Origin of the sequence: Demequina sp. (genome assembly GCF_047975725.1) — a bacterium.
Classification (GTDB): Bacteria; Actinomycetota; Actinomycetes; order Actinomycetales; family Demequinaceae; genus Demequina.
Genome location: NZ_JBKEED010000012.1, coordinates 114,667 through 158,605, shown reverse-complemented (window position 1 = coordinate 158,605; position 43,939 = coordinate 114,667). Strand labels below are relative to the sequence as shown.

Sequence of the window (43,939 nt, the reverse complement as noted above, 5' to 3'; positions counted from 1 at the left end):
GTGTGGTGCTCCTCGCTTCGGGCCTGATCACGCTGGTGCGCGTCCGTTTTCACCGCGCGCTCGAACTGGTGGTCACCGGCATGTGGATTGTCACCGGCATTCAGGCCATCGCTGTGGTCGCGGTGCTGCTCAGCGGCAATGACGCTGGCCTGGTGCTGACCATCGGCTACCTGCTCGCGACCATAGTGGTGCTGCCGCTGCTGGGCATCGGCCGGCTGGGCACGCCCGATGCTGCGGCCACCGATCCCGACCCGAACCGCCCCGTGCTCGCGCCCGACCAGATCGCGCGCGTGGATGCCGGAGCCGCCGTGATCGTCGCGATCGCGGCGGGCGTGCTCGCGTGGCGCATCTTCGTGATCCTGGGGACCTGACGTGAATCCCATGGGCCGCATTCTGCTGATCGTCGCGTACGCCGTGCTGGGGCTTGCCGCGACGGGACGCTCCGTCGTGCAGATCACCTCCAAGTTCGATCAGGCGCCGATGCCCTACACGGTCTCCGCCGCATCGGCCGTCCTGTATGTCGTGATCGCCGTCGCGCTGTGGCGCGGCTGGCGCCAGGTCGCCATCGTGGGCACCGCACTAGAACTGGTGGGCGTGCTCGTGATCGGGACACTCGGCTGGGCCGCGCCTGACCTGTGGGCGGACGAGACCGTGTGGACTGGCTACGGCTCGGCGTACGGCTGGGTGCCGCTGGCACTGCCGGTCATCGCGCTCGTGGTGTTGCTGCGCCGCCGCGGCACGGGCGATGTCCCGGCCCAGGCCCAGGCAGACCAGGCCTAGTCGCCGTCTTTGCTGGTCACGTAGCGGTGATGCCAGTTGTATGCGGACGTGTCCGTGAGCGACGCGACCTGGTCGATCGCGACGCGTAGGCGCTCAGCGTCGGTGGACGCTTCGAGGTAGTCCGCAGCGAACTGGGGCTCCATTGCCGGCGCTCCCCTGTCCGCCAAGGCTCCGACTAGTTCGCGCAACACCTTGCGCTGCTTGGCATAGGTGGGACTGGTCTCGCGCGGGGCCATGAGGAAGTGCACCGCGACGCCCTTGAGGATCAGAATCTCGTCGCGGGTGTCCTGCGGTACCACCAGGCCCGCGTGGTGGCGGGTCAGCGGGCCGTCGCCGTGCTCGGCACGCGTGGCGACAATAATCGCCTGCGCGAACCGGCCGATGATCTGGCTGGTCATGTCCTTGAGCGCGGCGAGTGACTGACGAGTGCCGTCGTACGAATCCGACCACCACTGGAACGTCTGCAGGCGCTCAAGTGCCGCGAGCAGCGCGTCCTCCTCGGTGGCGCGGCCGTACCACTGGCGGGCGTGCTCGACGACGGCGCGGGCCTGGCCCGGGTCACGCAGCACGCCGGGGCTCACCGCGCGGTAGACGATCGAATCCTCGAGGTCGTGCACCGAGTACGAGATGTCGTCCGCGACGTCCATCACCTGTGCCTCGAAGCTCTGCTGGGTGCCGCTCGTGCCCTCACGCACCCACTCGAACACCGGCAGGTCGTCGTCGTACACGCCGAACTTGCGGGTGGGCGTGCCGTCCGGCCGCAACGGAGCGGCGGGCTCGCGCCACGGGTACTTGACCGCGGCATCGAGGCTGGCGCGCGTGAGGTTCAGACCCACCGAGACGCCCGTGGCGGGGTCAACGGACTTGGGCTCGAGCCTCGTGAGCAGGCGCAGCGTCTGGGCGTTGCCCTCAAAGCCGCCGATGTCCTGCGCGACCTTGTCGAGCGCGCGCTCGCCGTTGTGGCCGAACGGCGGATGGCCCAGATCGTGCGCGAGGCAGGCCGCATCGACGATGTCGGGCGAGCAACCCAGCGCCTTGCCCAGTTCGCGCCCCACCTGCGCGACCTCGAGCGAGTGCGTCAGACGGGTGCGCACGAAGTCTCCTGAGCCGAGGCCCAGCACCTGGGTCTTGGCCCCCAGCCGGCGCAGTGCGCTCGAGTGCACAATGCGCGCGCGGTCACGCTCGAACGGCGTGCGTTGCGCGGCCTTGGCGGGCTCGGCGACAAACCGCTCGGTGTCATGCGGCTCGTATCCAGGGGCAATGGCGGTCACGTGGCGATGCTATCTGCCCCGGGTGTGGGACCAGCAACTCCCGCGTGTCGGCGGACACCGGGGGCCCCTCGGCGCACGTTCGCAGGTGCCTTCCCGACAGGTGCATGCGAACGTGCCGATCCGACACGAGTGAAGGAGGATCTCGCGCCGGCTCCTGCGACCGTGCTCCCGCCCTCCCCACGGGGCCGATGCGGACTCAGGCTCGCCACGCGCCGCACCCGGGCGCGGCGTACCGTGGGGCGCATGGCCCGCGTCCGCGTCTACATCGCCTGTTCTCTGGACGGCTTCATCGCCGCGCCGCATGACGATATCTCGTGGCTTGAACAGCCACGCCCCGACTGGGCTCCCATGGCTGCGGGCGCGTGGGGCGCCGTCGAGTCCGATGCCGCGTCCTTCGAAGACTTCACCGCTCACGTGGGCGCCATGCTCATGGGAAGACGCACCTTCGATGTGGTCGACAGGATGGACATCGAGTGGCCGTACGGGGACATGCCTATCCTCGTCGCAACCACGCGGCCCCTGCACGACCCGCCTGCTACGGTCACCGCGACCTCTGGCCCGATCGCGAACCTCATCGACGAGGCGCTCACCCTTGCGGGCGGGAAGGACGTCTACTTGGACGGAGGGCAGATGATCCGGCAAGCACTCGATGAGGGACTCGTCGACGAGATGACCGTCACGCTCCATCCGACCGTGCTCGGCGCGGGCCATGCGCTGTTCGCGGGGGCAACTCGTCGCCACCCCATCACCGTCACCGACGTGCGCCGCTACGGCGATGGCATGGTGCAACTCGTGCTTGTCCCGGCACGAGAGCCGGTCGACGATTCCCCTGTTCCTCCCGATGGCGGCCCGGCCGATGCGCCCGCCGAGCCTCCCTACGGTCTCGCCTGAGAGCGCGGTGCTGTCTCGGCCCAAGGTGAGCCGTTCTGGCAGGACATTCACCAGCCTGGCTCTCACCGCGTGATTAGCCCCTGTCACCTATCGGTGCGGCAGAGCCACACCTGATCAGGTAACCAAACCCTGGGGCAGGTCACCCGGTCAACTGATCTTGGGGCAAACCCTCGTGACCTGGATCGAACGGACCTACCACCGCCGACGTCGCCAACGCGTCCTAGGCCGATTGACGCCCATCGAGTACGAAGCCATCATGGCCCCACAGGTCGCCCTCGCGGCCTAACCCCCCAAGTCACCAGAACCTTCAGCAGTCCCAACAGCACGACGAGCGTCGATGCGCTGACCGGTGACCATCAGACCAAGGTCGTCGAGGCTGCAAAAAGTAGTGAGGTCGGCAGGGCCGAAGGTACCGTTGAACACGTCGAGGTCTTTCAGATGGACGGTGTGAGAACTCCCATCATGGAGGACCTCGACGTCTCTCCGGACACCACCCCGGCCAACAGGCCTACACCCTCATCTGCGAAGAGCCCCATTGGTCGTGAGGGGTACCGTCCGAGGGTCGCACCGCGATGGCGTCCGTGCGAACGCACGTCGCCAAGTCTCGGTAGCGCGGATGTTGCGCGTTCTCGAGTAGCGCGACCACGAGTCTCCGCACCTGTGCCGGTGCGGCTACCCAACCGTGCAACGCGTCTGCGCCCACCATCTCTGCCTCCTCCATCGCATCACCGCGGCGGGAAGTAGGTGCCGACATGGATCCGGCTCGCAGAGACTCTGTGAGCTCGCCACGTGACCGGCACCCCTCGAGTCACCCGGACAACTTCCAACGCGATGCGAGCTTCCCGGCGCAGTCGGTGCGCGCGCTAAGACACAGAGTCATGTGTCTCGGGACGGAGTGATTCTTAGCGCGAACCTCCGCAGGTCTTCTGCGAGACTTCTGCGAAAGACCACACGTCGGCCGCTGCACTGGACCACCAATCTCGGCGAGAAGGATCTCGGGCGCTCGACCTCTCCGCCTTCGAAGACATAGCACGTGGCTAACTCGGCCATCGAGTCGAGCAACTGGCGCACCTCAGAGTCGTCGACATCCTCAGCGAAGACTGTATATGCGAATCCATCATCCACAGCGACCTCGAACCATCTCTCCCCAGGTGAGTTCACGACGGCTTTGCGTCTCCCGGGCACGTCGCCACCGAGTCGCGCGTAGGCCACATCGCCTCGGAGTCCCGACTCGAGGATCTCGAAACGCTCCCCAAGCGTGTCGAGGTACTGGACTGCGTCGGCGGCCTTCACGTTACCCAGCTCCCCCAGAGTCGCCGCGAGGTCCCCGTGGCGTTGTTTGTGATTCCTCCCTTGGCACGCTCCATGTGAATGTGGTGCCGCTGAATACGCTGGCGCCAGGGCGAGAGCGTGGCCCAATGCTTGCGCTCCGGCCCAAGCGACACCCGCCACTTCTGATCGGGAGTCTTTCCGACACGAACGAAGTTGTTCTTCTGGAGGCTACAGCTCGCATTGTGAACGAGTAGTGGTTCTTCACCGACATAGTAGGTGTGGAGGTCGGCGACGGTGAAGTTGTATGCCCATCGTGTCGCCTCATGAGGCCGGACTTCCAACACCGTGCCCGTCGATCCCGTGGCGGTCGCAAGCATGTCGCCCTCGGCCAGGTCGGCCGCGTTGACCCATCGTCCGCTGGGCGCAATCTGCACGCCGTCGGTCACCATGACGTCACGGGCGCTGGCTACCCAGAACGGGTGTTCGGCGGTGGCACGCACCGTGTCAACGCCCGCATCTGTTGCGACCGCGACATCGACCCACTTCTCGTCGTCGAGATGCCGAATCAGGTCCGTCACCGGCTTCGCGACTGTCTCGCCCGTGAGCGGGTCGGTGGCCACCACCAGGTCGCCCACCACCACCTGTTCGATGGGTGTCGATGACCCATCGGCCAACAACACGGCGGTGCCTTGCTCGAAGCTGTTACAGCCCGTCCGCCTGATCGCGGGCGCAACCTTACGCACGACCTTGGCGATCGTGCCTGACTTAGCCGCCTTGCCGGCAAGCCTGGCCGCCGTGCCTAACAGTTTGCCGCCTGGTACCAGACCGATCGCGGCCGCAGCGGCTGCCTTATAGTCGCCGGTCGCTAGATGCGCGGCTGTGGCCACACCCGCGGCGACCATGCCGATCGGGCCGGGAATGAACGATGCGACTTCCGCGACCTTCGCTACGACTTTCGCAGCCTGGGCGACCTTCTTTAGCCATCCCCAGGCACGCCCATCAAGGTCGTACTTGTTGATTGGATCTTGGGGATACGCATAGGCCGTGGTGTTGCCACCGGCTACCGGATCGACCGACGTGAACAGACCAGTGACGGGGTTGTACAGCCGTACCCCCATCAGCAGCAGGCCGGTGGCCGCATCGGTGGCGCGTTCCTTTGCACCCAACCAGCCATACGTGAGCGCCCCGGTGTCAGGCTGCACGGTCAACACTCGCCCGTACTCGTCGAAGTCCGCGAAGGCGCCCACCGCGGCTACCGCACCAGCCTCATCGAGCGTCACACTGGTGGCGACATCACCATGCAGGTCGGCGATCTGCAACGCCACCACACCGTCAGTGATCTCAAGGCCCAGATCACCCCCCAGTGACGAGCCGTACCACGTCAGACTCGTGCCCGCGCTATCGGTGCGTGTCACCCACGCAGGGCTATCTGTGGCATCACCGTAGTGACGAGACAGCGTTACCGTGCCCGACGCGGATGTTGATACTGCATCGGTACGTCTTCCCAGCACATCGATACCGAACACCGTTGACGTGCCATCCTGGCTCAGGGACCGCACCAGATCGTTATCGAAGTAGCCGATCGCGAGGTCGCCAGCGGCGGCTCCCATCGGAGAGTCGATTGCCGGTATCAGCCTCTGGCGTCCAAGGGCGTCATACACGTAGGACGCGACGCCGTTCGCGCCGGTGTGGACCCGGTCGGCATCGTCGTAGGTCCACGCATCGGTGAACGACGTTCCCGTGCCGCATACGCCATCGGTGCCCGACACCGATGTGGAGCGCGCCAGACGGTTGCCCCGCACATCGAAGTCATAGGCGCGCGTCACGCACGGCGTGGCCGCTGCATCGGTCGTGTCGTCGTCAAGAAGCTCGCCAAGCAAGGCAGTGCGGTCGTCGACCTTGGTGAGCCGATCGGCACGGTCGTAGGTGTAGCTGCGACCAAACTGCGCCACGAGGTCCGCCGCCTGTCCCGTGGCCGGCGTCGTTTCCGAGACCACACGGCCGTACAGGTCGTTGACCTGGGTCCATGCGATCAGTGGGACCTCACCGCCGTCTCGGTCGTCGCTGACATAGGCAAGCGACTCAGCCTCACCTGTGAGCGAGTAGGTGTTGACCTGTGTCAGGCCGCCGGGCATCTGTTGGCGCAGCATCTCGCCCGCGACACCATAGGCCGCCGTGAAAGCTCCGGCACCCGAGACGGTCATCGTCGTGGCAAGTCCGCGGTGTTCCTCACGTCCTAACGCGTCGGTGCCGTCGTAGGTGTAGGTGACGGTGCGGTGGGGGTCACTCACGGTGTGCAGTCGGCCGGCGTTATCGAACCCGTGGGAGGTCACGGCGCCGTCGCGGTCGGTGTAGGAGGTGTTGCGTCCCCACAGGTCGCTTGCGTTGGACACGCGAGAGATCTCGCCACCTGCACTGTCGAACTCGACCGTCGCCAGCGGCAGGCCGGTCGCAGCGTCGTACTCGATACGAGTGTGTGCCAGTGGTGTCGAGTCCGTCAGTCCCGTCACCGCAAGGGACGTGCGCGACGTGCGACCATCAGCCAAGTACGTGGTGGTCGACGTACGGGCGACCTGTCCCAGGGATTCCACCACGGTCGTGGGGGCCAGCAGCATGGAGTAGCCCGTGGTGCGGCTCTCGGGGAGAGTCGGTGTTGCCTCGCCCGAACGCGTCACGCAAGGAAGGCCTGCCCACTGCGGGGAGTTGCCGCACGCAGCGTCATGGGGGTTCGCACCCACCGTGTAATAGACGACGATGTCCGTGCCTGCGTCGTTGCCGTTGGCGCCAGGGGCACGTGATTCCACCACCCGGCCCAGCGCGTCGTACCGGGTCTTGGAGACGATGTTGTCGGCCGCGTCAGGCATCACCACCGTGGTGGTCGTCTCCGCGCCGAGCATCCACCCGGACGTGTCACCGGTGAGCGGCGCGCCGTCGATGGGGTCGTAACCTGTCTTCGACTCCGACAGCAACGGTTCACCCTTGGCCACCGGTACTGACAGGTCCCAGTGCCCTGACGCTTCGGCAGCCTTGAATTCGCGTGTCGTCGTCACCAGACTAAAGGGCTGCCCAGACTTCGGGTTGATCCCGCCGTTGGGGGCGCCCTCGTCGTAGGTGAACTGGGTGTGGATGCGGGCAAGCCCGTTGCCCGCATCGTCACTGGCGGGAGCCCACGTATCAGTCACCAATGTTCCGGCGGGCACCAGCACTGTTCCGGCGGCAATCGAGCCCCCGTCCCACGTGTAATTCGCACCGGCGACAATGTCGTCGTTGTAGCGGGTGATGGACGCCACCGCGTTGACAATCTCCTGCGCTACAGGTTGCCCGTCGTTGAGGACAGACTGTGCCAGAAGATGTGAGGTCGCCGCAGTGTCGAGGCTACGCACCACACGATCGCCATCATCGAACTCGATGGCCGTGTACAGCCACAGGCCGGCACCGAACTCTGCAGTGTTCAGCGTGTAGCCCTCAGCATCGGTGAAGGTCAGATTCGCGTTCTTCCACGCGGCGGCACTCACAGCCGATGCACTGTTGGTTCCCGGATCCTCACCCGGACCAAAGGTCGCAAAACCCAGGGCAGGGATACGAGTCTGCCCCCACGCGTGAACCGCACCGATGGCGTCCGGAACCCCGGACGGGGCGGCGGTCATATCGATGCCATAGATGTAGCGCGACATCGTCACCTGTGGTGCACCGTCAGTGGCGCCGTCACGACTGACGCGCAGCAGCGATCCCGATCCCTGAGGATCGTCGTCGTACTGCATGCGCCACGCGGCCAGGCCTCCTGGCTTCACGGCCGTAAGGAACGGCACCTGCGCTTTGGACGTGCCCGAATACTCGTATGTCGTCTGGATCCCTGATCGCGGGTCGACGACAGTCTTCAGGTGCCCCGTAGCGTCGTACTTGTAGCGCGCCACCTCCAGCGAGCCCATCGCCTTAATAGCGGGATCCCATGCACGGTAGGTGACCGACGCCACACGGCCCGCAAACGCATCCGTGCTCGCATTCGTCGAGGTGTAGTAGGCGATATCTAGGGCGCGGCAACCGGGCGACAGCGTCGGGGTACACGAGACACCGGCAGGGACGGGCGCAAGGATCCGTGTGATACGACCAGACCCGTCACGCGTAAACGTCGTCGCGCCAGCCTGACCGGGCTCCACGACCGACTCTTGAACCCATTCTCCAGAACCCAGGTGGGCCCACGTGGTGGTGACACCATCATCCTCGACAAGCGACAGGCGGGCGGCCCTATCCTCGCCGGTGACCTTCAGCCGATAGCCCAAAGCCGCCGTGTCTGCATCGAGCGCCACGTACTCGCCCGCCTTCTGCGGCTCGGTGGTCCCGCCAGGCTGCTGGTAGAGAAGATAGGTGCCGTCGACGTCTTCGAGGATGAGGAGCCCGTTGTCCTCGGTGGCATCGATGACTGTGAGGCCCGCCGCACCGACATCGGTACCCTCGAAGCTCGGCGCCCAGCCCGGACCAAAGACCGAGTCCTCCCGTCCTCCAGCGAAGGTGCTGTAGGTACGCGAAACCGACAGCGTACCCGTGTAACCGGGCACCGCAAGGTCCGTGGTTGAGGTGTTGAACTCGCCCGTCCACATCGCGACCTGGCCCGGGCCAGCCGACGCGACCGGGAAGTTGTCGCCGAAGGCATGAGGCACGCGCAGCACAGTGGCGTGCGTCGACTCGTCGTTGCGCCAGGTGCAAAGAGTGTCGCTCGTGTAGGTGTAGGTGAAGCACACCTGGACATCCATAAGGAACGGCACCCGCTCCTTGCCGAGCGACTCTGCGGCCTGCGACGAGTCCCACGGGTAGTCGACCGAGGGGTTCACGCCCGCCGCCACGTCACCAGGCGCATTAGCCGTGATCCGCGTCCAACCCGCGGATGAACCCGTGGCGTCAGAGTAGCCAGCACCGTTGGGCGTGCCACTGGCCCTCCAGTACAGGCTGCGCTCCACGGAACCACTACCGGCCGGTGGTGCGCTCGCGACGATCCTCACGCGGTCGGTGGTCTTGTAATCAGACGCAGGCGCAGTGATTCCTACCGACCCGATCCCATACTCCAACACCGTCCACGCACTCGTGTTGTTGGCACGGTCGACCGCGCGAGCCTCGACCCTGTGTCCACCGTTGGTGCGCGGCAAGCCCGTGAGCGTTGCACTACCCGAGGTCGCCACGACAGTCTTGACGGCGCCCGAGTCGACCTTGTACTCGAACTTCACCGCATCCGTAGCGCTCAACGTGGCACCGACCGAAGACGGTGCGGTGTCCTTCCACTGCCCGTTGGTGAACTGCGGCGACGTGATCGACGTGGCGCCCGGCGCGGCCGTGTCGACAAACACCGTCCAGGTAGGCGACGACGACGCCCTCGACGTCGACGAGCCATCACTGGCGGCCACCGAGACCGAGTACGCCTTGCCCTGCGCCAACGCGGCAGACGTGTAGCTCGAGGTCGATCCGGAGGCCACCGACGATCCTGAAGCGGCCGACACGGTCGTAGTGGAGCCCTGCTTGACGGTGAACAGGCCCCTCACGTTGCCCCCGTCGGGGTCCGACACCACGGCACTGAAGGTGGGAGTCGTGTCATTGGTGTAGACCGTAGCGCCCGCCGCCGGCGCGGTGCCTGCGACCTTCACGCTCGACGGCGTGTTCGGATAGCTGTTGTACGTCACCGAGATGACAGGCTTGTTCGACGACGCGTTTCCGGAGCTGAAACGCTTCCACCCGGCGTTGTCGGTCTCCGAGGCGGCCTTGATGCCGATACCCTTCGACGTCGCGGTCCCCGTCGACCAGGCCTGAGCCATCGTCGTGATATCGGCACTCACGTAACCGCCCGCACACGACGACGAATACCCCTTCGTCGCCGTCGAAGAAGCGTACTTGGTGCTCAAGGACGGCATGTTCGTCCACCGCGTCGACGTCGACGTCGTCGATGTCGACCACACCTCCCACCCCTTGGCACTACACGACCACGAATGGTGGTTGTACAACTTCAACGTCGCAGCCGTGACCTTCTTACCCACAATCGGTGAGACATTCACATTCAGAAACGAGCGGAACTTGTCCGCACCAGAATTCGCGGTGCCAATCAACAGTTCCGTCTGGCCCGAACGATCCGACAACCACGCATCCGACACATACGTATCAAACGACACGGTCAGGTTCGCCGACGGATCAATCACCACCGGGAAATCAGACGACTCGTCAAACGGCAAAGCACCGGTGTCGATCGAGATCTCCGCGACATCGCCGCTCACGGACACATCCACGGGCACGTCCACGATCGTCGGCAACTCGTTCAAATCTGCAGTGACCTCAGGTGCAGGCGTAGCCTCGAGTTCATCGTCGTTGACCGGTGCGGGCGCCATCTGCGCCACCGGCTGCACATGCAGCGCATCGGAAGCAGCGTCCCACGCCGATACATCCGACACCTGCGCGACCCGGTGGCCGTCGTCGTTCCGCACCACCACGCCGTCACCGACGCGCACCAGGTCCGACTCGGGAGCAGCAAACTCAATGGCAAGCTCCTCGGCTTCCTCCAGCGCTTCGGCATCCTTGACGACAAAGAACTGCTCGTAACCAGTCGCAGTGACCTGAAAAACCAGATCGATGCCGGGCTCGGCGTCCACATACCGGATCGCATCCTCGGCAACAACAGGCTCAGGAAGAGCCCCATCCCACCACAACGAAAACGGCTCACCCGAGGCATCCTGACCCGTGACGACCTCAGTCCGACCATCGGAGCCGCCGCTGAACTGCAACCCCGCGACGTGCGCCTTCGGTGCGAACCCGCCCGCACCATTCGGCACCAGGGAACTGTCAGCACGCGCCCAGCCCTCGTCCGTGGCGGGATCCTCGCCGGTCGCCACCCACTCCGGACCGGTCGAGATATCCGTCCGCCACTGCCCATCAGGCAAAGCAAACGTCTGCGACACCTCCGTGCGCTGCGACAGATCCTCGACCAGCACACCGCGAATCCTCGCCAACGCCGACGCCGAGATCGCGTCCGGCGACGTTGCGCCTTCCCACTCGAGCTCCGCAACGGCCGCGTCAACGACATCTTCTGGATCAGCTGCCTCGGCAGGACCAGCCTCAACCACGGCGTACAGCATCAACGTCGACACAGCCACCGCAGCCGCGAACCGGCCCGTCACACACTCAAAATCCATCGAGCGCCACAAGGCACCAGAAATCGCCACAGCAAGACCCCCAAGAGCAGAAGACCACGGATAGCGCGGAGCTGAGACAACCTCAACCGCCACCCCGTAGCCACCAACATCGGCAACATCCCGCTCGTGGGTTGGACAATTCATACCGCACGTCACATCCAGCGGACAACAGGCCCATCGTGTCGGGTTCATCACACTGCACGGCTGGAAGGCGGTGGGCCAACTCACCGATCGCCCAGCACTCGGGTGGCGATCGGGCCCGCACCGGTGACCAACCTCGGGGGAACTACCCGCCTGAGACGCTCAGTTCGGCCTCCGCCAGGCGCGCTTCGAGGTCAGGAGTGATGTCCTGGGTGTCGAGCCAACCCTCCGGGCATGCTGGACGCTTGGGGGTGCCCTGGCGTCCGCGCGGACCCTCGGCGCCCTCGCCGGGGTACGGCACGTCCTGCGGCAGAGCGTCGAGTAGGGCGCGCAGGTCCGCGAGCGTCTCGACGAGCCCCAGGTCGCGACGGACCTCTCCCCCGACGGGGTATCCCTTGAGGTACCACGCCACGTGCTTGCGAATCTCGCGCATGGCCTTGAGTTCGTCGTCGCCGAAGAACGGCACCATCAGTTCGCCGTGACGGTAGATGGTGTCGGCCACGACATCCAGACCGGGACGCACCCGCTCGGGACGGCCCTCGAAGGCCGCCTGCAAGTCAGCAAACAGCCACGGGCGGCCCTGGCAACCCCGGCCCACCACCACACCGTCAACGCCGGTGTGCTCGACCATCCGCAGCGCGTCCTCGGCGGACCAGATATCGCCATTGCCCAGCACGGGGATGGTCGTGACGGCCTCCTTGAGGCGCGCGATCGCGTCCCAGTCGGCGGTACCCGAGTAGTAGTCGGCCGCCGTGCGGCCGTGAAGCGCGACGGCCGCAGCGCCCTCGTGCTCGGCCATCAACCCAGCCTCGAGGTACGTCAGATGCTCGTCGTCGACGCCCTTGCGCATCTTGACCGTAACGGGGATGTCGTAGGGAGCGGCGGCCTGGACCGCGGCGCGCACGATGTCACGGAACAGGTCCTTCTTCCACGGCAGCACCGCGCCGCCGCCCTTCTTAGTGACCTTGGGCACCGGGCAGCCAAAGTTCATGTCGATGTGGTCCGCGCGGTCCTCCTCGACCAGCATCTTCACGGCCGCGCCAATGGTCGCGGGGTCCACACCGTAGACCTGAACGGAGCGCGGGGTCTCGTCGGAGTCGTGGTGGATGATCCGCATCGACTCCTTGGTGCGCTCGACCAGCGCCCGCGACGTCACCATCTCCGCGACATAGATGCCGCCGCCGTGCTCGCGGCACAGGCGCCTGAAGGCCGCATTCGTGATGCCCGCCATCGGCGCTAGCACCACGGGCGTGTCAACCGTGATGGGGCCGATGCTCAGCGGAGGCAGCACTCGAGAGGTCGTCGAAGGGGTGGAGGTCATCCCTCTATTGTCGCCGATGACTCGCCAGGGCCCTCGTCGTCAACCTCGGCTGGCACCACATCGTCCTCGACGATCGCGTGCTGGCCCACCACGAGCGCGCCGATGCCGGTGGTGAGCGGCACGGCGAGCACCAGCCCGATGGAACTCACGAGCGTACGCACCACCTCTTCGGCGATCTCCGCGCCGGTGAGCACCACACCCAAGGACGAGTCGTACAGGCTGATCAGCATGATGGCCGGCAGCGAGGCCCCGACGTACGCAAACACAATCGTGTACACCGTCGAGGCGATGTGGTCGCGTCCAATCCGCATGCCGCGGGCAAACAGGTTCCAGCGAGAGATCTCGGGCCGGGCGGCACGCAACTCCCACACGGCAGAGGACTGCGTCACCGTCACGTCGTTGAGCACACCCAGGCCCGCAATCACAATGCCGCACAGCACCAGGCCTTGAAGGTCCACGGACCGCCCCGACAGTTCGAGGTGCGAGCCCTCCTCGGACCACATCCCTGTCAGGTTGGAGGCCTCGACCGCCCACCAGGCCAGCGCCGCAGTGATCGCCAGTCCCGCGAGCGTGCCCAAGTATGCCGTCGTGGTGCGCGCATTGAACCCATGTGCGAGGTACAGCAACAGCGCGAGCGCGCCCGAGCCCGTGACCAGGCCGATGATGAGCGGATGCCCGCCCCCATACAGCGCGGGCACGGTGAAAAAGATGACGATGCCGAACGCCGCGATGAGGCCCAGCAATGCGCCAATTCCTCGCCAGCGGGCAATGATGACAACCAGCAGCACGTAGGCAACGAGCAACAGCAGCATGGGGCCGTCGCGCTCAAAGTCGCCGAAGATCAGCTCACCGGTCTCGATCTGGAGCGCGCGGACCTGGTCGCCGACCTCGTACTCGAACGTCGAGAATGCCCCTGGCTCGAGGCTCTGCAGGCCCTGATCCTCCTGACCCTCAACCTCAACCTGGGCGACGCCGGTCTCTTGGTCCACGGAGACCACCTCGACGGACACCCACTGGGCACCCTCATAGGTGGTCGGCACAGAACGCAGGAATGACCAGTCCGAGGGCCACACGGCCATCGCACCCATGATGGTGAGGAACAGCACCGCACCCACGATCGAGGACAACACGATCGTGGTGCGCTCGGACGCGCGAGGAGCGCGCTCGAGTTCACCGTCGGCGCTCAGGCCGTGCGAGTGTCCGGCACCCATCTACCAGGTGCCCCTCATCGTGAACCCAGCCCGCGCATCGGCCGCCCGAACGGGCCTCAAGCCCCGATCAGGCGGGTCGCGAGGTAGGCCTGCACCTGCGCCAACGCCACGCGCTCCTGCTGCATGGTGTCGCGATCGCGGATGGTGACGGCCTGGTCGTCCTGCGTCTCGAAGTCGACGGTGATGCAGAACGGCGTGCCGATCTCGTCCTGGCGGCGGTAGCGCTTGCCGATCGCCTGCGTCACGTCGAGCTCGACGTTCCACGCGGAGCGCAGCTCCTTGGCGAGGGCGTGCGCGGTGGGCAGCAGCTCGTCCGACTTGGACAGCGGCAGCACCGCGGCCTTGACCGGCGCAATACGCGGGTCGAGGTGCAGCACCGTGCGCTTGTCGACGCCACCCTTGGTGTTGGGCGCCTCGTCCTCGTCGTACGCCTCGACCAGGAAGGCCATGAGCGAACGGGTCAGACCCGCGGCAGGCTCGATGACGTACGGCGTGTAGCGCTCGTTGGTGGCCGGGTCCAGATAGCTCAGGTCCTTGCCGGAGTGCTCCGAGTGCGTCGACAGGTCAAAGTCGGTGCGGTTGGCAATGCCCTCGAGCTCGCCCCATTCGCTGCCCTGGAAGCCAAAGCGGTACTCGATGTCCGTGGTGCCCTTGGAGTAGTGCGACAGCTTCTCCTGCGGGTGCGCGTACAGCCGCAGGTTCTCCGGGTTGATGCCGAGGTCCGTGTACCAGGCCAGGCGCGTGTCGATCCAGTACTGGTGCCACTCGTCGTCCGTGCCGGGCTTGACGAAGAACTCCATCTCCATCTGCTCGAACTCGCGGGTGCGGAAGATGAAGTTTCCAGGAGTGATCTCGTTACGGAACGACTTGCCGATCTGGCCGATGCCAAATGGCACCTTCATGCGCGAGGTGCGCTGCACGTTGTCGTAGTTGACGAAGATGCCCTGGGCGGTCTCGGGACGCAGATAGTGCAGCCCCGACTCATCCTCAGTGACACCGAGGTAGGTCTTGAGCAACCCGTTGAACATCTTGGGTTCGGTCCACTGGCCGCGGGTGCCGCAGCTCACGCAGGCGATCTCGGCGAGGCCGCCCTCGGGGGCGCGGCCCTTCTTCTCCTCGAACTCCTCGAGGAGGTGGTCCTCGCGGTAGCGCTTGTGGCACGACAGGCACTCGACCAGCGGGTCAACGAAGGCCTTGAGGTGGCCCGAGGCCTCCCACACCTTGGGAGGCAAGATCACCGACGAGTCCAGGCCCACGATGTCGTCGCGGCTCGAGACCATCGACCGCCACCACTGGCGCTTGATGTTCTCCTTGAGCTCCACCCCGAGCGGGCCGTAGTCCCACGCGGAGCGCGTACCACCGTAGATCTCGCCGCAAGGGAACACGAAGCCACGGCGCTTCGCGAGCGAGATCACGTTATCGAGGCGGGACGGCTGTGCCACTGGGCTGCTCCTTGCAGGGTTGGACTGGGTGCCCGGACAGTCTAGCGGCGCCCACCATCACGGCCGATGCGTGTGTCGCCTCCACACGCGACCGCGGCCCCGGCTCGAGGAGCCGGGGCCGCGGTGCGGTGTTCAGTCTGTCGCTCAGCCCTTGACGGCGTTCTTGAGCGCGGCGCCAGCCGAGATCTTGACCACGCGGGACGCGGCGATCTCGATGGACTCGCCGGTCTGGGGGTTGCGGCCGGTGCGCGCAGCGCGCTCACCGGTGTCGAACTGAGCGAAGCCCGTGAGCTTCACTGCCTCGCCGGCGACCAGAGCTTCGGTGACGGTGGCCTCGAAAGCCTTGAGCGCATCGGCCGCCTGGCCCTGCGTGATGCCAGCAGCGTCGGCAATCTTGGAAGCGAGGTCGGAACGAGTGAGGGCCATGGTTGTCCTTTCACGCCCGACGCTTGCCGTCGGGCTCGATGAGACCGCGCTGGAGAGCGCGGACAAGGCGGCGTGGCACGAGGTGCACCACTCCGTCGACAGTAGCGGGCACGAGGTCCGCGGTCGTCGTTTTCCACTTCGCGCGGCGCGAACGCGTACGCGAGCGGGAGGTCTTGCGTTTGGGTACAGCCATGACGTTACCCCTGTCGGCCCTTGAAACGGGGGTTTCGCTTGTTGATCACGTAGGTCCTTCCACGTCGACGCACGACGATTGACCCTTCCTTGCGGGCGAGCGACCTGATGCTGGCGCTAACCTTCACGAGGTTTCCTTTCCGTAGCGGCGGCGGAATCGCTCCACCCGACCGGCGGTGTCGATGACCTTGGCCTGGCCCGTGTAGAACGGGTGACTCGCCGACGAAATCTCGACGTCGATGACCGGGTAGACCTGGCCGTCGGTCCAGGTAGCGGTGACCGGTGACGTGCGGGTCGACCGCGTGAGGATGCCGAAGTCGGCGACCTTGTCGCGGAAGATGACCTGCTCGTAGCGCGGGTGGATGTCCTTCTTCATGTCACCAGCTCGACTTCGTCACGCCGGGCAGTTCGCCGCGGTGGGCGGCCTCCCGGAACTTCACGCGGGAGAGGCCGAACTTGCGGAGGTTGCCGCGGGGACGCCCGTCGCTCGCACCGCGCTGGCGCAGGCGGGTGGGGCTTGCGTCGCGCGGCAGCGCGTGGAGTTCCTTCATTGCAGCAGCGCGCTCCTCCGCGCTCACGTGTGGGCTCACCGACATGTGCTTGAGTTCGAGGCGCCGCTGCGCGTAGCGCTCGACGACCTTCTCACGTTGGCGGTTGCGGGCGATCTTGCTCTTCTTGGCCATCAGACCTTCTCCCCTCTGGCGAGAATGCGGCCCACCACGGCATCGATACCGTCACGGTCGATGATCCGGATTCCCTTGGTGCTCACGTGGAGCGTGACGTGGCGCCCCATGCTGGGCACCCAGTAGCGCTTGCGTTGGATGTTGACGTCCCAGCGGCGCTTTGTGCGGCGGTGGGAATGGGAGATCGAGTGACCGAAGCTGGGGACGGCTCCGGTGACGTGGCATCGCTGTCGTGACATGCGGGAGAACTTAATAATGATTCTCATTCTCGTCAAGTGCTAGTGTCCTCGCATGACCCACTCCTTCACCATCACCACCGTGTGCACCATCGACCCGGTCGTGCGCGGATCAGCCATCACCGGGCTCCTGCTCGACCGGCCAGACACGGTCGCCATCACCCTCGACATCCTCGACGGCGCCGTGCGGCACGTAGTCTCCGACTGGACGGGCGTGCTGGAGACCGAGATCGCCCCGCTCGAGCACGCGTGCACCTCGTGCGCCACGCGTGAAGACGCCTTGCCGACGCTGGTGCGGCTTGCGCGCGAACAGCGGTGGCGCCACGCGCTCGTCGCCATGCCCATCGGCAGCGAGCCCGCTCCCCTGGTGAGGCTGCTTGACCAAGAACTGGCACGAAAGGGCAGCCTCGCGGGTGCCACCTTTGGCGGCGTGTGCCTGGTGGTCGACGCCGACGACTTTGTGGGGGACGCCTTCTCCGACGATTGGCTGGCCGACCGCGACCCCTCCGTCGCCACGGACCAGGTGGTAGCCGAGGCGCTCGCGCCCATGCTCGTGGCCGCCGACACGATCGTCCTCACCACCACGAGCGAACCGTCGCGCCAGGCGCTCACCCTGGCCGAGCACCTTCGCGGCGACGGCGCACGGGTCGTCGCCTGCGACAGCCTCGACCTGGGCCCCTCCATGGACACCCGGCGGGCCACACGCACACGCGACTGCTTGGAGCGTGCCGACCCGCTCCGCCTTCCCCAGCGCACCGCGGCCAACCAAGACGGGGTGTGGACCCTTCGCCTCACGAGCGAGCACCCGTTCGACCCCACTCGACTGCGCGACAACGTCCACCGACTCGCCTCACACCCCGTGCGAGCGCGCGGACACTTCACCGTGTCCTCCCGTCCGGGATCGTCGTGCGCGTGGGAGGGTGCGGCAGGCCTGCTCAGCGTGGCAGACCTGGGCCGACGCCCGGCGCGCGGGCCCCGCGTGGACCTGGTCGTCACGGGGGTGGGCGACTCCCACGCATCCATCACACGGGCCTTCGCGGAGACGCTCGCGCAACCGGGCGAGGCCGTGTCGGACGATGCACTGGAGGACTGGTTGGGTCACCCCGGCGCCCGGTGACCGCTTTGACAATGATTATCAATAAGGCGTACCGTAGTGGTCATGCCCAAGCGACCTTTAGCCCTGACCTTCGTGTGCCTTGCGGGCGCCACCTCCCTTGCCGCGTGCGCTCCGTCCGAGCCTGCCGAGGAAGGCGACAGCGCACTCACGGTGGCGGCGGCGTTCTACCCCCTGCAATTCGTGGCGGAGCGGGTCGGCGGAGACATCGTGACGGTCGAGTCCCTCATGCCGCCCGGCGTCGAGCCGCACGATGCGGAGCTCTCCCCTGCCGTCGTGCGCAGCCTGCAGGACGTCGACACGGTTCTGTACCTGTCGGAGTTCCAGCCGGCAGTCGACGACGCCATCGGCACCACCGGCGCGCGCTCTCTCGACGCGCACCACGTGGTGGAGGATCACGCGGCCGAGCACGCACACGATGAGGACAGCGGCAGCGACGAGGGCGAGTCCGACGATGGCCACGACCACGGCAGCACGGATCCTCACTTTTGGACCGACCCCACGTTGCTGAGCGCCTACGTCGAGGACGTCACCGCGGAGTTCTCCGAGCTCGACCCGGACAACGCGGCCACGTACGAGGCCAACGCACAGGCGTTGATCACCGACCTCGACGACCTCGACCAGGCGTTCGAGGACGGCCTCGCCACGTGCGAGCGGGACGACGTCTTCGTCAGCCACGAGGCGTTCGGCTACCTGTCCGAGCGCTACGGCCTGCACCAGGAGGGCGTTGCCGGGCTCGACCCCGAGGCTGAGCCTTCCCCGGCCCGCATCCGCGAGATCCGTGATCTCGTAGCTCAGACGGGCGCCACCACCGTGTACTCGGAGTCACTCGTGGATGCCTCCGCCATCGAGGCACTCGCGGCCGACGCTGGCGTCGAGACCGCCGTCCTTGATCCCGTCGAGGGAGTGGCGGACGGCGACGACTATCTTGCTGTCATGACCCGCAACCTCGAGGCACTCAGGACCGGCCTTGGCTGCTCCTGAGCCCCACGGCGTCGCACCCGGCTCCACCACCCCGGCCGTGCAGGCCACCGACGTGCGCATCACCCTGGGTAGTGCCGAGATTCTTCACGGGGTGTCACTCGAGGCCATGCCCGGCGAGGTGGTCGCACTCATGGGCGGCAACGGCTCCGGAAAGTCCACCTTTGTGCGCGGCCTCGTCGGCGTGCTCCCGCTCGACACCGGCAGCATCCTCTTTGGCGGTGAGGCCGCGAGCGCCAAAGCCCGAGCGCGCATCGGCTATGTGCCCCAACGACTGAGTGCGGCCGGCGGCGTGGCGGCGACCGTTGCCGAGGTCGTCACGTCAGGGCTGCTCGGGCGCAACCGCCTTCGCCCCCCGCGTGGCGCGCACGCGCGCGTGATGGAGGCGCTCGACACCATGGGCGTGGCCTCGCTCGCCAAGCGTGACGTGGGCCGCCTGTCGGGCGGCCAGCAGCAGCGCGTGCTGATCGCCCGGGCGCTCGTGCGCAAGCCGGAGCTGTTGATCCTCGACGAGCCGATGGCGGGCGTCGACCTCGAGTCCCAGGTGGCCTTTTCCCACGCCCTGGGCCACCTCAAGGCCGACGGGACCTCGCTGGTGATCGTGCTCCACGAACTTGGCGCCATTGGGCGTCACATCGACCGCGCGGTCGTGCTCGAGCAGGGCTGCGTCACCTACGCTGGGGCGCCGCTCGCCGACCTGGGCGTCCATGCCCTGCCAGGCCACGATCACGACCACCCGCACGAGGACCCCGAACCTCTCGAACGGCCCGCACTGGAATGGGAGGGACGATGATCGAGCTACTGCAGGACCCCCTGGTCCAGCGCATGTTGCTGGTGTCGCTGCTCGTCGGCGCCAGCGCCCCGATTGTTGGCACCTACCTGGTGCAACGCAGGATGGCACTGCTCGGCGACGGCATCGGGCACGTCGCTCTCGCCGGTGTCGCGGCCGGATGGCTCGCCGGTTCCCTCGCGGGCTTCGCCCATGCCGACGCCCTCGCCATCCCTGGCGCCATCGTCTTCGCGATCGCGGGCGCCGTGGTCATCGAGCACATGCGCTCGCGCGGCACCGCCGCCGCTGACGTCGTCATGGCGATCATGTTCTACGGCGGTATCGCGTCCGGTGTGCTGCTGATCAGCGCCGCCGGCGGTTCCAACGCGAACCTCATGGGCTATCTGTTCGGCTCGATTTCCACGGTCACGTGGACGGACGTGTGGGTGACCGTCGCGCTGTCCGTCGTCATCTTGGCGGTCGGGCTCAGCCTGCGCCCTGCGTTGTTCGCTGTCACCCACGATCAGGACTTCGCCTATTCCACCGGCCTGCCGGTACGCGCCCTCAACATGACGGTCGCGGTGCTGTCCGCGGTCACCATCACCGCGTCCATGCGCGTGGTCGGCGTCCTGCTCGTGTCCGCACTGATGATCCTGCCGGTCGCCATCGCGCAACTCGTGACGCGGTCGTTCACGCGGACCATGACGACCGCTATGGTCGTGGGCGTGGTGCTGTGCCTCACCGGCGTCAGCATCACCTTGGAGCACGACCTCCAGCCAGGGTCCCTGATCGTGGTGCTGGGTGTCGCGCTCTATGTGCTCGTCTCGATTGGCGCGAGCGTGGTCAGGCGTCGACGCCGCCGCGCGCGCACCCCTCAGCCCCAGGAGGCCCTCCCGTGAGTGCGCGCCGTACGGTCCCCCAGCGCATGACCAAGCAACGCGCCGCGGTGCTCGATGCGCTGGCGTCGAGCACGGAGTTCCGCTCCGCGCAGGGCTGGCACGACACGCTGCGTCACGACGGCTCCACCGTGGGTCTCGCGACGGTGTATCGCGCTCTCCAGGCGCTCGCCGAGGCAGGCGAGGTTGACTCCGTCGTCACCGACACGGGCGAGACGCTGTACCGACGGTGCGCCTCGGGCGAGGAACACCACCACCACTTGCGCTGCCGCGTGTGCGGCCGTGCCGAGGACATCGACATGCCCGAGTTCGAGGAGTGGGCGCACCGGATGGCCACCACCTACGGCTACTCGCGTATCGATCACACCGTCGAACTCACGGGCGTGTGCGAGTCCTGCGGGGCCCAGGGCCACGGCTGATGCCCGGCATCCCGTCCGGCATCATGGACGGCCCCTGGTGGGGCGTCTACGTCTTCCTGTTCTGCGTGGTCTTCCTGCGCGCTCAGGGCACCTACTGGCTGGCACGCTGGGCTCGCAAGGGAGCCGATGCGGTCGCTGACCACGCGGAAGAAGTCCACAGCCGCCGGGCGCGGCTCGCGCGGCGTTTTTCCGGTCCAGGCATGGAGCGGGCCCGCGTCTTCATCGAACGCTGGGGATTCCTGGCCATCTCGCTGTCCTTCCTCACCATCGGCTTCCAGACCATGGTCAACGCCACCGCCGGCTACATCCGCATGCGGGTGGACCTGTACACCCTCGCGATGGTGCCCGGATGCCTTGCGTGGGCCGCGATCTACACGGGTATTGCGCTGTCGCTGTGGGAGGTCTGGATGCGCGCCCCATGGGCGCTGGCCGGTGTCGCTCTCGCACTGATTGCGGCCGCGGTGGGAGCGAACTTGTGGCGTCGACGTAAGGCCCCCGCTCTCGCCACAACCCCTGCGAACAGCGCCGCGAACCAGGGCTAGCGAACGCCCGCTCGCGGCGCCACGGAACGATAGGGACACTAGCGTCCGAATTCGCGTGTACGGTGGAATAAGCACCTCCCCGGTCGGTGTGCCATCGACGACACAGACGAGGGGACTTAGCCATGGACCAGACCACAGGAGCAATCTCCCGCAGAGGACTCTTGGTCGGTACCGCATGGGCGACACCGGCAGTCATCATCGCGACGGGGATCCCGGCCCGTGCCGCGTCGGGCGGTACGGATGCCGCGAGTCTGTACTTTGTCGCCGTGACCGGTGGATCGGGTTCCAACCCCGTCGTGACCTTCGATGGCGCCTCGACAACCCAGGTACGCACCATGCTGACATGGTCAGCGGGAGCCAACCCCGATCCAGGACCCGTCCACAACATCGTGGTGAAGGTACGGGTGCGCAACGACACGTCGCTGTACCCGAATGAGGCCCCGACCAACGTGTCCACAGGATGGGTCGCCTCCCCACCGACGGACCTGCAGGTCGACGGAGTCTGGCACCGCCAGTTCAAGTTCACCTACGGAGGAGCGCCGCTGAACAAAGTTGGCGACTCGACGACCGTCCTCGAGGCCACGCTCTCACGGTACGCGGGTGACTCCGTGTCCTCGATAGTGGTCACCGAGTTCAGCTCCCCCGACGCCACGTCATCGGTCCACACCGGCCCGACGGCGCACGGCGACAAGGCCTAGCGAAACCCGGCCGTCAGGCCGCGCCAAAGCGCCGGTTGCGCCTCGCGTACTCCTCGATCGCGGCCCACAGGTGGGTGCGGTCCACGTCGGGCCATAACGTGTCGGAGAACACATACTCGGCGTAGGCCGCCTGCCACGGCAAGAAGTTGCTCGAGCGCTGCTCGCCGCTTGAGCGCCAGAACAGGTCGACATCGGGCATGTCTGGCTCGTCCAGATGCGCCGCGAGCGTCTTCTCGGAAATACGGGAGGGGTCGAGCTCGCCCGCTGCCGCCTTGAGCGCGATGGCGCGTGCCGCATCGGCTATCTCGGAGCGGCCGCCGTAGTTGACGCACATGGTGAGCGTGAGCACGTCGTTGCCCGCAGTCATCTGCTCGGCACGCTCGAGCTCGTCGATCACCGACTTCCACAGCTTGGGACGCCTGCCCGCCCATCGCACGCGCACGCCCCACTCGCCCATCTGGTCGCGGCGGCGGCGAATCACGTCGCGGTTGAAGCCCATGAGGAAACGCACCTCTTCGGGGCTGCGCTTCCAGTTCTCCGTGCTGAACGCGTAGGCGGAGATGTGCTTAACGCCAATCTCGATGCCGCCCGCCACCACATCGAGCAGCGCGGCCTCTCCCCTGGTGTGCCCGTCAGTGCGCGGCAGACCGCGCTGCTTGGCCCAGCGGCCGTTGCCGTCCATCACGATCGCGACGTGGCCGGGGACGGCCTTCGCGGGAAGGTTGGGCGGGGTCGCGCCGTGGGCGTGGGGAAAGGGCTTCGCGAAACTCACCGGGCCAGCGTATCCGCGCACGCCCCTGTGCGCCCCACCCGCGCCAGCCCCACCCACACCCCCACCCGCACTCCCCCCACCGGTTCGCGTAGACCTCGCCCACTTTGAGCGATCCCGCGCGCGCTGCGCGTAGACCAGGACCACCGGGGCCGTCGATCCGACCTACCCCGTGCGGTCCACGTGGCCGAGCGAGCGGACCTTCTTCTCGAGGTGGAACTGCGTGTAGGCGGCGATGAGTCCGGCGGCGTCGCGCCGATGCCTGGCCTCAGACGCATCGGCCACAGGCCATGAACCCGACAGCAGTGCTTCAAGAAGGGAAAACGTCTCTGGCGCCGGTGCCGCGGCACCCGGTGGCCGGCAGGCCTCGCACACCGCCCCTCCACCTGCCACGACAAAGGCCCTGTGCGGCCCCTCCCGCCCGCAACTCGCGCACGCATCGAAACTGGGCTCATACCCCGCGAGGGCGAGCGAACGCAGCAGGAAACTATCGAGCACCAGTCCGGGATCGTGCTCGCGCCTGCTCAGCGCGCCCAGAGCGCCGTGCAACAGCCGGTACTGGTCCCACGCCGGTTCCTTCTCGTGGTCCACGAGCTTGTCGGCCGTTTCGACCATCGCGGTCGCGGCGGTGTACAGCGAATAGTCTTCCGCGATGCGACGCGCATACGGCTCGCGAGTCTCGACCTGACTGACAATGTCGAGGTTGCGGCCCTCATACAACTGCACGTCGATGAGCATGAACGGCTCGACGCGCGAACCGATGCGACTCGAGGTGCGCCGCACCCCCTTGGCGACCGCCCTCACCTTGCCGTGACGCTTGGTCAGCAGCGTGATGATGCGGTCCGCTTCACCCAACTTGTGGGTGCGCAGCACGATCGCATCGTCTCGGTACAGGGGCACCGCTCCATTGTCGCCCGTGCGGGCGCACATCCCCGTGCGCCCGCGCCAGGGTTCACGCGTGAATGTTCATCTTGACCCCCCACAAATGGGGATACCGCGCGTGCGGGGCCGTCAGTAACGTATGAAACGCGACGGCGTCACCGTTGCGCCACCGGGTAATCAGGGGGATGCTCGGGTAGGCGCGACAGGTGGCGCCAAGCGCATTTCTGGGGGTCTTCTGCCCCTGAGCCGATCAAGGCAGCGGATCACCGCAGCGAACCACCGCAACGGATCACCGCGCCGGATGACGGCGGGGCCCGTTGCCGGGCCCCGCCCCCTTCCTATCGCTGCGAGCGGTTCACCGCAGAGATGATGGCCTTGAGCGTCGCCGTCGTGATGGACGGGTCGATCCCCACGCCCCACAGGATGTCGTCGCCCATCTGGCATTCGACGTACGCAGCAGCCCTGGCGTCACCTCCGCCGGTCATGGCGTGCTCGTGGTAGTCGAGCACCTCGACCTTCACGCCGCGGGTGCCGAGCGCCGCCACGAACGCGTCCACGGGGCCGTTGCCGGAGCCTTCGATGGTGAGCGCCTCAGCACCGTCGCGGATATCCGCGGCCAGCGTGTCAGGGCCCTCGTCGGAGCTCGTTGCGCGCGTCCCACGCAGCGCGAAGCGGCCCCACACCTTCGCGAGGTCCTCGGCGGGCAGATACTCGTCGTGGAAGATCTGCCAGATGTCCTCGGCCGTCTGTTCCGCGCCCGAGGAGTCCGCGGCAGCCTGGACCACACGCGAGAACTCGATTTGCAGTCGACGCGGCAGGTCTAGGTTGCGCTCGGTCTTGAGCAGGTACGCCACGCCTCCCTTGCCGGACTGGCTGTTGACCCTGATCACGGCTTCGTAAGAGCGGCCTACGTCCTTGGGGTCAATAGGCAGGTACGGCACGCCCCACACGATGTCATCGACGCCAACCCCCTGAGCCTCAGCACGAGCGCGCATGTGGTCAAAGCCCTTGTTGATCGCATCCTGGTGCGAGCCGGAGAATGCCGTGAACACCAGGTCTCCGCCCCACGGGTGACGGGGGTGCACGTCGAGCTGGTTGCAGTACTCGACGGTACGACGGATCCCGTCGATGTCGGAGAAGTCGATCTGCGGGTCGATCCCCTGGCTGAACAGGTTCATGCCCAGCGTGACGAGGTCCACGTTGCCCGTGCGCTCGCCGTTGCCAAACAGGCAGCCCTCGATGCGGTCCGCACCGGCCATGTAGCCCAGCTCTGCGGCGGCCACCGCGGTGCCGCGGTCGTTGTGCGGGTGCAGGCTCAGCACCACGGACTCGCGGTAGTCCAGGCGGCGGCTCATCCACTCGATCGAGTCGGCGTACACGTTGGGCGTCGCCATCTCGACCGTTGCGGGCAGGTTGATGATGACCTTGCGCTCGGGGGTGGGCTTCCACACGTCAAGCACCGCGTTGCACACCTCGACGGCGTACTCGAGTTCCGTGCCCGTGTAGGACTCGGGGCTGTACTCGTAGAACACCTGGGTGTCGGGGATGGTCTCCTCGAACTTCTGGCACAGCATGGCGCCGTGCGTGGCGATGTCCTTGATCTCGTCCTTGTCGGCCCGGAACACCACCTCGCGCTGCAGCACCGATGTCGAGTTGTACAGGTGAACGATCGCGTTCTTGGCCCCGCGCAGCGACTCGTAGGTGCGCTCGATGAGGTGTTCACGCGCCTGGGTCAGCACCTGGATGATCACGTCGTCGGGAATGCGGTCCTCATCGATGAGCGTGCGAACAAAGTCGAAGTCGGTTTGGCTCGCGCTCGGGAAGCCCACCTCGATCTCCTTGTAACCCATGCGCACCAGGAGGTCGAACATGCGCAGCTTGCGCTCCACGTTCATGGGCTCGATGAGGGCCTGGTTGCCGTCGCGCAGGTCGACGGCGCACCAGCGCGGCGCCTCGGTGATGCGCTTGCCAGGCCAGGTGCGGTCGCTCAGGTCAACGGCGATCTGCTCGTGGAAGGGACGGTACTTGTGCACCGGCATCGCGGAGGCGGTCTGGTTGCCGGAGGTGTAGTAGTCGCTCATGTCTGGGGAAGTCCTTCGTCGATTCGTTGGCTGCTGAAAGCCGGCACGACAGCCTCCGCGACGAGGAGCCGGCCTATCAGGCCTCGTCGCGGCGACGAAGGAGCAGCGAGCGTGCACGCATGGATTCACCATAGCGGACGGCCGATGCGTCTCCCACCACCCAAGTTGGTCACTTTCACGACTCAGGTCGCGCTGTCCACCGAGACTTGGTCAGTTCGTGCACGCGCACTCGCGGCCATCTACCTGGCCGGCACCACCGCTCCTCGTGCACGAACTGACCAACGTGCGCCGAGATTGGGCCGCCAGGCCGCAGAAGTGACCAACCTCTAGAAGCCCAGGCGGCCCAACTGCTTGGGGTCGCGCTGCCAGTCCTTCGCGACCTTGACCCGCAGGTCCAGGTAGACCCGGCGTCCCAGCAGCCGCTCAATGCCCTCGCGCGCGGTCGCGCCCACCTCCTTGAGACGGGATCCGCCGCGGCCGATGATGATGCCCTTTTGCGAGTCGCGCTCCACAAACAACTGGGCACGAATCTCGAGCACGTCGCGCGACGAGGTGTCCTCACCCGGCTCGACCATCTCTTCGATCACCACGGCGATCGAGTGCGGCAGTTCCTCGCGCACACCCTCGAGGGCCGCCTCACGGATCAGTTCCGCCACGCGGACCTCCTCTGGCTCGTCCGTCACCGCGCCCTCGGGGTACAGCGGCGGCCCCTCCGGCAGGTGCTTGACGAGCACGTCGACCAGGGTGTCGATCTGGATGTCCTTGATCGAGCTGACGGGCACGACGTCCGCCCAGTCACCCAGTTGGGACACGGCGAGCAGGTGCTCGGCGACGCGCTCGCGGGAGACGGCGTCCACCTTGGTGACAATCGCTACGACGGGTGCGCGCGCATCGGCCAGTTCCCTGGCAATCCACTGGTCTCCTGGGCCGACCTTCTGGTCGGCGGGCAGGCAAAAACCGATCACGTCGACCTCGGCGAAGGTCTCGCGCACCAGGTCGTTGAGCCGTTCGCCCAGGAGGGTGCGGGGCCGGTGTAGCCCGGGGGTATCGACAATCACCAACTGAGCGTCCTCGCGGTTGAGCACGCCGCGGATCGCCCGTCGGGTGGTCTGGGGGCGCGACGACATGATCGCCACCTTCTCCCCTACCAGGGCATTCATGAGCGTGGACTTGCCCACGTTGGGTCGGCCCACAAAGCACGCAAAGCCGCTGCGGTGAGTGACGGTCGCCTCAGTCATCTTGATCCTCTTCCTTCGCCTCTTTTTCCACGATGACAGCAGTCAGGCGCCTGCGGCGACCTTCCACCCTGTCGGCTGTCAGCGACAGCCCGTGGGCCGATGCGCGGGCACCCGGGATAGGTACCTTGCCGAGCGCTTTGGCCAGCAGGCCCGCAGCTGTCTCGACGTCCTCGTCATCGATCTCAATATCGAACAGCTCGCCCAGTTCGTCGAGCGGGTAGCGTGCTGGCACCCGGTAGGCACCGTCTGCCAGGGGCTCGACGTCTGGCGCGGTGCGGTCGTGTTCGTCGACTACCTCGCCAACGATCTCTTCGAGCGCGTCCTCGATGGTCACGAGTCCGGCGACGCCGCCGTATTCGTCCACGACGATCGCCATGTGGAACACCTCGTCTTGCATCCGGCGCAGCAGGTCATCGACCGGCACGGATTCGGGCACAAAGACCGGCTCGCGCATGAAGTCGTCGACAGGGTCGTCGAGCGCTTCGGAGTCGTTCCAGGTGCGCTTGACCACGTCCTTGAGGTAGAGCACCCCCACCGTGTCGTCCACGCCGTGACCGATGACCGGCACCCGGGAAAAGCCCGACCGCATGAACAACACCATCGCCTTGCGCGCGGGGGTGCCCGCCGCGATAGTGATCATGTCGGTGCGCGGCACCATGACCTCGCGCGTGAGGGTGTCGCCAAAGCCCACCACGGAGCGCAAGAGCTGCGCGTCCTCCTCCTCGAGGGCGTCCTGAGCGCGCTCGACCAGGTCCTCTGGCTCCTCGAGCGGCGGCATCTGGAGGGCCGGCACGACGGCCCTGATGGGGCTCGTGAGGCGAATCAGCATCCACGCGAGCGGGGCCGTAAGGCTGAGCGTGACCAAGGGGTGGCTGCGCGCCACCTGTCGTGGAAAGGCCCGCACCAGCAACAACGACGTCAGCACGGCGATGACGGCGGCCAGCAGGAACACGGCCAGTAGCGACCACTCAAGGTCGACCGCAAGGTCAGACACGATCATGGTCACCGCGACGAGCCCCACCCCCTCGAGGGTCGCGTACGCCACCGACGCGGCGTCGTCCGTCTGCGTGGGGATAGCGGCGATGCGCGCCGCGGAGGTGGGCTTGCCGTCCGGGCGCCTGCGAGCGGCAAGCTCGCGCTCCTCGGCGTGCGGAATCTGCTCGAGCGCGGCCACCACGGCATGGAGCACCGCCGCTCCGAGCACGCTGAAGACCGTAACCAGCGCGAGGGTGAGCAGGGTCGAGCCGGACACGGCGCCTCTAGGCGCGGTTCGCGAGGAACGTGAGAAGGAGTCGGCGCTGGAGGCCAAACATCTCCTTCTCCTCCTCCGGCTCGACGTGGTCGTAGCCCAGCAGGTGCAAGATGCCGTGCGTCGTCAGCAGCAACATCTCTTCTTCAACGGTGTGGCCGGCCGTGGCCGCCTGACGCGCGGCCACCGACGGGCACACCACGATGTCACCCAACAGCCCAGGGGGCGTGGGCTCGTCGGCGGTGCCGGGGCGCAGCTCGTCCATGGGGAAGCTGAGCACGTCGGTGGGGCCAGGCTCGTCCATCCACTGGATGTGTAGCTGCTCCATCGCTGGCTCGTCGACAAACAAAATCGCGAGTTCGGCACCTTCGGCCACGTGCATCTCGCGCAAGACAAAGGTGGCGAGCTCGGCGAACTCGACCTCGTCGACGTCCGCCTCGGTCTCGTTGTTGACGTCGATCACTGCTGACCCTCCGGTCGGTTAAAGCGTCGCTGCTGGCCGCCGCCACGGGGAGCGTGACGTTCCTCTGCCTTGGCGTACGCGGTAATGATGTCGCTGACCAGGCGGTGGCGCACCACGTCGTCCGCGTTGAGCTCGCAAAAGGCGATGTCGTCGATCCCGTCGAGAATCTCTCGCGAGGCACGCAGTCCCGACTGGGTCCCACCGGGGAGGTCCACCTGAGTGACGTCACCCGTGACGACCATGGTCGAGCCAAAGCCCAGCCTGGTGAGGAACATCTTCATCTGCTCACGGGTGGTGTTCTGCGCCTCGTCAAGAATCACGAACGCGTCGTTGAGAGTGCGGCCGCGCATGTACGCCAAGGGCGCGACCTCGATGGTGCCGGCCTCCATGAGCCGCGGGATCGACTCGGGGTCCACCATGTCGTGCAGCGCGTCATACAGCGGGCGCAGGTAGGGGTCAATCTTCTCGTTGAGGCTGCCGGGCAGGAAGCCCAGCCGCTCCCCGGCCTCGACCGCAGGCCTGGTGAGGACAATCCGGTTGACCTTCTTGCTCTGCAGCGCCGCCACGGCCTGCGCCATGGCCAGGTACGTCTTGCCCGTGCCCGCAGGGCCGATGCCGAATGTCACCGTATGCGTCTCGATCGCCTGCACGTAGTCGGCCTGACCCTGGGTCTTGGGCCGGATGGTCCGACCCCTGCTCGACAGGATCGAGCGCGACAGTACCGAGACGGGGCGCTGGGCGTCGGGCACCGCAGAGCCCGCCTCCGCTGCCGCCGCTGCCACGCCACGGGCGGCGCCGAGCATGCGCACGGACTCGCGCGCCACATCGGGCGTCAGCGGAACTCCGGCAGCCATGACCGACCGCAGCTCCTCGATCGCCGTGGCGGCGGCCGCGACCTCGCTCTCCTCGCCGCTGAGCGAGATGCGGTTGCCCCGCACGTGCAGGTCAACCGCGGGGAACGCCCGCTCGATCTCCTTCATCACAGCGTCGCCGGAGCCCATGAGCTCCGGCATCTGTGCCGCGTCCTCGACGACGACTACTCGCGTGACACTCACGCAGGCTCCCATCCCAGTGGCGTGCCTCCCACGACGTGGCCGTGGGCGTGAAACACGCTCTGTCCGGCGCTCTCGCCGGTGTTGAAAATCCATCGGTACTGGCCGTCGCATTCCGCGTCGGCGATCTGCTGCGCCACCTGTGCCATCTCGGCGAGTTCCTCGGGCACCTGCGCCGCGGCCTGGGCGACGTTCTCGACGTGGGTGCGCGGCACCACGAGCACGTGCACGGGAGCCTTGGGCGAGATATCGCGGAAGGCCACCACACGATCGGTCTGGGCGACGAACTCGGCCGGGATGTCCCCAGCAATGATCTTGCAGAACAGGCAGTCGGCACTCATACGGCTAGCGTAGGCCCCCGCCGCTTGCACCGTGGGTCGCGTCGCCCCAGGTTCCACGCAATGCCGCGAGCGCCGCGATGGCCGCGGGGCCGGCGCTCGAGGCACGCAGCACGTGCGGCCCGAGCACGACGGCCTGCGCTCCCGCCTGCGCGAGGTCGGCAACCTCGTCGTCCGAGATCCCTCCCTCGGGGCCGACCACAAACCAGACTTCTTGGAGGTCCTGCGCCCACGTCAGCGACGTCAGCGGCACCGCTGCGGCCTCGTGGAGCACGAGCACCACGGCACCGTCCGCCACGGCCGACCGTACGACCTCGGCCAGGCCACGGCTCGACACCGCTGGGTCGACCGCAGGCACGAGCGCACGCCGCGATTGCTTGGCCGCCGCGATGACGAGCGAGCGCCACCGCGCCACGGCCTTGTCGGCCTTGGGGCCGCGCCACTGCACGATGGAACGGGCGGCCTGCCACGGGACGATGCGCGTGGCACCAAGTTCGACCGCCGCCTCGACCGCTTGCTCGTCCCTGCCGCCCTTGGCGAGCGCCTGCACGAGCGTCACCGGGGCATCTAGGTCACGCCCGACGGCCTCCACACGCACCCGCATGAGGCCGGCGCCCGCTTCGACGATGATGCCCTGTGCCCGCGCGCCAGCGCCGTCGACCAGGTCCACCCGTTCGCCTACCTGGCGACGCTGCACCGCGACCGCGTGGTGAGCCTCGTCCCCGGTGACGGTTACCTCGTCACCCACTCGCGCATCGGCGCTGGCGGGGCTGAGGAAGACGGGAGCACTCACCGGGCTTAGCGGCCCTTGAACGCGTCGCGCAGGCGCGAGAACACCCCGCCGCCGATGGGCGCGAGGGTGGCCGCTGGCATCTCTTCGCCCCGGAGCGTGGAGAGCTTGCGCAACAGCTCCTCTTGCTCCGCGTCGAGGTCCGTCGGCGTGTGCACGTCGAGGTGAACCAGCAGGTCGCCTCGGCCGGCGCGCTGCAAGCGGCCCACACCGAGCCCCTTGAGCTTGACGGTGGTGCCAGCGTGGGTGCCGGGACGGATGTCGACGTTTTGCTCGCCGTCGAAGGTCTCGACAGCCATGGTCGCGCCGAGAGCGGCCGCGGTCATCGGCACTTCGAGGGTGCAGTGCAGGTCATCACCGCGACGCTCGAAGGTGGCGTGCGGCTTTTCGCGGATCTCGACGTACAGGTCACCCTTGGGGCCGCCTCCCGTGCCCGCGTCTCCTCGGCCTGCGAGACGAATGCGCGTACCCGTCTCGACTCCGGCGGGGATGTCCACCACGATCGTGTGCCGCGAGTGCGTGCGGCCCTGACCAGAGCAGTCGCCACACGGGCTCGCGATGATGGTGCCGTAGCCACCGCAACCGGGGCACGGCGACTGCGTCATGACGGGGCCCAGCAGGGACCGCGCCGTGCGCTGGATCATGCCAGCGCCGTTGCACTGGCGGCACGTCTCGGGGCTCGTGCCCGGCGTGCAGCACGACCCGTGGCACGTGGAGCACACGTCGGCCAGGTCCACCTGGACCTCGCGGCTCACGCCAAACACGGCCTCCTCGAGGGACACCGCAGTCTGGACGAGGGTGTCCCCGCCGCGCTGGGTGCGCGAGGCCGGCCCACGCTGGGCGGCACCGCCAAACGGCGACCCTCCCCCTCCAAAGAAGGTCTCGAAGATGTCCTCGAAACCGAATCCCTGCGGACCGCCCTGGCCACCATTCCTGTTGCGGGGGTCCACGCCGCGGTCGTACTGGGCACGCTTGTCGGCGTTGCCGAGCACCTCGTACGCTGCCGCGACTTCCTTGAATCGCTCGGCCGACTCGGGACCGGCGACATCGGGGTGCAACTCGCGTGCCAGCTTGCGGTAAGCCTTCTTGATCTCGGCCTCTGAGGCGCCACGCGATACGCCCAGGTCGGCGTAGTAGTCCTTCACTCGTTCTCCACGACTCTCGACAGGTAGCGGGCGACGGCACGCACGGCGGCCATCGTCCCTGGATAGTCCATGCGGGTGGGACCAAGGGTGCCGAGCAACGACGTTGCCTCTCCCCCGGGCCCATACCCCGCCGCGATGATGGACGTGCGCGCGAGCGCCTCGGTGCGGGTCTCCGCACCAATGCGCACGGCCACGTCCTGGCCATCTGCAGCCATCTCATGCAACAGCCGCAGCAGCACGACTTGTTCCTCAAGCGCATCCAGCACCGAGCCAATCGCGTCCGACTCGAAGTCGGCGCCCGCGCGCGCCAAGTTGGCGGCACCCGCGAAGACGACCCGCTCGACGGTGCCGCCGCGCGCGGAGGCGACCACCGCATCGGCCACACCCTGCGCCCACGACACCTGGCCCGGCCGGGCGGCCCACTGCGTGAGCGATGCCAACAGCGCTGCAGGGGTGCGGCCAAAGGATGCCTCGTTCACCTCGCGGGCCGTGCGCTCAAACTCATCGTCGCTCACCGTCTCGCCTAGCGCGACCGTCGACTGCTCGACCCGCGCATCGGCCGAGACCACGACCACCAGGGCACGGTCGACGCCAATACGCACCAGCTCGACCCTGCGCACGGCAGACTCGCGGATGCTCGGGAACTGCACCACAGCGACCTGGCGCGTGAGTTGGCTGAGCAGGCGCACTGACCGTTCGACCACATCGTTGAGGTCGACCGCGTCGGACAGGAAGGTGTGGATGGCGCGACGGTGGGGATCCTGGAGCGCGGTGGCGGCGAGGTTGTCCACGAACGAGCGGTAGCCAGCATCGGTGGGGATGCGACCCGCGCTCGTGTGGGGCTGGGCGATGAGCCCCTCCTCCTCGAGCAGCGCCATGTCGTTGCGGATGGTCGCCGAGGATACGCCCAGGACGGCAGCGTCCGCGAGCGCCTTGGACCCGACCGGCTCGGAGGTGGCCACGTAGCCTTCGACGATGGCGCGCAGGACCGCGCGACGACGTTCTTCGCTCATGACTCTCCTCTCAGCACGTGGGGGCGGTGGTTCTCGGGCGCCGACAGCGGCCGCAGCGCCGGCCGACACCGACAGTCGACTCGCTGGCACTCGATTGCCCCGAGTGCTAATCCTATCGCGGCTCGCGCGGGCGGTACCGTGAGCGCAGGAGGCCACCGATGACTCATGCACCGCAGCACACCACGTCCGCGTCCACAGCAGGCCTCGCGCACCTGGGTGCCGTCCTCGGCCCCCTGATCCCCTTGGCCGTGTGGGTGGCGAAAAAGGACAGCGACCCCTGGGCCGCGCGCGAGGCCGGCAAGGCCGTCAACTTTGGCCTGATGGTGTTCGTGGTGTTCGCCGTAGCGACCGTCGTCAGAAAGTTCGTGCCCTTTGTGGCCTTTATCGGTACATTGGCACAGTTGGCAGTGCTCGTGGTCGCCATTGTCCTGTGCTACCAGGCATTCCGCGCCGTTCGACGAGGGCTGCCAGCGACGTATCCCTACAACATTGAAGTGGTGAAACGCAATGACTGACGACAGCACGGTTCCCCCGCCGCCCCAGCAGCCGTACAGTGGCCAGCCGGGCCCCGCGGCGCCGCCTCAGCCCTTGTCCGAACAGGACGAGCGCACTTTCGGCCTGCTGACGCACCTGTCGGCCATCCTCATCGGACTCTTCGGCCCCCTGATCTTCTGGTTGATCTACCGCGAGCGCTCCGGATTCCTCAACGACCAGGGCAAGGAAGCGCTGAACTTCAACATCCTCATCGCGATCGCTTATGTCGCCGCTTCGATCCTGACTGTCGTCTCGTTCGGCCTGTTGGGCTTCCTGCTGTTCGTGGTGTGGGTAGTGGCACTGGTCTTCCAGATCATCGGCGGTCTGGCGGCAAACAAGCACCAGGCCTACCGCTACCCCTTCAACCTGCGCCTGGTGAAGTGACACCCTGAGTCACGTCCCCGACGAATGTCAGGGCCCGTCATCGGTCAAGTGACCGATGACGGGCCCTTGTCGCGTCTGCCACCCTGGAGGCATGAACGACAGCACTGTCCCTCCGCAGCCTCCGCAGTACGACGGCGCACCGCAGTACAGCACCACTCCCCCGTACCAGGCTGCCCCCCAGCCCGGCTACTCGGTGCCCACGCCGCCCTACAGCCAGCCCGCCATGCTCGAGTCGCAGGCGCGCATGTGGTCGATGCTCATCCACATCATCGCCGCAGCGGCGATGTTCCTCAGCGCCGGGTTCTTGGGCTTCGTCGTCCCGCTCGTGCTGTGGCTCATGTACCGCGAGCGCAGCGCCCTCATCGACTTTCACGGCAAGCAGAACCTTAATTTGCAACTGTCCGTGCTCGTGACGGGCATCGCGGCGTTCATCGTGGGCTTGCTCTTGCTCGGAGTCGGACTGTTCGTCACGATCCCCTTGTGGCTGCTGTACGGCTTCTACGCGCTCGTGATCTCGATCATCGCCGGCATCAAGGCCAACAACGGCGAGTACTTCAAGGTCCCGGCGGTCATTCCGTTCGTGCGCTGAACCCCGCAGGGCAGCGCGTCAGGTGAGCGCGCGGACGGCCGCGTCGGCAAGCAGGCGCCCCCGCAGGGTGAGCACCAGTCGCCCGGCAAGTGCTGCGCGCCCGTCGAGTACGCCGTCGGCGACGAGCGCGGCGATCGCGTCGGGCCGCCGCTCAGGAAGGTCGGCGACGGCCATCCCCTCAGCCAAGCGAATCCTCAGCATCACGGATTCGAGGGCGAGGTCGTCGGCGGTGAGCGGTTCGCGCTCCGCCTCGGGGCTGTCCCCTGACGCCAGGCGTGCGGCATACGCCCGCGGCAGCTTCACGTTCCACCAGCGCTCGGCCTCGATCGCCTCGCCATGCGGGCCGATGCGCGGGCCAAGATAGCTGTGAGCGCCCGGTCCCACTCCCCACCAGTCTTGGCTGGTCCAGTAGGCGATGTTGTGGCGGCAGGCCTGGTCGGGCGTGCGCGCCCAGTTCGACACCTCGTACCAGCCGTATCCGGCGGCAGTCAGACGCGCATCGGCCGCCTCGTACATGTCCGCCTGAGTGTCGAGGTCGACGGGGTCGATCTCGCCCGAGCGCAACTGGCGCCCCATCCGGGTCCCCGGCTCGATGACGAGCGCGTAGGCGCTGACGTGATCCGGTTGGAGTGCGATCGCGGCGTCGAGCGACGCGTGCCAGTCGGCGAGCGACTCCCCCGGCGTCCCGTAGATGAGGTCAAGGCTCACCGCCAGTCCCGCCTCGCGCGCCCAGCCCACGGCGCGAGCCACGTTCTCAGGACGGTGGGTGCGCTCGAGCGTCGCGAGTACGTGCGGCACGGCCGACTGCATGCCAAAGCTCACCCTGGTGAAGCCCGCCGCCGCCAAGGTCGCGAGGGACTCGCGCGTGACCGAGTCGGGGTTGGCCTCGGTGGTGACCTCCGCATCGGCCGTCAGACCCCAGGTGTCGCGCACGCCGCCCAGCAAGGCCGCGAGCGCGGCCGCGTCGAGCATGGTCGGCGTGCCACCACCAAAGAAGACGGTGCGAGCGGGGCGGTCGTCGCCCGCCATGGCCTCACGTGCGAGCGCCAGCTCCGCGAGCGCAGCACCCACGTAGTCATCGCGCGAAGAGAACTCGCCCTCGCCCGGCGCGTACGTGTTGAAGTCGCAGTACCCGCACCGCACCGCACAAAAGGGGACGTGGATGTACACGCCGAAGTCGCGCATCGGCGCTACGGGGGCCGTAGCCGGTGACACCGCTACTTCTTCTTGCCCTTGTCCGAGCCATCGTCGGAGGTGGACAGCGCGGCGATGAAGGCCTCCGGCGGCACCTCGACGGAGCCGATGTTCTTCATGCGCTTCTTACCGGCCTTCTGCTTCTCCAGCAGCTTGCGCTTACGCGAAATGTCACCGCCGTAGCACTTGGCGAGCACGTCCTTGCGGATCGCGCGAATGGTCTCGCGGGCAATCACCCTGGCGCCGATCGCGGCCTGGATGGGAACCTCGAACTGCTGGCGGTCGATGAGATCCTTGAGCTTGGTGACCATCGACAGGCCGTACTGGTAGGCGGCGTCCTTGTGCACCACGGCGCTGAAGGCGTCGACCGCCTCGCCCTGGAGCAGGATGTCGACCTTCACGAGGTCGGCGGCCTGGTCGCCTGCGGGCTCGTAGTCGAGCGAACCGTAGCCGCGCGTGCGCGACTTGAGCTGGTCGAAGAAGTCGAAGACCACCTCGGCCAGCGGCAGCGTGTAGTGCATCTCCACGCGCGACTCGGACAGGTAGTTCATGGTGCCCATCTGGCCGCGACGCTCCTGGCACAATTCCATGACGGTGCCGATGAACTCGCTGGGAACGAGGATCGATGCCTTCACGACGGGCTCGCGCACCTGGGAGATCTTGCCGCTGGGGAACTCCGAGGGGTTGGTGACGGTGTGGACCTTGCCGTCCTCCATCTCGACCTCGTACACCACGTTGGGCGCCGTCGAGATCAGGTCGATGCCGAACTCACGCTCCAGGCGGTCGCGCACAATTTCGAGGTGCAGCAGGCCCAGGTAGCCACAGCGGAAGCCGAAGCCCAGCGCGACCGAGCTCTCGGGCTCGTACACGAGCGAGGCGTCGTTGAGTTGAAGCTTGTCGAGCGCATCGCGCAGCACCGGGAAGTCCGAGCCGTCGAGCGGGAACAGGCCCGAGTAGACCATCGGCTTGGGGTCGCGGTAGCCGCCGAGCGAGGACTCGGCGCGGCGCGCGGCCGTCGTCACGGTGTCACCCACCTTGGACAAACGCACGTCCTTCACGCCCGTGATGAGGTAGCCCACCTCGCCCACTCCCAGGCCCTTCGAGGGCTTGGGCTCGGGGCTGATGACGCCAATCTCGAGCAGGTCGTGAGTGGCCAGCGTCGACATCATCGCGATCTTCTCGCGCGGCTTGAGCGAGCCATCAACCACACGCACATACGTGACCACGCCACGGTAGGTGTCGTACACGGAGTCGAAGATCATCGCCCGGGTGGGAGCGTCAGCGTCACCCACGGGGGCGGGGATGTCGCGCACCACGCGGTCGAGCAGCGCCTCGACGCCCTCACCGGTCTTGCCAGAAACGCGCAGCACGTCCTCCGGCTCGCAGCCAATGAGCTGCGCGAGCTCGGCCGCGTAGCGCTCGGGATCCGCCGACGGCAGGTCGATCTTGTTGAGCACCGGGATGATGACCAGGTCGTTTTCCATCGCGAGGTACAGGTTCGCGAGGGTCTGTGCCTCGATGCCCTGCGCCGCGTCGACCAGCAGAATCGCGCCCTCACAGGCGGCGAGCGAACGCGACACCTCGTAGCTGAAGTCCACGTGCCCAGGCGTGTCGATCATGTTCAGCGCGTGGGGTGCACCTTCGACGGCCCACGGCATCCGCACGGCCTGCGACTTGATGGTGATGCCGCGCTCGCGCTCGATGTCCATGCGGTCCAGGTACTGCGCCTTCATCTGGCGCGCCTCGACCACTCCCGTGAGCTGCAACATGCGGTCGGCAAGGGTCGACTTGCCATGGTCGATGTGCGCGATGATGCAGAAGTTACGGATCAGCTCCGGCGCCGTCGCGGCAGGCTCAATGCGGGGGTCGGATGACACGGGCGTATGTTCCTTGGGTTCAGGGGACAGTCGAAGGACCTATCCTCCCATGTTCCGCACGAGCCTCATGCGCATCGGCCCTTATGCATGCCTACTCATGAGGATGCCGGGGATGCCGATAAACCCTGCGGACGGCGGAGATGGCCCGCCGCGACGACTCCATGAGGAGGCGGTGGCATGGCTGGCGACGACACCCTGTTCCGACAGACCTTCACGAGTTCCCCCATCGGCATGGCCGTGGTGGACGAGCGCGGGGTCATCTGCGAGGCGAACGAGCCCCTCGCGACCATCCTCGGCTACGACTGCGACGCGCTGATCGGGCTCGGAGGGCTCGACCTGCTGCACCCCGACGAGACCGGCCGGGCACTCGAGCTCCAAGGGCAGTTGTGTCGGGGCGAACTGCCGTACTTCCAGTTCCAGTCGCGCGCCCAGCACCGCTCCGGCGACACCGTGTGGACTCGCACGACCGTCTCCCGCCTGGGCTCCCCCACAGGGCCGATGCGCTTTCTGGTCCAGGTCGAAGACGTGTCCGAGGTACGGCGCGCGAAGGACCTTCTGGAGCGCCGTACACACTTTGACCAGCTGACCGGGCTCCCCGGCCGTGCGCTCTTGCTTGAGCGCGCCGACCAAGCGCTGTCACGCCACCAGTCCACCGACGCCACTGTCGCGTGCCTGTTTCTCGACGTCGACCACTTCAAGCTGGTGAACGACTCGCTCGGGCACCACGCGGGCGACCGGGTGCTGGTCGAGATCGCCCAGCGCATCCGCGACGCCGTGCGTCCCATGGACACCGTGTCTCGCCTGGGCGGGGACGAGTTCGTCGTGGTGCTCGAGAACATCGTGGGTCTCGCGGCGGCCGAGGGGCTACTCACGGTGGTCACGGCGGCGCTTCAGGCGCCCATGAGCGTCGACGGGCATCGGCTGGTGCCGACCGTGAGTGCAGGGCTCGCCATGGCAGAGCCGGGCATGACCGCCGAAACGCTGGTGCGCAACGCCGATCTCGCCATGTCATCCGCCAAGGCGCAGGGACGCAACCGCGCTGCCGTGTTCCAATCCGGCATGCGCGACCGTGCGCTCGTGCGCCTGTCAATCGAGAACGAGTTGCGAGGCGCGATCCGCGAGGGCGAACTGGTGGTCCACTACCAACCGGTTGTCGACCTCGCGAGCCGCGAGACCGTGGCCTATGAGGCCCTCGTGCGGTGGCAACACCCCCAGCGCGGGCTACTGCTGCCCCAGCACTTCATCGAGGTGTGTGAGGACGCCAACCTGATGGTCCCGCTGGGCGCATTCGTCATCGAGCAGGCGTGCCGCTTTGTCGCCGCCCATCCCCAGTTCGCCGGCAAGGTGCTGGTCAACGTCTCTACCCGCCAGGTCGGAGGTGCGGACCTCACCCGCGTGGTGCGCGACGCGCTGGCGGTGACTGGGGTCGACCCCTCGCGCCTTGGGCTTGAGATCACCGAGTCGGGCATGCTGCTGGCAACCAAAGCGGCGAGCTCCGACCTTGCTTCACTCGCGGCGATGGGCGTGGACCTCATCCTCGACGACTTCGGCACCGGATACTCGGCGCTGTCCTCCGTGCTCCAAAACCCCGTCGCTGGGCTCAAGCTTGCCCGAGAGTTCACCTTACGGCTGGGCGACCGCGCGACCGGCGACCGGATCAGCACCGCGATCGCACGTCTCACCAGCGGGCTGGGGATGTACGGCGTGATCGAAGGCGTCGAGACTGAGGGCCAGTGGCGCGCCGCGCTCGAACACGGGTGGCTGCTGGGTCAGGGATATCTGTTTGGCCACCCGCTCCCGGCCGATCAACTCGAGTTCACCTCCCCCGGGGTCGCGCACCTCGATGCGCTGCGCCGGGCCCGCGGCGCGGCGGTCGGATAGCCGCACCCGCGGCCGCCGCCCCGCCCTGCCCCGCCCTGCGCCGCACTGCGCTGCGCTGCGCTGTCCCACCCTGCCTGCCCTGCGCTCCCACCAACTCCCCCACGTCCGGTTGATACCCGTCTCGACGCCCCTGAGCACGTCGGTGCGTGCCTGATACCCATACCGACGGATCTCGCGCCCGGCCGATGCGCACTCGGGCGACGCTCCAGGGGCACCTCAATGCGCATCGGCCCCTCCCCGGAACTCACCACGACGGGTATCCAGCGTGCGTCCGGCGCCGGAGCGGCGTCGAGACGGGTATCAACCGAGCGGGCGGGGCGGGGGCGGGGGCGTCGGGGAGGCGGCCGCGAGAGGGGCGTGGCACGGCAGCGAGCGCTAGGGTCGGCGTGTGGAACCTCTGCTGATCGGTGCGGCCGCGCTCGCGGTCATCGCCGTCGCGGTCCGGAGCAAAAAGCCCAACCGCCGGCCTCCCACCCGCGACCCCCGCACGCGCCCTCAAACGCATCCACGCGGACGCTACCCCGGCGATTTCAAGGGCCGCGTCAACGTCAGCTACGCGCCCCATCCCGACGGCAGGGCGGACCCCGGCGAGATTGTGTGGACGTGGGTACCGTTCGAAGAGGACCACCACAAGGGCAAGGACCGCCCCGTGCTCATCATCGGGCGCGCTGACGGCTGGCTGCTCGGGCTCCAACTCACGAGCAAGGACCACGATGCGGATGCCGCGCACGAGGCCCGCTACGGCCGCCGCTGGATGGACATTGGCACCGGCGCGTGGGACCGGCAGCGTCGCCCGTCGGAGGTCAGACTCGATAGAATCATCAGGGTCGACCCGGCTTCGGTGCGACGCGAAGGTGCCGTTCTTGACCGGCGCACCTTTGATTCGGTCGCACATTCGCTTTCCGAGCTCCATCACTGGTAAGATGGGAAGCCGTGTGTGAGCGCGCGCTCGCGCTCCACTGACCAGATTTCACACCATCGCAAAAGGATCGACTGTGGCCAACATCAAGTCCAACATGAAGCGGATCATCACCAACGAGAAGGCGCGCCAGCGCAACGTTGCCGTGAAGTCCGAGCTCAAGACGAACGTCCGCAAGGTGCGCGACGCCATCACCGCTGGTGACAAGGCCGCCGCTGAGGCCGCTTACAAGACCGCCTCCGTCAAGCTCGACAAGGCCGTCTCCAAGGGCGTCATCCACAAGAACCAGGCCGCGAACCGCAAGTCGGCTCTCGCCAAGCAGGTCGCGGCTCTCTGAGCCCCCTGCCCCACACGCTGAAGCCCCGACGCGCCACTGGCACGTGGGGGCTTTTGCTTTGCACGGCACGAACGCTCCGCCCATGACTCACCAGACCAGCCAGGCCCGACGAGAGCCCACCCTGTGGCACGAACCGCTAGGCAGTGCTGGGAGCGCCGATGCGGGACGGCGGGTCGTCATTGGCCGTCAGGGCATTTACACCGCCACCGGCGACCTGTTCGGCTATGAGTTGCTCTTCTGCTCGCCGGTCGCCCAGGTGCGCGTCGACCTCTGGGACGCCGCGGATCAGGATCGCGCGACAGAGCACGTGATCGCGGCCGCGTTCCACATGCCACAGGCCGAGCCCATCGGTGCCCTGGCCTTCGTGAACTTCACGCACACCTTCCTGTTGGGAAGGCCGTACATCGGCTTCAGCCCCGACCAGGCCGTCATCGAAGTCGTCGAATCCGCGTTTGCCACCCGTGACCTCAGCCGCAGGCTCGACGACCTGCGCACGCAGGGCTACCGTGTGGCGATCGACGACTTCGTGGGAACCGACTCCCAGATTGACCTGCTCGAACACGCCGACTTCATCAAGATCGACGTCCGCGACCTGGCCGCGCTCGGGCCTGAACTCGTGGCACTCGCGTCGCAGGCTGGCGTGCCCCTCATCGCCGAGCGCGTCGAGACGGCCGACGTCCTCGACACCTGCGCCCAGATGGGCTTCACGCTCATTCAGGGGCACGTCTTCGAGCGCGCCCAGGTGATCGAGCGCGGCCTCGCCGCCTGAGTCGGTCCGCTACTGGCTCGCGAGTTGCGCGACCGTGCGGACCGCCCGTTCCAGAGCAAAGGCCGGTGCGCGCCCCCCGCCCTTGATCTCGGCGTCCGCCTGCGCGACCGCTTCGATGGCCTCGCCCAGCGTCTGAGCGCTCCATCGACGCAGCTCCCGGCGTGCGCGGTCCACTTGCCACGGCGGGATGCTGAGGTCACGCGTGGGATCCAGCCCGCGCCCCCGTGAGGCGCCCACCTTGGCGAGCACCCTGAGCTTGGCCGCGAGCGCGGCGTTGAGCGGCACAGGATCGACGCCCGACGACAAGGCGTGGCGCACGAGCGCCACCGCGTCCTTGACCTCGCCTGCGATCGCGGCGTCCGCGACGGAAAAGGCCGTCGCATTCACCCGTGTGCCGTAGTAGCGGGCCACTGCCTCAGCGTCGATGGTCCCGTCGACATCGCCGATGAGCTGCTGACACGCCGCCGCAAGCTCGGGGAGGTCGGGGCCGACTGCTTCCACCAGCCGGCGCACCACCGCCGCCTGGATAGGCCGCTTGGCACGCTCAAACTCGGCCGTGGCGAAGTCCACGAACTCGCCATCACGCTTGACCGCGGGGCAGGTGTACTCGGGCACCGCACCCTTGCGCAGGGTGTCGAGCAGCTTCTTGCCGCGCACTCCCCCTCCGTGGCGGATGACGACCACGACGGCAGGGTCGGGAGCAGCGGCGTACGCCAGCGCATCGGCGAGGAAGGCGTCGTTCATCGCCTCCGCTCCCTCGACCACCACGAGCCCTGGTTCATCGAAAAGTGAAGGGCTCGCTGCCGCCAGCAGCGCACCCGTGGTGTAGGCGCCAGCATCGAGCGTCGTGACGGCAACGCCCTTGCCCATGGCGTGATGGATGCGCTCGACGGCGCGGGCCGCAAGCAACGCTTCGGGGCCGCTGACCAACACCAGCGGCGCGGGTGCGGCACGGAACCAGGTGGCGGCAGGGGCGCTGGAGCGAGGCGGCATGGCACTAGGGTGCCACGTCTGGCTGACATGCCGTCCACCGCAGGTCCTGCCCCTCGCGTGCGATGCCCACCGGTCCACAGGTGTCCGTACGCAACACCTGCGCGCCTGCGCCATAGAGCGCGAGCGCCTGGGGCGTGGGATGCCCGTACCGATTGCCCTCGCCCGCGCTCACGAGCGCCACCCGCGCGTCGATGAGCGCGATCAATCCCGGGTCCTGCGCAGCGGAGCCGTGGTGCGCCACCTTGACGGCATCGACACTCACCCCCCGCGACAGCGCCGATGCGAGCACGGTCTGGCCGTCGGGCTCGAGATCGCCGAGGGCCAGCACTGTCGCCTCCTGAGCGCGGGCAAGCACCACGACGCTGCCGTCGTTGGTGGCGGACTCGGGCTCGGCGTGCAGGGCAGAGAGCACCGTGAGGTCCGCATCCCCGAAGGCAAACCGCTCCCCTCGCTCGGGCACACGTATCGGCACACCCTCGCGTTCGAGCAGCCGCGCGGCGCCCGTACCCAGCGACTCGGCATTGATCCACGCCTGCCCGACCGATGCGACGGCAAGCACCCCGGCCACGCCCCCGTCGTGGTCGGCATGAGGATGGGTCACGACGAGCAGCGGCACCTCCCGCACCCCGTGGGCCTCAAGACAGGCCCGCGCCACGTCGGCAGCAGGCCCCGTGTCAATGACCACCGCCTGTGCGGGACCCGCGCGTAGGAGCATCATGTCGCCCTGGCCCACGTCGCACGCCACCACGTCCCACCCCTCAAGCGCCTCGCGCCCCGCGCCGCCGCCCATGCGCGGCAGCCACCACGCGACCGCCACGCACAGCAGCCCCACCGCAGCTCCCCAGCGCCGCATTCCGGGGCGCCACCGCATCGAAGCGACCACGAACGACGCCAGGGCTAGCCCGGCAAGCCCCGCACCGGCCAGCCCGCTCGCCCAGGGCACTCGGGCCCAGGGCAGGGCCGATGCGGTGGCGGCCACCGTATCGATCGG

Annotated in this window: 44 protein-coding genes (1 of these 44 cut by a window edge); 17 read left to right on the top strand and 27 right to left on the bottom strand. The window is 67.4% G+C overall.

Annotated features, from left to right (window positions below; genetic code table 11):
- Together ACK5NO_RS04495 and ACK5NO_RS04490 are read left to right on the top strand one after the other, a co-directional pair.
- Positions 1-371: hypothetical protein (locus tag ACK5NO_RS04495; RefSeq protein WP_416811474.1), on the top strand; the 371-nt coding region annotated here is incomplete at its 5' end.
- Positions 372-381: 10 nt separating this feature from the next.
- Positions 382-780 carry a hypothetical protein gene (locus tag ACK5NO_RS04490; RefSeq protein ID WP_416811473.1) on the top strand — a complete coding sequence of 133 codons (399 nt, stop codon included), beginning with the start codon at positions 382-384 and terminating at the stop codon, positions 778-780.
- On the opposite strand, the gene ACK5NO_RS04485 is transcribed toward ACK5NO_RS04490, so the two are convergent.
- Positions 777-2,051 (bottom strand): deoxyguanosinetriphosphate triphosphohydrolase, encoded by a 1,275-nt coding sequence (locus tag ACK5NO_RS04485; protein WP_416811472.1) that lies wholly within the window; start codon positions 2,049-2,051, stop codon positions 777-779. The two genes, ACK5NO_RS04490 and ACK5NO_RS04485, sit on opposite strands and share 4 nt — an antisense overlap.
- A 243-nt stretch (positions 2,052-2,294) precedes the next feature.
- On the opposite strand from ACK5NO_RS04485, the gene ACK5NO_RS04480 reads away from it, so the two are divergent.
- Positions 2,295-2,942 (top strand): dihydrofolate reductase family protein, encoded by a 648-nt coding sequence (locus ACK5NO_RS04480; protein WP_416811471.1) that lies wholly within the window; start codon positions 2,295-2,297, stop codon positions 2,940-2,942.
- Between the two features lie 876 nt (positions 2,943-3,818).
- On the opposite strand, the gene ACK5NO_RS04475 is transcribed toward ACK5NO_RS04480, so the two are convergent.
- From ACK5NO_RS04475 to rpmB, 11 genes are all read right to left on the bottom strand, one after another.
- Entirely contained in the window at positions 3,819-4,235 is a 417-nt protein-coding gene (locus ACK5NO_RS04475) for a hypothetical protein (RefSeq protein ID WP_416811470.1), read from the bottom strand.
- The gene (locus ACK5NO_RS04470; protein WP_416811469.1) at positions 4,232-11,380 is read right to left on the bottom strand and encodes a DNRLRE domain-containing protein; all 7,149 of its coding nucleotides are present in this window, start codon (positions 11,378-11,380) and stop codon (positions 4,232-4,234) included. The genes ACK5NO_RS04475 and ACK5NO_RS04470 overlap by 4 nt, the downstream gene beginning before the upstream one ends.
- Before the next feature lie 286 nt (positions 11,381-11,666).
- Positions 11,667-12,842 carry a tRNA dihydrouridine synthase DusB gene (dusB, locus tag ACK5NO_RS04465; RefSeq protein ID WP_416811468.1) on the bottom strand — a complete coding sequence of 392 codons (1,176 nt, stop codon included), beginning with the start codon at positions 12,840-12,842 and terminating at the stop codon, positions 11,667-11,669.
- Complete coding sequence (locus ACK5NO_RS04460) at positions 12,839-14,053, bottom strand: YibE/F family protein (protein WP_416811467.1); 1,215 nt, start codon at positions 14,051-14,053, stop codon at positions 12,839-12,841. Before ACK5NO_RS04460 ends, dusB begins: the two co-directional genes overlap by 4 nt.
- A 56-nt stretch (positions 14,054-14,109) precedes the next feature.
- Positions 14,110-15,495 carry a glycine--tRNA ligase gene (locus ACK5NO_RS04455; protein ID WP_416811466.1) on the bottom strand — a complete coding sequence of 462 codons (1,386 nt, stop codon included), beginning with the start codon at positions 15,493-15,495 and terminating at the stop codon, positions 14,110-14,112.
- Positions 15,496-15,639: 144 nt separating this feature from the next.
- Positions 15,640-15,921 (bottom strand): HU family DNA-binding protein, encoded by a 282-nt coding sequence (locus ACK5NO_RS04450; protein ID WP_416811465.1) that lies wholly within the window; start codon positions 15,919-15,921, stop codon positions 15,640-15,642.
- Between the two features lie 10 nt (positions 15,922-15,931).
- A complete protein-coding gene (rpmF, locus tag ACK5NO_RS04445; protein WP_416811464.1) occupies positions 15,932-16,114 on the bottom strand; it encodes a 50S ribosomal protein L32 in 183 nt (60 codons plus the stop codon).
- A gap of 4 nt (positions 16,115-16,118) precedes the next feature.
- On the bottom strand, positions 16,119-16,241 hold the full coding sequence (gene ykgO, locus ACK5NO_RS04440) for a type B 50S ribosomal protein L36 (RefSeq protein ID WP_416811463.1): 123 nt from the start codon (positions 16,239-16,241) through the stop codon (positions 16,119-16,121).
- Positions 16,238-16,489, bottom strand: coding sequence for a type B 50S ribosomal protein L31 (locus ACK5NO_RS04435; protein ID WP_416811462.1), 252 nt, complete (start codon positions 16,487-16,489; stop codon positions 16,238-16,240). The genes ykgO and ACK5NO_RS04435 overlap by 4 nt, the downstream gene beginning before the upstream one ends.
- Before the next feature lies 1 nt (position 16,490).
- Entirely contained in the window at positions 16,491-16,796 is a 306-nt protein-coding gene (rpsN, locus tag ACK5NO_RS04430) for a 30S ribosomal protein S14 (protein ID WP_416811461.1), read from the bottom strand.
- The gene (gene rpmB / locus ACK5NO_RS04425) at positions 16,796-17,062 is read right to left on the bottom strand and encodes a 50S ribosomal protein L28 (RefSeq protein WP_416811460.1); all 267 of its coding nucleotides are present in this window, start codon (positions 17,060-17,062) and stop codon (positions 16,796-16,798) included. Before rpmB ends, rpsN begins: the two co-directional genes overlap by 1 nt.
- Before the next feature lie 25 nt (positions 17,063-17,087).
- Between rpmB and ACK5NO_RS04420 the strand changes: the two genes are divergently transcribed.
- From ACK5NO_RS04420 to ACK5NO_RS04390, 7 genes are all read left to right on the top strand, one after another.
- Complete coding sequence (locus tag ACK5NO_RS04420; RefSeq protein WP_416811459.1) at positions 17,088-18,149, top strand: GTP-binding protein; 1,062 nt, start codon at positions 17,088-17,090, stop codon at positions 18,147-18,149.
- A 42-nt stretch (positions 18,150-18,191) separates the two neighbouring features.
- Positions 18,192-19,130, top strand: a complete 939-nt coding sequence (locus tag ACK5NO_RS04415; protein WP_416811458.1) for a metal ABC transporter substrate-binding protein — start codon at positions 18,192-18,194, stop codon at positions 19,128-19,130.
- The gene (locus ACK5NO_RS04410) at positions 19,117-19,920 is read left to right on the top strand and encodes a metal ABC transporter ATP-binding protein (protein ID WP_416811457.1); all 804 of its coding nucleotides are present in this window, start codon (positions 19,117-19,119) and stop codon (positions 19,918-19,920) included. The genes ACK5NO_RS04415 and ACK5NO_RS04410 overlap by 14 nt, the downstream gene beginning before the upstream one ends.
- Entirely contained in the window at positions 19,917-20,795 is an 879-nt protein-coding gene (locus ACK5NO_RS04405) for a metal ABC transporter permease (protein ID WP_416811456.1), read from the top strand. The genes ACK5NO_RS04410 and ACK5NO_RS04405 overlap by 4 nt, the downstream gene beginning before the upstream one ends.
- A 26-nt stretch (positions 20,796-20,821) precedes the next feature.
- The gene (locus ACK5NO_RS04400; RefSeq protein ID WP_416811455.1) at positions 20,822-21,211 is read left to right on the top strand and encodes a Fur family transcriptional regulator; all 390 of its coding nucleotides are present in this window, start codon (positions 20,822-20,824) and stop codon (positions 21,209-21,211) included.
- The gene (locus ACK5NO_RS04395) at positions 21,211-21,753 is read left to right on the top strand and encodes a DedA family protein (RefSeq protein WP_416811454.1); all 543 of its coding nucleotides are present in this window, start codon (positions 21,211-21,213) and stop codon (positions 21,751-21,753) included. Before ACK5NO_RS04400 ends, ACK5NO_RS04395 begins: the two co-directional genes overlap by 1 nt.
- Before the next feature lie 122 nt (positions 21,754-21,875).
- Positions 21,876-22,451, top strand: coding sequence for a hypothetical protein (locus ACK5NO_RS04390; RefSeq protein ID WP_416811453.1), 576 nt, complete (start codon positions 21,876-21,878; stop codon positions 22,449-22,451).
- A 13-nt stretch (positions 22,452-22,464) separates the two neighbouring features.
- On the opposite strand, the gene ACK5NO_RS04385 is transcribed toward ACK5NO_RS04390, so the two are convergent.
- The 11 genes from ACK5NO_RS04385 to hrcA all read right to left on the bottom strand — a co-directional run bounded on the left by ACK5NO_RS04385 (position 22,465) and on the right by hrcA (position 33,471).
- Complete coding sequence (locus ACK5NO_RS04385) at positions 22,465-23,223, bottom strand: isoprenyl transferase (protein ID WP_416811452.1); 759 nt, start codon at positions 23,221-23,223, stop codon at positions 22,465-22,467.
- 162 nt (positions 23,224-23,385) lie between these two features.
- Positions 23,386-24,120 (bottom strand): DNA repair protein RecO, encoded by a 735-nt coding sequence (recO, locus tag ACK5NO_RS04380; protein WP_416811451.1) that lies wholly within the window; start codon positions 24,118-24,120, stop codon positions 23,386-23,388.
- A gap of 320 nt (positions 24,121-24,440) precedes the next feature.
- Complete coding sequence (gene leuA / locus ACK5NO_RS04375) at positions 24,441-26,183, bottom strand: 2-isopropylmalate synthase (RefSeq protein ID WP_416811450.1); 1,743 nt, start codon at positions 26,181-26,183, stop codon at positions 24,441-24,443.
- A 326-nt stretch (positions 26,184-26,509) separates the two neighbouring features.
- Entirely contained in the window at positions 26,510-27,421 is a 912-nt protein-coding gene (gene era, locus ACK5NO_RS04370; RefSeq protein WP_416811449.1) for a GTPase Era, read from the bottom strand.
- Positions 27,414-28,673, bottom strand: a complete 1,260-nt coding sequence (locus ACK5NO_RS04365) for a hemolysin family protein (RefSeq protein ID WP_416811448.1) — start codon at positions 28,671-28,673, stop codon at positions 27,414-27,416. The genes era and ACK5NO_RS04365 overlap by 8 nt, the downstream gene beginning before the upstream one ends.
- A gap of 7 nt (positions 28,674-28,680) precedes the next feature.
- Positions 28,681-29,133, bottom strand: a complete 453-nt coding sequence (ybeY, locus tag ACK5NO_RS04360; RefSeq protein WP_416811447.1) for an rRNA maturation RNase YbeY — start codon at positions 29,131-29,133, stop codon at positions 28,681-28,683.
- A complete protein-coding gene (locus ACK5NO_RS04355; RefSeq protein WP_416811446.1) occupies positions 29,130-30,200 on the bottom strand; it encodes a PhoH family protein in 1,071 nt (356 codons plus the stop codon). Before ACK5NO_RS04355 ends, ybeY begins: the two co-directional genes overlap by 4 nt.
- A complete protein-coding gene (locus ACK5NO_RS04350) occupies positions 30,185-30,526 on the bottom strand; it encodes a histidine triad nucleotide-binding protein (protein WP_416811445.1) in 342 nt (113 codons plus the stop codon). The genes ACK5NO_RS04355 and ACK5NO_RS04350 overlap by 16 nt, the downstream gene beginning before the upstream one ends.
- A 4-nt stretch (positions 30,527-30,530) precedes the next feature.
- On the bottom strand, positions 30,531-31,316 hold the full coding sequence (locus tag ACK5NO_RS04345) for a 16S rRNA (uracil(1498)-N(3))-methyltransferase (protein WP_416811444.1): 786 nt from the start codon (positions 31,314-31,316) through the stop codon (positions 30,531-30,533).
- Between the two features lie 5 nt (positions 31,317-31,321).
- Positions 31,322-32,458, bottom strand: coding sequence for a molecular chaperone DnaJ (gene dnaJ / locus ACK5NO_RS04340; protein WP_416811443.1), 1,137 nt, complete (start codon positions 32,456-32,458; stop codon positions 31,322-31,324).
- Complete coding sequence (gene hrcA, locus ACK5NO_RS04335; RefSeq protein WP_416811442.1) at positions 32,455-33,471, bottom strand: heat-inducible transcriptional repressor HrcA; 1,017 nt, start codon at positions 33,469-33,471, stop codon at positions 32,455-32,457. The genes dnaJ and hrcA overlap by 4 nt, the downstream gene beginning before the upstream one ends.
- A gap of 158 nt (positions 33,472-33,629) precedes the next feature.
- Here hrcA and ACK5NO_RS04330 point away from each other — a divergent pair, with 158 nt between their 5' ends.
- The 3 genes from ACK5NO_RS04330 (at position 33,630) to ACK5NO_RS04320 (ending at position 34,978) form a co-directional block, all read left to right on the top strand.
- Positions 33,630-33,986, top strand: coding sequence for a DUF4870 domain-containing protein (locus ACK5NO_RS04330; protein WP_416811441.1), 357 nt, complete (start codon positions 33,630-33,632; stop codon positions 33,984-33,986).
- Positions 33,979-34,389 carry a DUF4870 domain-containing protein gene (locus tag ACK5NO_RS04325; RefSeq protein ID WP_416811440.1) on the top strand — a complete coding sequence of 137 codons (411 nt, stop codon included), beginning with the start codon at positions 33,979-33,981 and terminating at the stop codon, positions 34,387-34,389. The genes ACK5NO_RS04330 and ACK5NO_RS04325 overlap by 8 nt, the downstream gene beginning before the upstream one ends.
- A gap of 91 nt (positions 34,390-34,480) precedes the next feature.
- The gene (locus tag ACK5NO_RS04320; protein WP_416811439.1) at positions 34,481-34,978 is read left to right on the top strand and encodes a DUF4870 domain-containing protein; all 498 of its coding nucleotides are present in this window, start codon (positions 34,481-34,483) and stop codon (positions 34,976-34,978) included.
- Positions 34,979-34,996: 18 nt separating this feature from the next.
- Here ACK5NO_RS04320 and hemW read toward each other — a convergent pair whose 3' ends face one another.
- Positions 34,997-36,163 carry a radical SAM family heme chaperone HemW gene (gene hemW / locus ACK5NO_RS04315; RefSeq protein ID WP_416811438.1) on the bottom strand — a complete coding sequence of 389 codons (1,167 nt, stop codon included), beginning with the start codon at positions 36,161-36,163 and terminating at the stop codon, positions 34,997-34,999.
- Between the two features lie 32 nt (positions 36,164-36,195).
- Complete coding sequence (gene lepA / locus ACK5NO_RS04310; RefSeq protein ID WP_416811437.1) at positions 36,196-38,049, bottom strand: translation elongation factor 4; 1,854 nt, start codon at positions 38,047-38,049, stop codon at positions 36,196-36,198.
- Positions 38,050-38,226: 177 nt separating this feature from the next.
- Here lepA and ACK5NO_RS04305 point away from each other — a divergent pair, with 177 nt between their 5' ends.
- The 4 genes from ACK5NO_RS04305 (at position 38,227) to ACK5NO_RS04290 (ending at position 41,955) form a co-directional block, all read left to right on the top strand.
- A complete protein-coding gene (locus ACK5NO_RS04305; protein ID WP_416811436.1) occupies positions 38,227-39,930 on the top strand; it encodes a putative bifunctional diguanylate cyclase/phosphodiesterase in 1,704 nt (567 codons plus the stop codon).
- 388 nt (positions 39,931-40,318) lie between these two features.
- Entirely contained in the window at positions 40,319-40,852 is a 534-nt protein-coding gene (locus ACK5NO_RS04300; RefSeq protein ID WP_416811435.1) for a type II toxin-antitoxin system PemK/MazF family toxin, read from the top strand.
- Positions 40,853-40,925: 73 nt separating this feature from the next.
- Positions 40,926-41,186, top strand: a complete 261-nt coding sequence (gene rpsT, locus ACK5NO_RS04295; protein WP_416811434.1) for a 30S ribosomal protein S20 — start codon at positions 40,926-40,928, stop codon at positions 41,184-41,186.
- 82 nt (positions 41,187-41,268) lie between these two features.
- A complete protein-coding gene (locus tag ACK5NO_RS04290; protein ID WP_416811433.1) occupies positions 41,269-41,955 on the top strand; it encodes an EAL and HDOD domain-containing protein in 687 nt (228 codons plus the stop codon).
- Positions 41,956-41,964: 9 nt separating this feature from the next.
- On the opposite strand, the gene holA is transcribed toward ACK5NO_RS04290, so the two are convergent.
- Complete coding sequence (holA, locus tag ACK5NO_RS04285) at positions 41,965-42,948, bottom strand: DNA polymerase III subunit delta (RefSeq protein WP_416811432.1); 984 nt, start codon at positions 42,946-42,948, stop codon at positions 41,965-41,967.
- Positions 42,949-42,952: 4 nt separating this feature from the next.
- A protein-coding gene (locus ACK5NO_RS04280) for a ComEC/Rec2 family competence protein (protein WP_416811431.1) crosses the window boundary here: on the bottom strand, positions 42,953-43,939 show its end. It continues 1,284 nt past the right edge of the window; the window shows 987 of its 2,271 coding nt (coding positions 1,285-2,271); its start codon lies off the right edge, out of view; the stop codon is at positions 42,953-42,955.

Bases quoted from the DNA above. Each gene is read 5' to 3' on its own strand.
- ACK5NO_RS04490 (WP_416811473.1), top strand. From the start codon at position 382: ATGGGCCGCATTCTGCTGATCGTCGCGTACGCCGTGCTGGGGCTTGCC.
- ACK5NO_RS04480 (WP_416811471.1), top strand. From the start codon at position 2,295: ATGGCCCGCGTCCGCGTCTACATCGCCTGTTCTCTGGACGGCTTCATC.
- ACK5NO_RS04470 (WP_416811469.1), bottom strand. From the start codon at position 11,380: ATGGATTTTGAGTGTGTGACGGGCCGGTTCGCGGCTGCGGTGGCTGTG.
- dusB (WP_416811468.1), bottom strand. From the start codon at position 12,842: ATGACCTCCACCCCTTCGACGACCTCTCGAGTGCTGCCTCCGCTGAGC.
- ACK5NO_RS04460 (WP_416811467.1), bottom strand. From the start codon at position 14,053: ATGGGTGCCGGACACTCGCACGGCCTGAGCGCCGACGGTGAACTCGAG.
- ACK5NO_RS04450 (WP_416811465.1), bottom strand. From the start codon at position 15,921: ATGGCCCTCACTCGTTCCGACCTCGCTTCCAAGATTGCCGACGCTGCT.
- rpmF (WP_416811464.1), bottom strand. From the start codon at position 16,114: ATGGCTGTACCCAAACGCAAGACCTCCCGCTCGCGTACGCGTTCGCGC.
- ACK5NO_RS04435 (WP_416811462.1), bottom strand. From the start codon at position 16,489: ATGAAGAAGGACATCCACCCGCGCTACGAGCAGGTCATCTTCCGCGAC.
- rpsN (WP_416811461.1), bottom strand. From the start codon at position 16,796: ATGGCCAAGAAGAGCAAGATCGCCCGCAACCGCCAACGTGAGAAGGTC.
- rpmB (WP_416811460.1), bottom strand. From the start codon at position 17,062: ATGAGAATCATTATTAAGTTCTCCCGCATGTCACGACAGCGATGCCAC.
- ACK5NO_RS04420 (WP_416811459.1), top strand. From the start codon at position 17,088: ATGACCCACTCCTTCACCATCACCACCGTGTGCACCATCGACCCGGTC.
- ACK5NO_RS04415 (WP_416811458.1), top strand. From the start codon at position 18,192: ATGCCCAAGCGACCTTTAGCCCTGACCTTCGTGTGCCTTGCGGGCGCC.
- ACK5NO_RS04405 (WP_416811456.1), top strand. From the start codon at position 19,917: ATGATCGAGCTACTGCAGGACCCCCTGGTCCAGCGCATGTTGCTGGTG.
- ACK5NO_RS04400 (WP_416811455.1), top strand. From the start codon at position 20,822: ATGACCAAGCAACGCGCCGCGGTGCTCGATGCGCTGGCGTCGAGCACG.
- ACK5NO_RS04395 (WP_416811454.1), top strand. From the start codon at position 21,211: ATGCCCGGCATCCCGTCCGGCATCATGGACGGCCCCTGGTGGGGCGTC.
- ACK5NO_RS04390 (WP_416811453.1), top strand. From the start codon at position 21,876: ATGGACCAGACCACAGGAGCAATCTCCCGCAGAGGACTCTTGGTCGGT.
- leuA (WP_416811450.1), bottom strand. From the start codon at position 26,183: ATGAGCGACTACTACACCTCCGGCAACCAGACCGCCTCCGCGATGCCG.
- era (WP_416811449.1), bottom strand. From the start codon at position 27,421: ATGACTGAGGCGACCGTCACTCACCGCAGCGGCTTTGCGTGCTTTGTG.
- ACK5NO_RS04355 (WP_416811446.1), bottom strand. From the start codon at position 30,200: ATGGGAGCCTGCGTGAGTGTCACGCGAGTAGTCGTCGTCGAGGACGCG.
- ACK5NO_RS04350 (WP_416811445.1), bottom strand. From the start codon at position 30,526: ATGAGTGCCGACTGCCTGTTCTGCAAGATCATTGCTGGGGACATCCCG.
- hrcA (WP_416811442.1), bottom strand. From the start codon at position 33,471: ATGAGCGAAGAACGTCGTCGCGCGGTCCTGCGCGCCATCGTCGAAGGC.
- ACK5NO_RS04330 (WP_416811441.1), top strand. From the start codon at position 33,630: ATGACTCATGCACCGCAGCACACCACGTCCGCGTCCACAGCAGGCCTC.
- ACK5NO_RS04325 (WP_416811440.1), top strand. From the start codon at position 33,979: ATGACTGACGACAGCACGGTTCCCCCGCCGCCCCAGCAGCCGTACAGT.
- ACK5NO_RS04320 (WP_416811439.1), top strand. From the start codon at position 34,481: ATGAACGACAGCACTGTCCCTCCGCAGCCTCCGCAGTACGACGGCGCA.
- hemW (WP_416811438.1), bottom strand. From the start codon at position 36,163: ATGCGCGACTTCGGCGTGTACATCCACGTCCCCTTTTGTGCGGTGCGG.
- ACK5NO_RS04305 (WP_416811436.1), top strand. From the start codon at position 38,227: ATGGCTGGCGACGACACCCTGTTCCGACAGACCTTCACGAGTTCCCCC.
- ACK5NO_RS04290 (WP_416811433.1), top strand. From the start codon at position 41,269: ATGACTCACCAGACCAGCCAGGCCCGACGAGAGCCCACCCTGTGGCAC.
- holA (WP_416811432.1), bottom strand. From the start codon at position 42,948: ATGCCGCCTCGCTCCAGCGCCCCTGCCGCCACCTGGTTCCGTGCCGCA.